Genomic DNA, 57,671 nt, shown 5'->3' with positions numbered 1-57,671 from the left:
GGCCGACGAGGGTCGGATGAGCGGTGGAACCCCACCGGTCGATGGTCATGCCCTGACGCTTCCAGTGGGCCTCGACCACGGGGAGGTCCTCGGTGACGTTCCCGACGAACGGACGTGTCCGGACGTCCACCCACTGCGCACCCGGCTGTCCGCCCGGCAGGGCGCACGCATCGGCGTAGTCCGGGCCCGTGCCCTGGTCCCAGTCCCCGCCGAGCCGTCCGGTGAGGTCGTCCACCGCACCGACCATCTGCTGCTTCGCTGCGTCGGCATCGATCACCGGCTGGGCCCGGCGTGGCTCGCCAGCACCCTGCTCGGGCAGGACACAGCCGGTGAGGACCAGCGCAGATGCCACCAGCGTCACGGCGCTGCGTGCCGCGCGCCCGGCGGCCGTCGTTCGCAACTCGGTCTGCACCATGCGCACTCCCCCGCTCGCAGTTCCCCCGGTTCGACCGTACCCGCCGGTCCGGGAGCGGGGGACCCAGCCCGGGGCCGCCGCACCTCACTCATCAGAGCACGTCACCCCTCAGAGCACGTCACCCCTCAGAGCACGTCACCCTTCAGAGCACGTCGTCCCGCCCGCTGATCTTCAGCGCGTCCACCACACCCTTGACCCGCTGCGCGTTCGCGCTCGTGGTGACGAGCAGCGCGTCCGGGGTGTCGACGACGACGATGTCCTCGACCCCGATCAGCGAGATCAGCCGGTTGCTCTGCGACACGACGATGCCGCTCGCCGAGTCGGCCAGGATGCGGGCGTTGTCGCCGAGCACGGCCAGGTTGTTCTTCCGCCCACCGGACTGCAGCTTCGCGAGCGAGGCGAAGTCGCCGACGTCGTCCCAGTCGAAGTCGCCGGGCACGACGGCCATGCGTCCGGCGGCGGCAGCCGGTTCGGCGACCGTGTAGTCGATGGCGATCTTCTTCAGCGACGGCCAGATGCGGTCGACCACGATCCCCCGCGCCGAGGTGTCCCACGCCGCGGCGAGCTCCTCGATCCCGGCGAGCAGCTCGGGCTCGTTGCGTCCGATCTCGGCGAGGAGCACGTCGGCGCGGCTGATGAACATGCCGGCGTTCCAGAGGTACGAGCCGTCGGCGACGTACTTCTTCGCGGTCCGCAGGTCGGGCTTCTCGACGAAGGACCGGACGGCGTGCGCGGTGGTCGCGCCGTCGACCCCGAGCGCCTCGTCGGCGGCGTGGATGTACCCGAAGCCGATGGCGGGCTCGTTCGGCGTGATGCCGATGGTCGTGATGTAGCCGGCGCGGGCGGCGACGACGGCTTCGCGGACGGACCGGCGGAAGCCGCGGGCGTCGCCGATGACGTGGTCGGCGGCGAACGAGCCGATGACGACGTCGGGCTCGCGGCGGTGCAGGATCGCCGCGGCGAGGCCGATCGCCGCCGTGGAGTCCTTGGGCTCGCTCTCGAGGACGACGTTGTGGTCCTCGACCCCGGGCAGCTGGGACTCGACGGCGATGCGGTGCGCCCGGCCGGTGACGACCATGATGCGGTCGGGGCCGGCGAGCGGTTCGAGTCGGTCCCAGGTCTGCCGGAGCAGCGACGAGCCGGACCCGGTCAGGTCGTGCAGGAACTTCGGGGCGTCGGCGCGCGAGAGCGGCCAGAGGCGCGATCCGATGCCGCCGGCCGGGATGATCGCGTAGAAGTCGTCGAGTGCGTCCGTCACGCGCCCACCGTACCGGCGCCCCCGTGCAGCGGCTGCACGACGTCTGGACGTGTCGTGGACGGCACCGGGATCCGCGCACGGTCTGTTCACCCCTCGCGCGCACCGCGTTCACGTCGTGCCCCCCGGTCGTCCACGCGTCGGCGTGAGCATGGGCCGTGCCATGAACGCACGCAGCAGCATGGAGCGAGGCACCGAGTCCCCCCGGACCGTCGCCGTCGTGACCGAGAGCTTCCTGCCCACCCTCAACGGCGTCACCACGAGCGTCCTCGCGGTGCTCGAGCACCTGCGACGCCGGGGCCACCGGGCCGTCGTCATCGCCCCGGACACGCCGGGTCTCGCCGCCTGGCGGTCGCGTTCCGAGCAGGAGCGGCACCACGGCTTCGACGTGCACCGGATCCCGGCGGTCGCGTACCGGCAGTTCCCGGTGGCGCTCCCACACCCGGTCCTCGACACGATCCTCGCCGCCTCCGGCGCCGACGTGCTGCACGCCGCCAGCCCCTTCCTGTTGGGTGGGCGCGCGATCACGGCGGCCGGGAGGCTCGGCATCCCCTCCGTCGCCGTCTTCCAGACCGACGTGGCCGGGTTCGCACGCCGCAACGGCCTGTCCGCGGCGGCTCCGCTCGTCCGCCGGGTCCTCGGGCGCATCCACGCGGGAGCGTCGCTGACGCTGGCGCCGTCGTCGGCGACGGCCGCGATGCTCGCCGAGGAGGGCGTCCCGCGGGTGGCCCGGTGGGGCCGCGGCGTCGACACGACCCTCTTCCACCCGGACCGTCGCTCCTCGTCCCACGTGCGGGCCCTACGACGGCGCATCGCTCCGCGCGGCGAGACCATCGTCGGCTACGTGGGGCGGCTGGCACCGGAGAAGGAGGTCGAGCGGCTCGCAGAACTCGGCGGCATGCCGGGCATCCGGGTCGTGGTCGCCGGAGGGGGACCCTCCCGGGCGTTGCTGGAACGGCGCCTGCGCCACCTGGACGTGACCTTCACCGGCCCGCTGCGCGGCGACGCGTTGGCCGATGCCTACGCGATGCTCGACGTGTTCGTGCACACCGGGGCCGCCGAGACGTTCGGGCAGACCCTGCAGGAGGCGCACGCGGCGGGCCTGCCGGTGGTGGCCCCGGCCTCCGGCGGACCGCTCGACCTGGTGTCCCCGGGACTCGACGGCGAGCTGTACGACCCGGAAGCACCGCTGGCCCTCCGCGCGGCGGTGGCGCGACTGCACGCCGACCGTGCGCTGGCCGAGCGGATGGGTTCGGCGGGTCGGCTCCGGGTCGAGGGCACGACGTGGGAGTCGGTCGGTGACGAGCTGCTCGCGCACCACGAGACGGCTCGGACGATCGGCGCTCCGCCGGCCGCGACCCGCACGGCTCGCACCGGGTGGCACGAGAAGGTCGGTGCTCGGACGTAGGATGGTGGCGTTCCACACGAACACGACGGCAACGGCGCGCCGATCGGTGCGCCAGACCTACGGGAAGGCGAGCTCATGGCCGAGCAGACCGCAGGCGGGACGGCGACAGCCACCCCGCAGGTGACCATCGACGGGACGTCGATCGACGCACCTCGGACGCGCGCGCCGCAGGGCACGCTGTACCGCGGCTCGGTCGGGATGTGGTCGTGGGTGCTGCACCGGATCACCGGTGTCGCGATCTACTTCTTCCTGCTCGTGCACATCCTCGACACGGCACTGGTCCGGCTCTCGCCCGAGGCTTACAACGCCGTGATCGGCACGTACAAGACGCCGCTGATGAACCTCGGCGAGATCGCCCTGGTCGCCGCCATCGTGTTCCACGCGTTCAACGGGCTGCGGATCATCCTCATCGACTTCTGGTCGAAGGGGCCGAAGTACCAGCGGGCCATGTTCTGGGTCGTCCTCGTGCTCTGGGCAGTGGCGATCGCGGGCTTCCTGCCGCGCCAGCTCATGAACCTCGTCGCCGACTTCAACTGAACCGAGGGCTGTCATGACCACCGAGACCATCGCCCCGCCCCGCAGCGCCGACGCTGCCCGCCGCACCACCAACTGGGAGAAGTGGGGCTGGATCTACATGCGGGCGTCGGGCGTCCTGCTCGTCGTCCTCATCTTCGGCCACCTGTTCGTCAACATGGTCGCCGGCGAAGGCGTCAAGCAGATCGACTTCGCCTTCGTCGCCGGCAAGTGGGCGAGCCCGTTCTGGCAGATCTGGGACACGCTGATGCTCTGGCTCGCGCTGATCCACGGCTCGAACGGCATGCGGACGATCATCAACGACTACGTCGCGAAGCCTGGCGTCCGGAAGACCCTGCTCGTTGCCGTGCTCGCCGCGTGCGTCCTGCTGATCGTCCTCGGCACGCTCGTGTGCTGGACGTTCGACCCGTGCCCCGCCGGCGCTGCCGCCGCGGACCTGCCCTCGTTCTGCCCGGCGCAGTAGCCGCCGTCCGCGTCATCCCGCGCTGGCGACACGCTCTCGCTCGCTCCGCCTCCTGATCGAAAGACCCCAGTGACCGACATCACCGTGCACCACCACCAGTTCGACATCGTCATCATCGGCGCAGGAGGCGCCGGTATGCGGGCCGCCATCGAAGCCGGCCCGAAGGCGAAGACCGCCGTCATCTCGAAGCTGTACCCGACCCGCTCCCACACCGGTGCAGCGCAGGGCGGCATGGCGGCCGCGCTCGCGAACGTCGAAGAGGACTCGTGGGAGTGGCACACCTTCGACACGATCAAGGGCGGCGACTACCTGGTCGACCAGGACGCCGCCGAGATCCTGGCGAAGGAGGCCATCGACGCGGTCATCGACCTCGAGAACATGGGCCTGCCGTTCAACCGCACGCCCGAGGGCAAGATCGACCAGCGACGCTTCGGCGGCCACACCCGTGACCACGGCAAGGCCCCGGTCCGCCGAGCGTGCTACGCGGCGGACCGCACCGGGCACATGATCCTGCAGACGCTGTTCCAGAACTGCGTGAAGCTCGGCGTGAACTTCTTCAACGAGTTCTACGCGCTCGACCTCATCATGGTCGACGTGGTGGGCGACGACGGCGTCACCCGCAAGCAGCCGGCCGGTGTCGTCGCGTTCGAACTCTCCACCGGCGAACTGCACGTGTTCCACGCCAAGGCGATGGTCTTCGCGACCGGTGGCTTCGGCAAGATGTACAAGACGACCTCGAACGCACACACCCTGACCGGCGACGGCGTCGGCATCGTCTGGCGCACCGGCCTGCCGCTCGAGGACATGGAGTTCTTCCAGTTCCACCCGACCGGGCTCGCGGGCCTCGGCATCCTGCTGACCGAGGGTGCCCGTGGTGAAGGTGCGATCCTCCGCAACGCCTCGGGTGAGCGCTTCATGGAGCGCTACGCCCCGACCATCAAGGACCTCGCGCCGCGCGACATCGTCGCCCGCTGCATGGTGCAGGAGGTCGCCGAGGGTCGTGGTGCCGGGCCGAACAAGGACTACGTGCTGCTCGACTGCACGCACCTCGGTGCCGAGGTGCTCGAGACCAAGCTGCCGGACATCACCGAGTTCGCCCGCACGTACCTCGGGGTCGACCCGGTCGTCGAACCGGTGCCGGTGATGCCGACCGCCCACTACGCCATGGGTGGCATCCCGACCAACGTCAAGGCCGAGGTCCTCTCCGACAACGACACCGTCGTCCCGGGCCTCTACGCCGCCGGCGAGTGCGCCTGCGTCTCGGTGCACGGCTCGAACCGCCTCGGTACGAACTCGCTGCTCGACATCAACGTGTTCGGCAAGCGCTCCGGCAACAACGCCGCCGAGTACGTGCAGACGGCGGAGTTCCTGCCGCTGCCCGAGGACCCCGCGGCGAACGTGCGCGGCATGCTCGAGCAGCTCCGGGCCTCCACCGGCACCGAACGGGTCGCCGTGCTCCGCAAGGAGCTGCAGGAGGAGATGGACAAGAACGCGCAGGTGTTCCGCACCGACGAGTCGCTCGCCCGCGTGACCGAGACCATCCACACGCTCCGCAACCGCTTCATGCAGGTGTCGGTGCAGGACAAGGGCAAGCGCTTCAACACCGACCTGCTCGAGGCGGTCGAGCTCGGCTTCCTGCTCGACCTGGCCGAGGTCGTCGTCTACTCCGCACGGAACCGCAAGGAGTCGCGCGGTGGGCACATGCGCGACGACTACCCGAAGCGCGACGACGAGAACTACATGCAGCACACCATGGCGTACCTGACGGGCGATCCGCACTCGTCCCTCGCCGACGACCACATCACGCTCGACTGGAAGCCGGTCGTGATCACCCGGTACCAGCCGATGGAGAGGAAGTACTGAGATGACCGACACCCTGGTCTCCGAGGCACCCCGCACCGACACCGTGCAGGACGCCCCTCCCGGATCGTTCTCCGTCACGCTGATCGTCCGCCGGTTCGACCCGGACGTGGACGACGAGCCGCGCTGGCAGGACTTCGACGTGATGATGCTGCCGACGGACCGCATCCTCGACGCGCTGCACAAGATCAAGTGGGAGCAGGACGGGTCCCTGACCTTCCGACGCTCCTGCGCACACGGTGTCTGCGGCTCCGATGCGATGCGCATCAACGGCCGCAACCGCCTGGCGTGCAAGACGCTGATCAAGGACCTCGACATCTCGAAGCCGATCTACGTCGAGGCGATCAAGGGCCTGCCGCTCGAGAAGGACCTGATCGTCGACATGGAGCCGTTCTTCAAGTCGTTCCGCGAGGTCCAGCCGTTCCTGCAGCCGAAGTCCGCGCCGGAGAAGGGCAAGGAGCGCATCCAGTCGGTGGCCGACCGTGCACGCTTCGACGACACCACCAAGTGCATCCTCTGCGCCGCGTGCACCTCGTCGTGCCCGGTGTTCTGGACGGACGGGCAGTACTTCGGCCCGGCGGCGATCGTCAACGCGCACCGGTTCATCTTCGACTCCCGCGACGACGCGGCCGACGTGCGCCTGGACATCCTCAACGACAAGGAGGGCGTCTGGCGCTGCCGCACGACCTTCAACTGCACCGACGCCTGCCCGCGCGGCATCCAGGTGACGAAGGCGATCTCCGAGGTCAAGCAGGCCGTCATGCGCGGCCGGGCGTAGCACGCCGATGCCGACAGGAACGTCATGGGCGGGCGCGCTAGGCTCCCGCTCATGACGTTCGCGGACACCCGCCCCATCCTGGATCAGCTCGGCTACACGGTCCGGTACGTGCAGCTCCCCGGTGAGACGCTCCACGAGCCGCCGGTGGAGGGTGCGCTGCGCATCATCCCGGCCGACGCCGGCTCCTTCGCGCTGGAGGTCGTCGACTACGGCACGGCCCGTCGCCTGGCCACGGCCGGCAACGAGTCCGACGCCGTCGAGATGCTCCGACGCTTCCTCAACCGGCCGTTCCCGGACGCACGCGACATCCGTCGCAGCGACCTCGACCAGATGCGCGACCGGTCGGCGTCGACCTACCCGCAGCTGGCCCAGCAGGTCGCCTCGACCGGGGACGCCGGTCTGACGATCCAGATCCCCGCCGGCGTGCCCGTGGACCGCATCGGCGGACCGGACGGCTACCTCCTGCACCCGCTCGAGACGCCGCTGCCCGCCCGGTCGCTGCCGCCGCACACCGCCGCATCGCCCGAGGTGCATCGGTACGTGGTCGAGCGCCCGTTCCTCGTCACCGTCCGCTTCGTCCGGCCGTGGTTCGACCAGCCGGGTGGGGCGCTCCGCTTCGAGATCGCGAACCCGACGGCGACCGTCCGCGACCTGGTCGTCGACGGGTCCCTGGCCCGCGTCCGCGTGGTCTGAGCCGAGCCGGTCCGTCCCACCACGACGAAGCCCTCCTCCCCCGACCGGGGCAGGAGGGCTTCGTCGTGGTGCGGTGCGTCAGCCGCGCTCGGGGCGGTCGAAGCGCTGGCCCTCGGGCTTCGAGGGCATGAGGAACAGCACGAGCACGATGATCGGGCCGACGACCGGGATGAGGACGAGCAGGTAGAACGGCCCGGCGAAGTTCCCGTCGTGCAGGCGTCGCCATGCCAGTGCCAAGGACGGCACCAGGATCGCGAGCGACAGCAGTCCGACCAACGAGTACGCGATGAGGTAGAGCGGCGACGGCGACGTCATCACGGACGTGTAGCTGGACCCGGTGCTGACGGTCTGCCGCTCGGACTGTGCGAAGCCGATGCCGACCAGGGTCCAGAGCACCGCGTAGACGACGGTGCTGACCAGGTACCACCACCAGAACTCGCTGCGGCTGGCACGGCCGTCGAACCGGGCGTACTTCTTGAAGAAGCGCTTGGCCGCGTTCGGGAGCGAGATGCCGTACCACGGGGCCCACAGCGGCGGTTCACCGTTCGGGCCGGTCTGGACGCCCTGACCGTAGCCCTGCGGCTGGCCGTACGGCTGCTGACCGTACTGCTGCTGACCGTACTGCTGCTGACCGTACTGCTGCTGGCCGTACTGGTCGGGCTGTCCGTACGGGTTCTGCTGCCCGTGCGGCTGCTGGCCGTCGGGCGTGCCGTACGGCTGCTGCGGGTTGTCGCTCACGGTGTCTCCCTGGTGTCGAGTGGTACTCGGCTCCGAGTCAACCAGGAACCCCGTCCCCCTGGACGACCGTGACCACCCCCGACCGAGGGGCCACTCCCGGAAGCGAACGACGGCCCCACCGCATGGTGGGGCCGTCGCAGGTGGTGCGGGTCGCGCGGGCCGGAGCGGTCCGTGCAGCGCCGCCGGGTCAGCCGCGCTCGGGCTGGTCGAAGCGGGCGCCCTCGCGGACGGACGGGATGCAACCGATGACGATGGCGAAGAGCGCCCCGATCGGCGGGATGATGAACAGCAGGGCCAGCAGGCCCGAGAAGTTCACGTCGTGCAGGCGTCGCACGGTGAGCGCGATGAAGCCGACGAACGTCGCGAGTGCCCAGAGGCCGCCGACCACGTTCGAGTCGCCGCTGGCACCGCCGCCGATGACGGTGTCGATGATGCTGGTGGCGAAGTTGCCGATGACCCACCAGAGCGCCCAGAACCAGAACTCGCTGCGGCTGGCGCGGCCATCGAAGCGCACGTACTTCTTCCAGAAGCGCGTGAAGGCCTTCGGGAACGGGATGCCGTACCAGGGTGCCCAGAGCGGCGGTTCGCCCTGCGTCGCGGCCTGCTGCCCGTAGGACCCCGGCTGGGCGAACTGCCCCGGCTGCTGTCCGTACTGACCCGGGTGCCCGGGTTGACCCGGCTGCCCGTACGGCGACTGCTGCCCGTACTGACCCGGCTGGCCGCCGTACTGTCCGGACTGGCCGGGCTGGCTGTACGGCGACTGCGCCGGCGGCTGCTGACCGTAGGGCGACTGCGGCTGACCGTACGGCGACTGCGCGGGCGGCTGCTGACCGTACGGCGACTGCGCCGGCGACTGCTGGGCTGGCGGCTGCTGACCGTACGGTGACTGCGGCTGCCCGTACGGCGACTGCGCCGGCGGCTGCTGGCCGGACGGCGCCCCCTGCGCCGGGTCGGGCTCGTCACCCGGCCGCTTGGCGTACGGGTCCTGGGGGTACTGGTCGCTCACGGCGGTTCCTTCCGGGGTGCAGGGTCGGTGTGCCCACGGTGACCTCGGCGGCGGCCCCGGCGGCCGGGACACGTGCCCCGACCATCCTGCTCCCCCGCACGCTGACCCCGCGCGCTGGGACCCAGTGTGCCAGCACCGACGCCGCCGCGACAGCAGCGCCGCGGCAGGACGACGCCGGAGCGGTCAGGGCAGGAGTGCGATCTTCCCGCCCGGGTGCCCCGACTCGAGCAACTCGAGGGCCGCACGTGCGTCGGTCAGCGGGAACGTACGGGCCACCGGCACGACGAGCTCACCGCGTCCGGCCAGGTCGATGAGTCGTGCGCGCACCGAGTCCCGGAACGCGGCACTGTCCGGCTGCGCCCCGCCGATCGCGGTGATGCCGGTGTCCTCCGCCCGCCCGAACGCCGCGATGGTGGCGATGCGGCTCCGGTCCGCCACCAGGGCCAACGAGACGTCGACGGCCTCGTCGGACCCGACGCAGTCCAGGGCCACGTCGATTCCGGAGGCGGCGAGGTCACGGACCCGCGCCTCCAGGCCGTCCCCGTAGGCGACCCACGTGCCGCCGAAGCCGCGGACGGTGTCGGCGTTGCCCTCGGAGGCGGTGCCGATCGCGTGCGCACCGAGTGCGCGGATCTGCTGGAGCAGACTGACGCCGACGGCGCCCGAGGCTCCGTGCACGAGGACGGTGTCGCCCGCCTGCACCGCGGTGACGCGGAGGAGGTCCGCTGCCGTGGTGCCCGCCAGGAGCAGGTTCGCGGCCTCTGCGAACCCGAGCGACGCCGGCTTCGCGAACACGTCCGCGGCGGGCAGCGTGATCTCCTCGGTCCAGCCGCCACGGACGCGGAACGCCAGGACCTCGTCCCCGACGGCGACCGACCCGGAGGCGATCGTCGTGTCGGGTCCGACGGCGCTGACGACACCGGCGACCTCGTACCCGATCGGCACCGGGAAGTCTGCGGGGTCGCCACGCTGCGTGTGCTTCGCGTCGGCGGGGTTCATGCCGGCGGCGCGGACGCGGACGGTCACCTCGCCGGGGCCGGGAACCGGCACCTCGACGTCGACCAGTTCGAACACGTCACTGCCGCCGGGACGCGGTGCCACCCACTGCTTCGTCATGCTCGCGACGGTACTCGCGGCCACGACCGCAGCTTCAAGCCGACCGCCAGACGGACGCCTGACGGACGGACGCCGGATGGACGGGAGGCCCGGTACCAGCTGGTACCGGGCCTCCCGTCGGTCAGGCGGTTGCGTCCGTCAGGCGGTTGTGTCCGTCAGGCGCGCGCCGCGCCGACCCGCCCCGTGAAGGAGGCGTGCAGCGGGTGCTCGCCGCCGAGACCGGTGATCTCGGACGCGATGTCGGCGTCCGAGCGGTCCGAACGCAGCAGCGCCTGCAGCTCGACACTCTGCTCGTCGTCCGCGACGTCGAACCGCAGTGCGGCGCCCATCGCGTCGAGGAGCGCGGTCGGCTCGGTGCCGTTCTCGGCCAGCGCGGCGGCCGGCGACACGAAGCGCTCGTCGCGGGACAGCTTCCGCAGCGGCTGGCGGCCGACGCGGGTGACCGTGTCGGGCAGGTGCGGGTTCTCGAAGCGACCGATGATCGCCTCGACGTAGGCGCGGTGCACCTCGGGGTCGAGCTCGTGACGACGGACGAGCAGGTCGCTCGTCTCGGCGAGCACGGCCTCGAGCGCGGAGCGGACGGCGGGCATCGCGACGGCGTCGGAGATCTTGTCGGCACCGGCGAGGAACCCGTGGTACGCGACGGTGGCGTGCCCGGTGTTCACCGTGAAGAGCTTCCGCTCGATGGACGCGGCGAGCCCGTCGACGTAGTGTGCCCCCGGCAGCTCCGGCTCGGCACCGTGGAACGGGGTGCGGTCGATGGCCCACTCGAAGTAGGTCTCGACGGTGACGTCGAGGCCGCCACCGGGCGCCTGAGCCGGCACGATGCGGTCGACGGCGGTGTTGGCGAACACGGCCTTCGCGAGGGCGTCCTCACGCTCGTCCTCCGGCAGCGCGTCCACGATGAACTCGCGGAGGCGATCGGTGGCGTTGATCGCGTTCTCGCAGGCCATCACGGCGAGCGGGGCGGCGTCGGCGGAGCGCTGCTGCAGCCCCTTCGCGATGACCGGGGCGATGAACTTCAGGACGGTCGGTCCGACGGCGCAGGTGACGATGTCGGCGGTCGCGATCTCGGCGACGACACCGGCCTCGTCCTGGGCGCTGTTCACGGCACGGAAGCCGGTGACGACGTGGTCCTGGGCTCCGGCACCGACCTCGTGCACGGTGTACGAGTCGGCGGCGGCCAGCGCGTCGATCAGCGGGGCGGCGACGTCGGCGAAGACGACCTCGTACCCGGCCTGGTGGAGCAGCAGACCGACGAACCCGCGGCCGATGTTGCCCGCACCGAAGTGGACGGCGGTGCTCACTCGTTGACCTCACCGAGGATCGCGAGGATCGCGGCCACGTCGGGTGCGTCGGTCAGCGCCTGGACCTGGTCCTCGTCCGAGAACACGATCGCGATCTTGCTGAGGATGTCGAGGTGCTCGTTGTTCACGCCCGCGATGCCGACGACGAAGCGGACGTCGTTGCCGTCCCAGTCGATCGGGGTGGCGTAGCGGACGAAGGACAGCGCGGAGGCCTTGATGGCGTCCTTCGCGTCGTTCGTGCCGTGCGGGATCGCCAGGTAGTTGCCCATGTACGTCGAGACGCTCTTCTCGCGCTCGAGCATGGCGGGGTAGTAGTCCGCGGTGACCGCGCCGACCTCCTGGAGGATCGCAGCCGCCTCCTTCATCGCCTCCGACTTGGTCGGCGCAGCGTCCTCGGTGTGGATGCGGATCTGGCTCTCCTGCAGGACGGGCATACGGTTCTCCTTGTTCGTGGTGGACGGCGGAAGAGGGGACGGTCGCCCGTCCCCTCCCCCATCGTGCTCTTGTCTTACTGGTTCTTGAGCTGGTCGACGACCTGGTCGTACTGCGGTGCGTTCATGAAGTTACCGACCGACACGTGCTGGGCGTTCGGGTTCTTCTGCTTCGCGCGGTCCGTCAGCTCTTCCTGGGTGATGATGAGGTCCTCGTCACCCGAGAGGTTGGCGATCGCCTTGTTGGTGACCGTGACGTTCTCGATGCCGGCCTTCTTGATCTTGTTGCGGAGGACGCTGGCGCCCATCGCACTCGAACCCATGCCGGCGTCGCACGCGAACACGACGTTCTCGACGCGCGTCGCCGTGGCGGTGCTGGCGGAACCGACACCCCCGAGGGAGGCCTCGGCCTCTTCCTCGTTGGCCGGGGAGTTGTTGCCGAGCAGGCCCGAGGTCGCCGAGTTCACGTCGCGGCCCTTGTTCTGCTGCAGCTTCGCCATCGCGGCGCTCATGTCGCCGCCGGTGCCGGAGGCCAGGTCACGCTTGCGGCTGGCGAGGAGGAAGAACGACGCCACCGCGAACGACACCGCTGCGGACAGGACGACCGAGAGGATGACGCCGACGTAGCTGTCCTTCGCCGTCGCGGTGAGGACCGCGATGATCGAACCGGGCGAGGCCGGCGCGACGAGGCCGGACTGGAAGGCGACGTTGGTGGCCACACCGGTCGCGCCACCGAGGATGACGGCGACGAACAGGATCGGCTTCTGCAGCACGTACGGGAAGTAGATCTCGTGGATGCCACCGAAGAACTGGATGAGGATCGCGCCGGGAGCGGTCGAGCGGGCGATGCCGACACCGAAGAAGGTGAAGGCGAGCAGGATGCCGAGACCGGGGCCGGGGTTCGCCTCGAGGAGGAACAGGATCGACTTGCCGGATTCCTGGACCTGCTGCGCGCCCAGCTGGTCGAGCACGCCGTGGTTGATCGCGTTGTTGAGGAAGAACACCTTCGCCGGCTCGATGATGACGCTGGCGAGCGGCAGCAGCGAGCTGTCGACGAGGAACTTCACCGCGGCACCGAGACCCTCGGCGATGAGCTTGAAGAGCGGGGCCAGCCAGAAGAAGCCGACCAACGCGAGCAGGAACCCGAGGATGCCGGCTGCGTAGTTGTTGACGAGCATCTCGAAGCCGGGCTTGATCTTGCCGTCCCAGATCTTGTCGATCTGCTTGATGAGGTAGGCACCGAGCGGACCACAGATCATCGCGCCGAGGATCATGATCGTGCCGTTGGCACCGATGATGACGCCCATGGCCATCACGGAACCGACGACGGCGCCGCGGGTCTCGTACACCATGCGGCCGCCCTGGAAGGCGATCGCGAGCGGGATGAGGTAGGTCAGGATCGGGCTGACGAGGCCGATGTTGGCGACGCCGTTGGTCTCCCCGAAGCCACCGAGGACGCCGACCGGCGTCCACCCGGTCTCGATGAAGAACGCGGTGATGAGGCCCCACGCGATGAAGATCGCGATGTTGGGCATCACCATGCCGGACAGGAACGTGCCGAACTTCTGGACGGCGACGCGGGCGCCACCCCGCGACTTGTCGCGGGTGTCTGGCGCTGCAACGGACGACGTTGTCATGTGCGTTGACTCTCTGTGTGGGGTGCTGCTGCAGGGATCGGGTGGGGTGCTGTGGGGCGTGGTGCGGGCTCAGACGGCGTGCGCTGCGGCCGCAGCGGACCTGGCGGTCGCTGCCGTGCTCGCGGCGAGTGCCGCCTGGGCCATCTCGCGGGCTTCGTCGAGGGTGTGCTTGCCGAGTTCGGCACGCACGTCGGCGAGGGCCGCGGGGGTCATCGAGAGGGTGGTGGCGCCGAGGCCGACGAGGACGACGGCGAGCAGCGGGTCGGCCGCGGCCTCACCGCAGATGCCGACCGCCTTGCCGGCGTCCGCTCCGGCCGCGCCGAGCTGGGCGACGAGGCGGAGGACGGCGGGGTGCCACGGGTCCTGGTAGTGCGCGACGGTGCCGAGCATGCGGTCGGCGGCCAACGTGTACTGGGTCAGGTCGTTCGTGCCGATGGACACGAAGTCGGCGGAGCGCAGGACCTGTTCGGCCATCAGCGCCAGGGACGGCACCTCGGCCATCACGCCGGCGGTGCGGATCCCGAGTTCACGGGCGAGGTCGACGAAGTACTCGGTCTCCTCGGCGTCGGCGACCATCGGGGCCATCACCCAGAGGTCGGCCTCGGTCGCGGCGTCGGCCTGGGCCAGCGCGGTCAGCTGGTCGCGGAGGACCTGCTCGTGGTTCCGGAGCGCCCGGAGTCCACGACGGCCGAGCGCCGGGTTCTCCTCGTCCTTGTCCGTGAGGAACGGCAGCGGCTTGTCGGCACCGGCGTCGAGCGCACGGACGACGACCTTCTTGCCGGGGAACGCGGCGAGGAGCTGCTCGTAGGACGCCTGCTGCGACGCGACGGTCGGGGCGGTGGGCGAGTCGAGGAACAGGAACTCGGTGCGGAACAGGCCGACACCCTCGGCGCCGAGGTCGACGGCGGCCTGCGCGTCGGCGGGGCTGCCGAGGTTCGCGAGGAGCGGCACGACGTGTCCGTCGGCGAGGGCACCGGCGGTGAGCGGTGCGGCCAGGGCGGCACGGCGGTCGGCGATGCGCTGCTCGACGTCGGCGACGAGTTCGTCGCTCGGTTCGGTGACGACGGTCCCCGCGCCCGCGTCGACGACCACGTGCTGGCCCTCGGCGAGGTCGTCCGCACCGGTGACGCCGACGATCGCGGTGATGCCCTTGGCGCGGGCGAGGATGGCGGTGTGCGAGGTCGGTCCGCCGTCACGGGTGACGAGGGCCAGGACCTTGTCGAGGTCGAGCAGGGCGGTGTCGGCCGGTGCGAGGTCGCGGGCGACGAGCACGAACGGGGTCGCCGACTCCGGCACGCCCGGGGCCGGGACACCGCGGAGCTTCGCGACGATGCGCTGGGCGACGTCGTCGAGGTCGGCGGCACGCTCCCCCATGTAGCCGCCCATGCCGACGAGCAGGTCGCGGAACTGGGCGAACGCCTCGTACACGGCGCGCTCGGCGTTCGTGCCGCCGTCGATGCGGGCGTGCACGTCGTCGAGGAGGGTCGGGTCCTGCGCCATCAGCGCCTGCGCCTCGAGCACGGCCTGGGCGTCTCCGCCGGCCAGCCGGCCCCGCTCGTTCAGTTCTTCGGCCACCGCGGCGAGCGCGGTGTGCACGGCCTGCTTGGCGTCGTCGGCCGAGCCCTCGAGCGGTGCGGTCGAGGGGGCTCCCAGCGGGTCCGCCATCCGGAGCACGGGGCCGTGGGCAACGCCGCGGCCGACGCCGGTTCCGAGCAGATCGGACATGGGGAGACTCCTTCATCTCACGCGCAGCAGCGGTGGGTGGTTCGGGGGCGGTGCGGTGTCCGGCGCGTGCTGCGTCCGGACGACTCTGCAGCACCATACATCGCGTCGCGTTGACAAACAAACACATCCGGGGATAAAAATGCAGAAACAGATGCCCGTTTGCGTTTGCCGTCCAGGACTGCAGCGGGCTGACCGGTCGGAATGTGCCCGAGCATGTCCGTTCCGCTCCACATCGCCCTCCCCGACCTGGTGCACAGCCCGGACGGACAGCCCCGACGCACAGCCCGACCCGAGCGATCCGCTCACCAGATGAGGCCCCATGTACGCACCAGAACGCCACCAGCGCATCGTCGAGCAGGCGCGCGCCCACGGCCGGGTCGACGTCAAGGACCTCGCCGAGCTGCTCGCCGTCACGCCCGAGACGATCCGCCGTGACCTGACGAGCCTCGAGCGTCGCGGGCTCGTCCGCCGCGCCCACGGCGGGGCGATCCCGGTCGAGCGGATCACCCTGCACCCGGGGGTCGGCGACCGTGGCGGCATCAACCAGACCGAGAAGATGGTGATCGCCGAGGCCGCCCTCGCCGAACTGCCGGAGAACGGCTCGGTGATGATCGACGCCGGTACCTCGACGATCTGCCTGGCCGAGATGCTGCCCACCGACCGGGGCCTGACCGTCGTCACGCACTCGCTGCCGGTGGCGATGGCGGTCGCGAACCGCCCGGGCATCGACCTGCACCTGCTCGGCGGCAACATCCGGAGCGACTCGCTCGCCGGCGTCGGGACGTGGACGCACCAGCTGATCGGCATGGTCAGCGTCGACGTCGCCTTCGTCAGCATCAACGGCATCACCCCGGAGCGCGGCCTGACGACGCACAACATGGCCGAGGCCGCCGTGAAGAGCGCCATGATCAAGTCCGCGCGCCGGAGCATCCTGCTCGCCGACCACACCAAGTTCGGACGCGAGGAGTTCGGCCGCGTCGCACCGCTCGCCGCGATCGACACGATCATCACGGACCCCGGCGTCAACCTGGACCTGGTCCGCGAGGTCGAGGCCGCCGGCACCGAGGTCTTCTGGCCCGGCCGCGACTGACGCCCCGACCGCCCGACACGAACCACCAGACCCACCCCACAGGCGCTCGCTACCATGAGCGCACCACCCGTCGACAGGAGCCCATCGATGTCCGAAGCCACCCGCACCGTCACCGTCGCCAGCGCCTCCGGCCTGCACGCACGGCCCGCGTCGCTGTTCGTCCAGACCGTCACCGCATCCGGCCACCAGGTCACCATCGCCAAGGGCGAGAAGTCGGCGAACGCCGGCAGCATCCTCGGCCTCCTCGGCCTCGGCGTCGAGAACGGCGACCAGGTCACGCTGACCGTGTCCGGCGACGACGCCGAGACCACCGCGGACAGCCTGGTCGACTTCCTGCAGACGGACCACGACGCGGCCTGACGCGCGCCGGTCGCTGGCGCGACCACCTGACGGACGGGAGGCCCGGTACCAGCTGGTACCGGGCCTCCCGTCCGTCGTCGGGACCGTCGGGCGCCGCCGATAGGCTGGTCCGCATGACACGCCTGCGCCTCGCGACCGTCAACGTCAACGGCATCCGTGCCGCGTTCCGGAAGGGGATGGGCGAATGGCTCGCCGACCGCGACGTCGACGTGCTCGCCCTGCAAGAGGTCCGTGCCTCGACCGAGGACCTGACCGGCCTGCTCGGCGACGAGTGGGACGTCGTGCACGACCCCGCGTCGGCGAAGGGCCGCGCCGGTGTCGCCATCGCCTCCCGCCACAGGGCGCACCTGCACCGCGTCGAGCTCGGGGCCGAGGACTTCGACTCCGCCGGCCGCTGGATCGAGGCCGACTACGAGATCGGCGGACGCACCGTCACGGTCGTCTCCACGTACGTGCACTCGGGCGAGGTCGACACCCCCAAGCAGGACGAGAAGTGGAAGTTCCTCGACGCGATGACCGAGCGGCTGCCCGCCCTCCGCGAGCACAACCCGCTCGCCGTCGTCGTCGGTGACCTCAACGTCGGCCACGACCAGCGGGACATCAAGAACTGGAAGGGCAACGTCAAGCGCGCCGGGTTCCTGCCGCGTGAGCGTGCGTACTTCAGCCGCTTCTTCGGTGCCGACGGCGAACCGGTCGAGGGTGCCGACGGCAGCACCGGCCCCGGTCTCGGCTGGGTCGACGTCGGACGTGCGCAGGCTGGCGACGTCGACGGGCCGTACACCTGGTGGTCCTGGCGCGGGCAGGCCTTCGACAACGACTCCGGCTGGCGCATCGACTACCAGGTCGCGACGCCCGAGCTCGCCGCCACGGTGACCTCGTACACCGTCGACCGGGCCGCCGCGTACGACCAGCGATGGTCCGACCACGCCCCCGTGGTCGTCGACTACGAACTCTGATCCCCCACTCGCTCACGAGCACCAGGACTCCCGCATGACCAGCACACGCATCTTCTCCGGCATCCAGCCCTCGGCCGGGTCCCTCCACCTCGGCAACTACATCGGCGCACTCATGCAGTGGCGCGACCTGCAGGACGACCACGACGCGATCTACTGCGTGGTCGACATGCATGCGATCACCTCCCCGCAGGACCCCGCCGAACTCCGGGCCAGCACGCGTGCCACGGCGGCGCAGTACATCGCGTCCGGCATCGACCCGTCGCGGTCGACGCTGTTCGTGCAGTCGCACGTCCCCGCGCACGCCGAGCTCGCCTGGGTGCTGAACACCCTGACCGGCTTCGGCGAGGCCAGCCGGATGACCCAGTTCAAGGACAAGTCCGCGCGTCAGGGCGCCGAGGCCGCCTCGGTCGGGCTCTTCACGTACCCGGTCCTGATGGCCGCCGACATCCTGCTCTACGACACGGCGGTCGTGCCCGTCGGCGACGACCAGCGCCAGCACGTCGAACTGACGCGCGACCTCGCGGGCCGCTTCAACTCGCGGTTCGGCGACACGTTCGTCGTGCCGGAGGCCCGGATCGGCGCCGAGACCGCGCGCATCTACGACCTGCAGGACCCCACGAGCAAGATGAGCAAGTCGGCGGCGTCCGACAGCGGCCTCATCCGGCTGCTCGACGACCCGAAGCGCACGGCGAAGAAGATCCGGTCGGCCGTGACGGACACCGAGCGGGAGATCCGCGCCGACCGGCAGGCGAAGCCGGGCGTGACGAACCTGCTCGCGATCCTGTCCGCGTTCACGCACACCCCGGTCGCCGACCTCGAGGCGTCGTTCGTCGGCAAGGGCTACGGCGACCTGAAGGGCGAGGTGGCGGACGCCGTCGTCGCCGAGCTCGAGCCGGTCCGCGCCCGCACGCTGGAACTCCTCGACGACCCGGCCGAGCTGGACCGGCTGCTCGCCGTCGGCGCCGACCGTGCCGAGACGATCGCGAACGCCACCCTCGCCCGCGTGTACGACGCCATCGGCTTCGTGCCGCGCGCCCGCTGACCGACCGTGCTCCCCGTCACGCTCGAGTCGGCACGGGTCCGGCTCGACCTGCCGACGCGCGCGGACACGGTCGCGATCACCGAGGCCTGCCAGGACCCGGAGATCGCCCGCTGGACGACGATCCCGCAGCCCTACCGGGCGAAGGACGCGCAGGCGTTCGTCGACGCGCTCGTCGGCCCCGGGTGGGCGTCCGACCGTGAGTACACCTGGGCGATCCGGCGGCAGGGGTCGACCTGGCTCGACGGCGTGATCAGCTACCGGACCGCCCGCCGGGACCTCGGGTTCTGGTTGGCCCCGAGCGCTCGTGGTGCGGGCCTGGTGTCCGACGCCGTGGAGCTCGTGGCGGGCTGGGCCTTCGCACAGGGTGCCCCGGACGTGTACTGGGAGTGCTACGTCGGCAACACGGCCTCGGCCGCCGTCGCCCGTCGTGCCGGCTTCGCGTACACCGGCAGCGGGGACGCCCTCGTGCCGAACCGCGACGGCTCGCCCGCGCCCGCGTGGAAGGGCCTGCGGCGCGCGGACGGGACGCCCGCGTCGGACCTGCCCTGGCCTCCAGGATCGACGTCGGGGCCCGCCGGTAGTCTCGCTCCGTGAGCCACACCGCACCCGACACGACCCCGGAACCGTCCGGTCCGCCCGCCAGCGAGGCAGAGGTCCGGGCGATGCGCCGTGCCCTCGAACTCGCGGCCCGCGGCCCCGTCGTCGGTGACCACGCCCGGGTCGGTGCCGTCGTGCTCTCCCCCGACGGCCGGGTGCTCGGCGAGGGCTGGCACCGTGGTGCCGGCACCCCGCACGCCGAGGTCGACGCGATGGCGAAGGTCGACCCGGCGCACCTCCGTGGCGCGACCGCCGTGGTGACCCTCGAACCCTGCGACCACGTCGGCCGCACCGGTCCGTGCTCCGTCGCGCTCATCGACGCCGGCGTCGCCCGGGTCGTGTACGCCGTCGACGACCCCGGTCCGGCCGCCCACGGCGGTGCCGACCGGCTGCGTGCCGCCGGCGTCGACGTCGTGCCGGACGTGCTCGCCGACCAGGCCGAGGCGTTCCTCGAGCGCTGGCTGCTCTCGGTCCGACTCGGCCGCCCCTGGGTGACCGTGAAGTGGGCCGCCAGCCTGGACGGCCGCGCAGCCGCGGCCGACGGCACCAGCCAGTGGATCACCGGCGCCGCGGCCCGGCAGCACGTGCACGAGCAGCGTGCCGCGCACGACGCCGTCCTCGTCGGCACCGGCACCGCCCTGGCCGACGACCCGAGCCTGACCGCCCGCGGCGACGCCGGGGAGTTCCTCGCCGACCAGCCGCTGCCCGTCGTCCTCGGCGACCGGCCGCTGCCGGCCGACGCGGCCCTGCACCGCCATCCCCGCGGGGTCGTCACCATCCCCGGCCACGACCTCGACGCCGCCCTCCGCTCACTCCGTCAGCGAGGCGTGCACAGTGTCCTCGTCGAGGGCGGACCGACCGTCGCGTCGGCGTTCATCGCGGCCGGACTGGCCGACGAACTGCTCGTCTACCTGGCCCCGGTGCTCCTCGGCGGACCCCGCGTCGCACTCGGCGACATCGGGGTGGGAAGTATCCACGCAGCGCGGATGTTGCGTGTAATGTCAACGTCCAGCCTCGGCCCCGACCTGCTGGTCCGCGCCCGCACGGTCCCGCAGCGGCCCGACGGCGCGGTCGACGGGGCCCCCACCGACCGGAGCACCACATGACCGACGCACTCACCTCCGCCACCCCCGGGAGCCCGGTCTCGTTCGAAGTCTCCACGAACGTCCCCACCACGCACGGTCTCTTCGAGATGCGCGCCTACCGGGACCTCGTGACGAGCGCCGAGCACGTCGCCGTGATCGCGAAGACCCCCGACGGGCAGGCCCCCTCGGACGGCGCACTCGTCCGCGTGCACTCGGAGTGCCTGACCGGCGAGGCCTTCGGGTCGCTGAAGTGCGAGTGCGGCCCGCAGCTCGACGCCGCGCTCGACACCATCGCGGCCGAGGGCGGGGTCGTCGTCTACCTGCGGGGACACGAGGGTCGCGGCATCGGCCTCATCAACAAGCTCAAGGCGTACCGCCTGCAAGAGGACGGTCTGGACACGCTCGACGCCAACCTGGCGCTCGGCCTGCCCGCCGACTCCCGCGAGTACGGCGGCGCCGCCGGCATCCTCGCCGACCTCGGCATCACCCGCGTGCGGCTGCTCACGAACAACCCCGAGAAGCGTCGGCAGCTCGTCGAGCACGGCATCACGGTGGACTCCCTCGTGCCGCTGGTCGTCGGCATCTCCGCGCAGAACTCGGGGTACCTCGACACCAAGCGCGACCGGATGGGCCACACGCTGCCGTCGCACCTGGGCACCGGCGCGGCCTGACCCGCCGCGGCCTGACCCGGCTCGGCCTGACCCGGCACGGCGAACTGACGGCTCGCTCGGGGTCGATTCGCAGGTGCGCGACATCCGTCGTAGACTGACGACCCCGTCACGAGCGGGACCACCACCTCCGAACGCACCCGACCCGGTGTCCGCGCCACCCCGCGCGAACCGCGTCGTCAGTCCGCCGTCCGGTCACCGCAGCGCTGTCCGAACGCGCGCGCACCTCGAAGGTCCTCACACGCATGTCCGCCGCACCGGCCACCACGACGTCCGCCCCGAAGACGAACCCGCGCTCGCGCGTCGTCGTCGCGAGCCTCGTCGGTACCACGATCGAGTTCTACGACTTCTACGTCTACGCGACGGCCGCCGTCCTCGTCTTCCCCACCCTGTTCTTCCCGAACGAGGACCCGACGGCATCGCAGCTGTCCTCGTTCGTCACCTTCGCGCTGGCGTTCTTCGCCCGGCCGGTCGGTTCGATCCTGTTCGGCCACTTCGGTGACCGGATCGGCCGGAAGACCACCCTCGTCGCGTCCCTGCTCGTGATGGGGATCGCGACGTTCCTCATCGGCTGCCTGCCGACCTTCGGGTCGGTCGGGGTCCTGGCGCCGGTGCTGCTCGGCATCCTCCGCTTCGCCCAGGGCGTCGGCCTCGGCGGCGAGTGGTCCGGCGCGGCGCTGCTCGCGACCGAGAACGCCCCCGAGGGCAAGCGCGGCGTGTTCGGTTCGATGCCGCAGCTCGGCGCCCCGATCGGCTTCCTGCTCGCCAACGGCCTGTTCATCATCATCAACGCCGCGCTGCCCGCCGGCGCCGACGGCACCCCCAACGCCGACTTCCAGGCGTGGGGCTGGCGGATCCCGTTCCTGGTCTCGTCGGTGTTCGTCCTGATCGGGCTCTACGTGCGATTCCGTCTGGTCGAGTCCACGGTGTTCCGCGGCGTGCAGGACTCCGGTTCGGTCGCGAAGGTGCCGCTCGGCCGGGTGTTCCGGACCTCGTGGCGCGCGGTCGTCGTCGGTACCTTCGGCATGGTCGCCACCTACGTGCTCTTCTACTTCATGACGACCTTCACGCTGAACTACGGCACCACCGGCACCGTCGCCTCGAAGCTCGTCCCGCAGATCGGCCTCGGGTACTCCCGCGGCGAGTTCCTGTCGCTGCTCATGATCGGCGTCGTGTTCTTCGGCATCTGCACCCCCATCGCCGGCATGCTCGCCGACCGGTTCGGACGTCGGCGCACCCTCATCCCGACCACCATCGGCATCGCGCTGTTCGGCCTGACGTTCCAGTTCTGGTTCGCGGCGGCGCACGGGCCGATCACCGTCGTCACGTTCCTCATCGTCGGCCTGTCGCTGATGGGGCTCACCTTCGGGCCGATGGGCGCCCTGCTGCCGGAGCTGTTCCCGACCAACGTCCGGTACACCGGCTCCGCACTGGCGTACAACGTCGCGTCGATCCTCGGCGCTTCGCTGGCACCGTCGATCGCCCTGAAGCTGTGGCAGCCGGACGGCAACATCTTCCTCGTCGGCCTCTACCTGACCATCGCGGCGGTCGTGACACTGGTCGCGCTGTTCCTCGTCCGCGAGACCCGTGGCAGCGACCTCGAGGACGCCGCCGACGACCAGCCGCTCCCGGAGCGCGTGGCTCGGTAGCGACGACCGCGCCGGCGCGCGCACCCGACGGACGGGAGGCTCCCCCACGGACCGGTGGGGAGCCTCCCGTCCGTCTGTCGGTCCTGCAGTGAGAGAATCCATGCACGATGAGCAACTTGTTCGCACGCCCGAAGAAGACCGACGGCCCCCGCGCCACCTTCGGCCGACTGCTGTCCTACCTGTTCGAGAACAAGCCGGCGATGGTCGTCATCATCGTGCTGAGCATCCTCGGGGCCGGGGCGTCCCTGGCGCAGCCGCTGCTCGTCAACCAGGTCGTCACCGCCGTCCAGCAGGGCACCGGCATGTCGACGCTCGTGTGGATCCTCGTCGTCCTGGTGCTCGTCGCCGGGGTCCTCAACGGCGTGCAGCACTTCCTGCTGCAGCGGGCCGGCGAGGGCGTCGTGCTCTCCACCCGACGCAAGCTCATCGCGCGGATCCTCAACCTGCCCATCTCGGAGTTCGACGTCCGCCGCACCGGTGACCTGGTGTCCCGCGTCGGCAGTGACACGACGCTCCTCCGGGCCGTCCTGACCCAGGGACTCATCGAGTCGATCGGCGGCGCGCTCACCTTCACCGGTGCCGTGATCGCGATGGCGGTCATCGACCCGCTGCTCCTCGTCGTGGTGATCGTCATCGTGATCGTCGCCGTGGTCGTCGTCGGCGGGCTCAGCCGGCGCATCCGGGTCGCCTCGAAGGCCGCGCAGGAGAAGGTCGGCGACCTCACCGCCGCCGTCGAACGCGGCATCGGCGCCGTCCGCACCATCCGTGCCGCGGGTGCCACCGCGCGTGAGGTCAGCGAGGTCGACCAGCACGCGACCGAGGCGTACCAGCGCGGCCTCGTCATCGCCCGGATGTCGGCGTTCGTCGTGCCGGTCGCGAGCATCGTCATGCAGGTCGCGTTCATCGCCGTGCTCGGCATCGGCGGTGCACAGGTCGCGGCGGGCACGATCACCATCGCGACCCTCATCACGTTCATCCTGCTGCTCTTCATGATGATCATGCCGCTCGGTCAGGCGCTCGGCGCGGTCGTCGCCGTGGCGCAGGCGCTCGGCGCGCTCGGACGCATCGAAGAGGTCCTGCACCTGCCGACCGAGGACCAGGACGACGCCGCCGTCCGACCGGCAGCGGCGATCGCGACCGGCGACGCCATCACGTTCGAGCACGTCACCTTCCGGTACGCGGCAGCCCCGGACGCCGTGGGCGCGGACGGCGCGCGGGCGTCCGGTGCGGATGCGGGTGCCGGTGCGGATGCGGGTGCCGGTGCCGGTGCGGGAGCTCTGGCCCTCGGGGCCGGTGACGACCCGGCCGTGCTGCACGACGTGTCGTTCAGCGTCCCCCGCGGCGCTCGGGTCGCCCTGGTCGGACCGTCCGGCGCCGGCAAGTCGACCACGCTGGCGCTCATCGAACGGTTCTACGACCCGACCGAGGGCGTCATCCGACTCGGTGGTCTGGACGTCCGGGGCCTCGACCGCGGCGAGCTGCGGGCGCAGATCGGGTACGTCGAGCAGGACGCCCCGGTGCTCGCCGGCACGATCCGGGCGAACCTGCTGCTCGGGTCACCGGACGCGTCGGAGTCCGAGTGCATCCGGGTGCTCGATGCCGTGAACCTCGGCGACGTGCTGCACCGCGATCCCCGCGGCCTCGACGCGCAGGTCGGTGAGGACGGCGTGATGCTCTCGGGCGGTGAACGGCAGCGCCTGGCCATCGCGCGGGCCCTGCTCGCCGCTCCCCCGATCCTCCTGCTCGACGAGTCGACGTCCTCGCTCGACGGCGTGAACGAACAGAAGATGCGCCTGGCGATCGACGCGGTCGCCGAGGACCGCACGCTGCTCGTCATCGCCCACCGGCTGTCCACCGTGGTGGACTCGGACGTCATCGTCGTGCTCGAGCACGGACGGGTCGTCGGTGTCGGCACCCACTCCGAGCTCGTGCAGAGCACCCCGCTCTACCGGGACCTGGCGAAGCACCAGCTCCTCGTCTGAGGCCCTCCCGCAACACGCAACGTGGGCGGCGCCACGCGACGGAGTACCGCTGCGAGGAACCGCCCACGTTGCGTTTCGCGGCGGTGTCAGGCGGCGAAGGGGTCGGGCGTCAGGACGTAGACGGTCTCGAGGTACTCCTCGAGGCCCTCGTGCGAACCCTCTCGGCCGAGCCCGGAGGCCTTCACGCCGCCGAACGGGAACGCCGCGTTCGACACGACGCCCGTGTTCCACCCGAGCATCCCCGTCTCCAGGCGCTCGGCCAGGCGCTGCCCACGACGCATGTCCTCGGTGAACGCGTAGGCGACCAGGCCGTACTCGGTGTCGTTCGCGAGGCGGATGCCCTCCTCCTCGGTCGCGAAGCGCGTGATCGACACCACCGGGCCGAAGATCTCGGTCGTCAGGATGTCGGAGCCGGGCTGCACGTCGTCCAGCAGCGTCGGCGCGTAGTAGGTGCCCTCGCGTTCGACCCGCTGCCCGCCGGAGACCAGTCGGGCGCCCCGCTCGACGGCGTCGTCGACGAGCCCCGCGGCCTTGTCGACCGCGCGGGAGTCGATGAGCGGCCCGATGTCCGTGCCCTCCTCGGTTCCCCGGCCGATCCGCAGCGCGTCGATCCGCTCGGCGAGTGCCGCCGTGAACGCGTCAGCGATGCCGTCCTGCACGAAGAAGCGGTTCGCCGCCGTGCAGGCCTCGCCGACGTTCCGGAACTTCGCCTGCATGGCCGCGTCCACCGCCCGGTCGAGGTCGGCGTCGTCGAACACCAGCAGCGGGGCGTTGCCGCCGAGCTCCATGCTCGTCTTCAGCACGTTGTCCGCCGCCTGCTTGAGCAGCGCCGAACCGACCGGGGTCGAGCCGGTGAACGTGAGCTTCCGGAGCCGTCGGTCCGCGATCACCGGTGCGGACAGGGCCTTCGCGTCGGAGGCCGGCACCACGTTGAGCACGCCGTCCGGCAGCCCGGCACGGCGGAACAGCTCGACCAGGTACAGCGTCGTCAGCGGGGTGAGGTCGGCGGGCTTCAGGACGACCGTGCACCCGGCGGCCAGGGCCGGTGCGATCTTCCGGGTCGCCATCGCGAGCGGGAAGTTCCACGGCGTGATCGCGTACACCGGACCGACCGGACGCTTGAGGACGATGCCGCGACCGGTGCCCTCGGGGTTCGTGCGGTAGTCGCCGCCGATGCGCACGGCCTCCTCCGAGAACCAGCGGAGGAACTCGGCGCCGTAGACGACCTCGCCGCGGGACTCCGCCAGCGGCTTGCCCATCTCGAGCGTCATGATCGCGGCGATGTCGTCCGCGTGCTCGTGCACGAGGTCGGAGGTCCGCCGGAGCAGGTCGGAGCGACGCCGCGGTGCGGTCGCGGCCCAGTCCTGCTGCGCGGCGACGGCGGCGTCCAGGGCGGCGAGGCCGTCCTCCGGGGTGGCATCCGCGACGCTCGCGAGCACCGCGCCGGTGGACGGGTCACGCACGTCGAAGGTCGCGCCGCCGCTGGCCGGTCGCCAGGAGCCGCCGATGAACAGGCCGGTGGGGACGTCGGCGACGCTGACGTGCGCGTCCCCGACCGTGGTGCTGGTGGCTGCGGTGTCCGTCGTGCTGGTGGCTGCCGTGTTGCTGGTGGTGGTCTGGTCGGTCACAGGACCGCTCCTCCCGGGCGCTGACGCCCCTCGTCCATGTCGCTGCGCCCGGTGTGTCCGCCCTCGTCGCGGACCTCCTCGAGAGCAGCCTCGCTGCTGGCCGGGTCGATGCCCACCACGAGGTCCTCGTACACGAAGACGTCGAGGCCCGCGTGCACCCCGTCGAGCGCGGACGCCCGGACGCAGTGGTCGGTGGCGATGCCCACGATGTCGACGGCGTGCACGTCGCGGTCGAAGAAGACGTCGACGAGGTCCGCCCCTGCGTCCGTCGTGCCCTCGAACGCCGAGTACGCCGGCTCGCCCTGGCCCTTGCGGACGTGGACGTCGACGAACGACAGGTCGAGTGCCGGGTGGTACTCGGCCCCCGGCGTGTCGGCGACACAGTGCGCCGGCCACGTCGTCCGGAAGTCCGGGCCGTCGGCGCCGTCCGGGCTGTCGGTCACGGCGAAGTGTCCACCGTTGTCGCCGGTGGCGTCGTGCCAGTCGCGGGAGGCGACCACGAGGTCGTACTCGTCGGCGTGCCGGCGGAGGAACGCGGTGATGCGCTCGGCGAGTACCGCTCCCCCGTCGACCGCGAGCGCGCCGCCCTCGGTGAAGTCGTTCTGGACGTCGGTGATGAGCAGTGCCCTGGCCATGCGTCCATCCAACACCCGTCGGGTCAGGAGCCGGTGAGCGAGCCTCCGCACCGGTAGACCGCGGCCGTGACGGTGTCCAGTGCCGGCAGCGCGGCGGCCCGCGGCGACCCGATGGCGTAGAAGGCGAAGGTCAGCTTCGTGCCGTCGGCGGCGTCGATGTAGCCGCCGAGGGTGTTCGCGCTGTCGATCCACCCGGTCTTCGCGTGCACCTTGCCACGGGCGACCGCGTTCGCCCCGGTGAAGCGGCTCGACAGCGTGCCGGACACCCCGGCGACCGGCAGGACCTGCGCCAGGGTGCCGAGGCCCTTGTCGCCCCGGGTCACGGGCACCATCAGGTGCGCGACGAACGACGGCGACACGGCGTTCGACGCGCTCTCACCGGAGCCGTCGACGATCCGGATGCCGGACGGGTCGACGCCGTACCCGCGGAGGGCGTTGCTGTAGACACTGGTCAGCGAGGCCGCGGTCCCACCGGCGCCGGCCTGCTTCGACGAGACGCGGGCGAGCATCTCGGCGAGGGTGTTGTCCGAGTTCGGGATCATCTGCCCGATCAGTGTCGACACCGGCTGCGACTGCACCTGGGCGATGGTGTTCTGCGAGGTCGTCGCGCGCTGCGTCACCTGGGCGGTGGACGCACCGACCACACCGGCGTCGGCGAGCGCCGCGCGGAAGGCAACGCCAGCCCGGCCGATCGGGTCCTGGGACCGCGGCGAGGTCGCGGCTGCCGGGTTCGCGCGGTCACCATCGACCATGAGCGCAGTCACGTTCGGCTGGTACCCGATGGTCCGCTCGCTGATCGGCCAGGTCGGGTCCCAGGCGTCGGCGGCACTCCACCAGGTGCCGTCGGCGACGATGGTCCTCACCGGCGTGTTGCCGAGTCGCGCCTTCACCTGCTGCGCGAGCTGCCCGAGGCTCGGGGCCCCCGGGTAGACGGAGCCGCGGCCCGCCGTCAGGGTCGCGTCGCCGTGCCCGACGAGGGCGATGCTGCCGTTCCCCTCGTCGGTCACGGTCGTCGGGATGGTGTGTGCGCCGCCGAGGACCGCCAGGGCGGTCGCGCTCGTCAGGGTCTTCATCACGCTGCCGGTCTGCGCGGGCGTCCCGCCGTCACGGGAGAACAGCTCTTCCCCGGTGGCGGCGTTCATCACGTAGCCCTCGAAGCGCCCGAGACCGCTGGCCGAGGCCGCAGCGGCGACCGAGCAGGTCCGAGCGGCCGCCTGCGCCGACGCGGTCGGTGTCGGCGTCGCGGTCGGCTTCGCGGTCGGTGTGGCCGCCGGGGTCCGCGTCGGTGTCGCGGACGACGTCGGCGTCCGGGTGGCGAGCGGCGTCCGGGAGGCGCTGGCCGACCCCGCAGCGCTCGGCTGGTCCGCGGTCGCCGCGTTCACCGCGACCACCCCGCCGGAGGCGACCGCGAGGACCACGACGAGTCCACCGACCGCCCACGGCACGGGCTTCCGGCGGACGGAGGCGCGCAGGGCAGCCACGGAACGGTGGACGGGGCCGCCGACGGGCGGCTGAGGTGACTGCGGAGACATCCAGGCGATCCTACGAGACGCGGGCCCGAGCCTCCAGGCCCAGGGTCGACAGCGGGCCGTCGTCAGACGGAGTCAACCGTGGCACTCAGTCGACGTCGTCGGCCGGGTAGCGGACGCCGACCTGCCGCCGGGCTTCGTCCATCACCGCCATGATCGCGATGGTGTGGTCGAGGTGCGTGCTGCTGTCCGCCGGCACCCCGGCGGTGATCGCCGCTTCGAAGCCGCGGGCCTCGTGGTGGTAGCCGGCCAGTTCCTCGCGCCCGTCGAACTCCTCCACCACCGCGCCGTCGGCGTCGCGGATGCGCCAGGTGGTGGGCGTGCACCAGGTCGGGTCGAGGTCGATGCGCCCCTCGGTACCGATGATCGACGCACTGTTCGGGCTGCGCAGGTCGAGGGCGAAGTGCACCGTCGACTGGGCACCGCCCGGATGCGTCAGGACGATGCCCATCTGCGTGTCGACGCCCTGGTCGCTCAGCGTGCCGGAGGCTGCGACACCGGTCGGCGCGCCCAGCACGTCGACCGCGAACGACACCGGGTACACCCCGAGGTCGAGCAGGGCGCCGCCACCCAGCGCGGGATCGTTGAGTCGGTGCCGTGGGTCCGTCGGCAGCGACTGGTGGTGCGTCGCCTGCACCAGCCGGGGTGTGCCGATCCGGCCCTCGGCGAGGACCCGGCGCATCATCGCGGTCTGCGGCAGGAAGCGGGTCCACATCGCCTCCATCACGAGGACACCGCGCTCGTGCGCGGCGTCACGCACCCGTCGGGCCTCTCCCGCCGTGATCGTGAACGCCTTCTCGACCAGGACGTGCTTGCCGGCGGCGATCGCGAGCAGGGCGTCCTCGGCGTGCCGGGAGTGCGGCGTCGCCACGTAGACCGCGTCGACCTGGTCGTCCGCCACCAGGGCGGCGTAGTCACCGTGGGCACGCGGGATGCCGTGTTCGTCAGCGAAGGCCCGAGCGGACTCGTCGGTCCGGGAACCGACCGCGGTGAACACCACCCCCGCGGCACGGCAGTCGCGGACGAAGGACCGGGCGATGCCGCCGGTCCCGAGTACTCCCCATCGGATGGCCATGCGTCGTGTCTACCAGCAGCGCCCGCTCCGGTCGTGGCGAGATCGGCGACCTGTGGACAGATCCGTGCTGCACAGGTCGCACTCTCCACAGGTCGTTCCGTGCGCGGGTCGTTCCGTGCGCAGGTCCTCCGTGCACCGGCCGTCAGGACGCGGAGCGTACCGTGCGGGTCACCAGCCGGCACGACTGGAGGCCCGACACCGGAACGCGGGACGGGCCTCCAGTCCGACGCACTGGTGGGCACGCGCGCCGGGGGCGCGCACCGACGCGAGGAGGCGCCGTGACCGGACCGGAACCGTGGTGGACAGGAGCCGTCGTCTACCAGGTGTACCCGCGGAGCTTCGCCGACGGGAACGGCGACGGGGTCGGCGACCTCGCCGGCCTGCGACGCCGCCTGGACCACATCGCAGAGCTCGGCGTGGACGTCGTCTGGCTGTCACCGGTGTACCGGTCGCCCCAGGCCGACAACGGCTACGACATCGCCGACTACGAGGACATCGACCCGCTGTTCGGCACCATCGACGAGTTCGACGCGCTGCTGGTCGAGGTGCACCAGCGCGGCATGAAGCTCGTCATGGACCTCGTCGTCAACCACTCCAGCGACCAGCACCCCTGGTTCCGTGCCGCCCGGCAGTCCCGCACCTGCCCGAAGCACGACTGGTACATCTGGCGCGACCCGGTCGACGGCCACGAGCCGAACAACTGGCGTGCCGCGTTCGGTGGCCCGGCCTGGTCGTGGGACCCCGGCACCGGTCAGTACTACCTGCACATGTTCACGCCGCAGCAGCCGGACCTGAACTGGGAGAACCCGGACCTCCGCGCCGCCGTGTACGACATGATGAACCGCTGGCTGGACCGCGGTGTCGACGGGTTCCGGATGGACGTCATCAACCACATCGCCAAGGACGACGACGCCCTCTCCGGCGACAGCGACGCGTACGTCATGCAACCCCGCATCCACGACCACCTGCAGGAGATGCACGAACGCGTCTTCGCCGGTCGGGAGGCCCTGCTCACCGTCGGCGAGATGCCCGGCGTCACCGTCGAGGACGCCGCGCTCTTCACCGACCCGGAACGCCACGAGCTCGACATGGTGTTCCAGTTCGAGCACGTCGGACTCGACCACGCACCCTCATCGAAGTTCACCCGGCAGGACACCGACCTGCCGGCGCTCAAGCGCTCGCTCGCACGGTGGCAGACCGGGCTCGAGGACCGCGGGTGGAACTCGCTCTACCTGTCGAACCACGACCAGCCGCGGCCGGTGTCGCGGTTCGGCGCCGGGCTGTCCGACCCCTTCGCCTTCCGCTACGAGTCGGCCACGCTGCTCGCGACCGTGCTGCACCTGCACCGCGGCACCCCGTACGTCTACCAGGGCGACGAGATCGGCATGGTGAACGCCGGCTTCACCAGCCTCGACGAGTACCGCGACATCGAGTCGCTGAACTGGTTCCGCGGAGCCGTCGGCGGCGGCATGCCCGAGTCCGAAGCGATCGAGGCCCTCGCCTTCCGCAGCCGCGACAACGCCCGCACGCCCATCCCCTGGGACGACAGCGAGCCCGCCGGCGGGTTCTCCACCGCCGAACCGTGGATCGGGATGGGGCAGGGCTGGCCGCGGGTCACCGTCGCGGGTGACCGAGCCGCCGGGGACCGCTCGGTGTACGAGCACCACCGACGACTCATCGACCTGCGGCACCGCTCCCGCACCGTGCGGCTCGGGAGCTTCGCGCTGCTCGAGCCCGAGCACCCGGCGCTGTGGGCGTTCACACGGGCGCTCCCCGACGCGGACGAGGCACCGCTCGTCGTGGTCGCGAACCTGTCGGCGTCGGACCTGGAGCTGCCGGAGTCGGTCGGGAGGCGCGTGGGGGCGTTGGTGCTGGGGAACCTCGGTGAGCCGGCGGTCGCCGGGCGGCTGCGTCCGTGGGAGGCGCGCGTGCACGAGTGCCGGTGACGGGCCTCCCAGGGTGGGGCCGGGTGATCGTCGACGTGCGTGCGGGTTGCGCGCTGCACTGGTGCGGGCTGCACTGCTCCGGGCTGCACTGCTCCGGGCTGCACTGCTGTGCACTGAGCCGCTCCGGGAACGGAGAACCCCCTCGCTCCGGGAGGAACGAGGGGGTTTCGGAGCCGCCTGTCGGAATCGAACCGACGACCTATTCATTACGAGTGAATCGCTCTACCGACTGAGCTAAGGCGGCGGACGCTCCGGAGATCCGGAGCGGCACGAGAAATCACTGTACAGGATCAGACGAGGGAGCGCGAAACGAGCGCGCCGAGATCGGCGAAGGACCGCGCGAGTTCGTCGACGAGGTGCGCGTCGGCATCCCCCTCGGACCACTCCCACCAGGCGTGCCGCAGTGCGGCCATGCCCACGAGCGACGCCAGCCGTGCGCGGCGACGGACCTCGTCGTCTGCCGGCGTCGCGGGCGCGCTGCTCTCGTCCGGCAGGCCGTCCTCGCGCCGCAGCCGTCGCTCGACGACCGACTGGACAGCGGCCTGGAACTCCTTCATCGACGCCATCCGCTGACTGAAGAGCTCCGGGTTCGCGCGGAGGACCTGCTGCCGCTCGCCGATCAGCCCGCGCTCGTCGATGAGTTCGTGTGCGGAGTGCACGAGCAGGGCGCCGAGGTCGGCGAGCAACTCCCCCGACGGGCCGCCGGCGACGAAGGTCTCGACGTCCTCGCCCTGGGGCAGGGTCGGGTCGTCGCCGAGGATCGCCTGCTCCTTGCTCGGGAAGTAGTTGAAGAACGTGCGCGGCGAGACGTCCGCGCGACGGGAGACCTCGTCGACCGTGACCGCCGAGAGCCCGTGCTCGATCGCGATGCTGAGCGCGGCCTGCTGGATCGCCAGGCGGGTGGCGCGGCGCTTCCGTTCGCGGAGGCCCGGTGCAGCGTCGGTCATGGGGCGATCCTCCCACGTCGACCATCGCGCCCAGCATGAGAACCCTGTCGGGATCCCCAGGCTGCGTCGAGGTCCCGTCCGCTCATGTGCCGGTCCTCAGCGGACGGCGCGGGCGACCGTGACGAGCAGCGCCTCGAGGGCCAGGAGCGCTGCCACGTTCGCGCCGATCCGCTGCCGGGCCGTCGCGATGGCATCGAGTACCTCGAGCGCCGCCGCGGGCGGGACCGACGGCAGGGCCCGCTCGAGCTCGTGTCGGATCGCCAGGTTCACCGGCTCGGTCGGCGCGCCGAGTCCGAGCAACAGCAGGTCGCGGTACAGCGAGGACACATCGACCAGGATGCGGTCCAGACCATCGCGGAGGCTGCGGGTCGCCCGGCGCTTCTGGTCCTCCTCGAGCACGCGGAGCTGCGAGCGGAGGGCCGGGGGGACGGTGCCGCCCGGCTGCACGCCGAGGGACCGGAGGGCGGCATCGCGCTCCTCGGCGTCACGTTCGAGGGTGATCGCCTTCGCGTCCTCGTCCGCCACGGCCAGCAACGCGGCCGCGGCGTTCACGGCGTCGCCCACGCTGCGGATCGCGAGGACCGTGGTCAGTGTCCGTCGACGACGGTCGCGGGCGTCCTCGCTCGTGGCCAGGCGCTGCGCCATGCCGATGTGGCTCTGGGCCTGACGGGCGGCATCGGTCGCGAGGACGCGGTCCACACCGGTCCGCGCCACGATCAGGTCGGCGACCGACTCGATGCCCGGCACCCGCAGTCGGACCGAACGCACGCGCGACCGGATCGTCGGCAGCAGGTCGGCCTCACTCGGGGCGCACAGGATCCACACGGTGCGCTCCGGCGGTTCCTCGAGCGCCTTGAGCAGCAGGTTCGAGGTCCGTTCGGTCATCCGGTCGGCGTCCTCGACGATGAGCACGCGGTACCGGCCCACCGAGGGCGAGAAGTGCGACGAGGTCACCAGCTGCCGGATCTCGTCGATCGTGATGATGACGCGCTGGGTCGTCAGTCGGGCGACGTCGGGGTGCGTACCGGCGCTGATCAGCCGGAGCGTGTGGTCGTCGTCCGGGCCGTTGCCGACCAGGGCGGCGGCGAAGGCCGCGGCGACGTTGGAGCGTCCGGAGCCGGGCGGGCCGGTGATCAACCACGAGTGGGTCATGCCCCCCGAGCCGTCGGTCGACTCGGCGGCACTCCGCAGCGCCGCGACGGACTCTTCCTGCCCGGTCAGGCCCTCCCACACACTCACAGGACGATCCTCGCAGGACCCACCGACGGGGCAGACGTTCGGCCCGCTGACGGGCGCGTCACTGCGTCGCGGGGCATCACGCAGCGCCGATCAGGGCGGCGACGGCCGCTCGGATGCGCTCCTGCACCAGGTCGGCCGGCTCCGCGGCGTCGACGACCAGGAACCGGTGCGGCTCGGCACGGGCCATGTCGAGGAACGCCTGCCGGACGGTCTCGTGGAAGGTGGCCGCCTCGGACTCCAGGCGATCGAACACGTCACCGCGAGCGGCAGCGACACGTTCGCGCCCGATGCTGACGTCGAGGTCGAGCAGCACCGTGAGGTCCGGCGTCATGCCGTCGGCAGCCCAGTCCGACACCGAACGGATCTGATCGGCGCCGAGGTCACGCGCCACGCCCTGGTACGCCACCGACGAGTCGATGTACCGGTCCTGCAGGACGACGTCACCACGGGCCACGGCCGGACGGACGACCGTCTCGACATGGTGTGCGCGGTCGGCGGCGTAGAGCAGCGCCTCAGCACGGGGTGTCACGTGGCCGCGGTCGTGCAGGACGATCTCGCGGATGCGCTGCCCGAGGTCCGTGCCACCGGGCTCCCGGGTCCGGACCACCCGCCGACCGTGCGCCCCGAGCCACTGCTCGAGACGCTCGGCCTGCGTGGTCTTGCCTGCGCCGTCACCGCCCTCGAGGGTGATGAACCAGCCGCGGTCGGCGCCGTCCGTCGTCACTTCTTCTTCGCGGGGGCGCGACGGGCCGGGGCCTTCTTCTTGACCGGGCCCTTGGCGCGCTTGTCGGCGAGCAGCTGGACGGCTCGCTCGAAGTCGACCGTCTCGACCTCTTCACCGCGCGGGATCGTGGCGTTCGTCTCACCGTCGGTGACGTACGGGCCGAAGCGGCCGTCCTTCACCTTGATCGGCTTGCCGGACACCGGGTCCGCGTCGAACTCCTTGAGCGCAGCGCTGGCGGCACGCTTGGCGCCGTACTTCGGCTGCGCGAACAGTTCGAGGGCCCCGGGCAGGTCCACGTCGAAGATGGCGTCCTCGCTCGGGAGGGTCCGGGTGTCCGTGCCCTTCTTGAGGTACGGCCCGTACCGCCCGTTCTGCGCGGTGATCTCGTCGCCGGACTCCGGGTCCTTCCCGACGGTGCGCGGGAGGTCCAGGAGCTTCAGCGCGGTCTCGAGGTCGACCGAACCCGGGTCCATCGACTTGAAGAGGGACGCGGTGCGCTCCTTCGGCGCGGCGGCCTTCTTGGCCGTCGTCTTCTTGGCGGGCGCCTTCTTCGCGGCCGCGGTCTTGCTCGCGGCCGTCTTGGTGGTGGTCTTCGTGTCGGCTGCCGCTGCTGCCGGCTCGGGTTCGGCCGCCAGGACCTCTCCCGTGGCCGGGTCGACGGTCGGCTCGGGCTCGGGGGTGCGCTCGGTCACGTACGGACCGAAGCGGCCGTCCTTCGCGAGGACCTCTTTGCCCGTCTCCGGGTTGATGCCGACCACGCGGTCGCTGACGACCGGGGCCTCGACCAGTTCGCGGGCCTTGTCGAGGGTGAGCTCGTCCGGCGCGATGTCCTCGGGCACGTTGACGCGGCGCGGCTTCTCCGGGTCGTCGCTCGGGGTCTCGATGTAGGGGCCGTACCGACCGATGCGGAGGGTCAGGCCCGGCGCGAGTTCGACCGAGTTGATCTCGCGGGCGTCGATCTCGCCGAGGTTGTCGATGACCGTGCGGAGACCGCGCTGGTCACCGCCACCGAAGTAGAACTCCTTGAGCCAGTCGACGCGGTCTTCCTCGCCGTTGGCGATGCGGTCGAGGTCGTTCTCCATCTCGGCGGTGAAGTCGTACTGCACCAGGTCGCCGAAGTAGTCCTCGAGCAGACGGACGACGCTGAACGCGATCCAGTTCGGCACCAGGGCGGTACCACGCTGCGTCACGTACCCACGGTCCATGATCGTGGAGAGGATCGCGGCGTAGGTCGACGGGCGTCCGATGCCGAGCTCTTCGAGCGTCTTCACCAGGCTGGCCTCGGTGTAGCGCGGCGGAGCGGAGGTGTCGTGTCCCTTGGCGGCGACGTCCGAGACGCCCAGGTGGTCGCCCTCGGCCATCTGCGGCAGCTTCGCGTCGTCGGCGGAGTCGCTCGAGGCGCGTTCTTCGTCCCGGCCCTCTTCGTACGCGTTGAGGAAGCCGCGGAACGTGATGACGGTACCGGAGGCGGTGAACTCGACGTCGGTGCCGTTCGCGGTGCTCGCGAGACCCTCGACCGGTTCGGTCGACGCGATGCCGAGCACGACCGACGCGGTCGAGCCCTTCGCGTCGGCCATCTGCGACGCGACGGTGCGCTTCCAGATGAGGTCGTAGAGACGGAGGTCGTTGCCCCGGAGGACACCCTCCATCTGCGACGGCGTCTTGAACGTGTCACCGGCGGGACGGATGGCCTCGTGGGCCTCCTGCGCGTTCTTGCTCTTGCCGGCGTAGGAACGGGGCTTGGCCGGGATCGAGTCCGCTCCGTACAGCGTGGTCGCCTGCTTCCGAGCCGCGGAGATCGCCTGCTGCGACAGCGACGCGGAGTCGGTACGCATGTAGGTGATGTGGCCGTTCTCGTACAGCGACTGCGCGACGCTCATCGTCTGGCGAGCCGAGAAGCGGAGCTTGCGAGCCGCTTCCTGCTGCAGCGTCGACGTGGTGAACGGAGCGGCCGGTCGCCGCGTGTACGGCTTCGACTCGACGCTGCGGACGACGGCGTCGCCGGCCCGGTCGAGGACCGCGGACAGCGAGCTGGCGGACCCCTCGTCGAGACGGACGACGTCGGACGTGGTCTGGCCCTGGTCGTCGAAGTCACGACCGGAGGCGACGCGCTTGCCGTGGATCCGGGCGAGGCGAGCCGTGAAGCCGCCCTGCTCGGGCTTCTCGAAGCGGGCCGTCAGGTCCCAGTAGTTGGCGGAGACGAACGCGAGACGCTCGCGCTCCCGGTCGACGACCAGGCGGGTGGCGGCGGACTGCACACGACCGGCGGAGAGCCCGGGCCCGACCTTGCGCCACAGGACCGGCGAGACCTCGTACCCGTAGAGACGGTCGAGGATGCGGCGGGTCTCCTGGGCGTCGACCAGCGCGGTGTCGAGTTCCCGCGTGGCTTCCTGGGCGCGCTGGATCGCTTCCTTGGTGATCTCGTGGAACACCATGCGCTTCACGGGCACCTTGGGCTTCAGCACCTGGAGCAGGTGCCACGCGATGGCCTCGCCTTCGCGGTCTTCATCTGTTGCGAGGTAGAGCTCGTCGGCGTCCTTCAGGGCACGCTTGAGGTCGGCGACGGTCTTCTTCTTCGCATCGGAGACGACGTAGTACGGCTCGAAGCCGTTGTCGACGTCGACCGAGAACTTGCCGAGGGAGCCCTTCTTGAGCTCGGCCGGGAGGTTCTTGGGCTCGACGAGGTCACGGATGTGTCCGACGGACGCCTGGACCTCGTATCCGTCGCCGAGGTATTGCGCGATCGTCTTCGCCTTCGCGGGGCTCTCGACGATCACGAGCTTCTTCGTGCCTGGCACGTGTCTCCTTGATCGATGGTGCTGATCGGCCGACGGACGTCGTGGAAGCGTCCGGGTCGACCGGGAATTCGGTGACCGGCGGGCCGACAGGCACACCATACACACTCCGGTGGGGATGGCCGGTGGAGCCGGAGCCGGTCCGCCACACATGACCGGACCGCTCGGACTGCCGTCGGCGCGTCGCCGATCACGGCCGCGGACCGGCGACGGCGACCGCGTGGGCAGACAGCGGACCGGTGCCGACGGACACCTCGACCCGGGCGCGCGCGCCGTCGACACCGCAGCCGACGAGGACGGCTGCGTTGACCCGAGCGAGTCGTGCAGCGGCGGCGCAGGGTGGGTCCGTCACGAGGCCGACGGTCGCTGCCGCCGCGGCGAGCGCCGCCGCGTCGGCTGCGCCTCGGGCACGCGCGGCCGCGACCCGGTGTCCGGCGGCACCGAGCAACGAGGCCGTCACGATGCTGGTCGTGGCCAGGACCGCGATGAGCACGACCGTCGCGGAACCACGCTCACCGACCGGCCGCATCGGCTTCGTCCGCCGCGCAGCTGTCCCCCAGCAGGACGATGCCCGAGAAGGGCCCCGTCCCGGCGGGACGCCCGGCGTGGACGCAGACGAGGCCGGCAGCGTGCTCGACCCGGACGGACTCGGCGTCCGCCTGGTCGAGCGCCTGCCGAGCAGCCGGGTCGTCCCCGCGCGCGGTGGCCCGGGCAGCGACGGCAGCGGCGGTCTGCAGCCGCCCCTGCCCGTCGACGGCGAGCACGCCGGCGATCCCGACTGTCAGGACGACCGCGACGACGGGCAGTGCGAGGGCGAACTCGACCGTGACCGAGCCGCGGTCGCGCCCTGGGCCCTGCCTGGCGCGCTGTACCGCTCTCATGGAGTCAGTGCCGTTCGGACCAGGTCGGTCAGGATCGCCTGCACCTCTCCGGAGCGCATCACCGCGACGAGCACCCCGGCGAAGGCGACCGCGGCGAGGATGACGACGGCGTACTCCGCCGTGGCGGATCCCCGGTCCTCGGCGATCCTGCTCCGCAGCGCCGTCCAGTGCACCCGATGGTGTTCCCGCATCTCTTCGTTCCTCTCTACTGTGGCGCCGGCCGCTCCGGCGCTCTGGGCGGACCCGGCAACGAGGTGGTCCGTCGTTCCGCGCCCTGGATCCACCTTCGGCGAGGACGACCTCGGGCAGGAGAGCCACGATCCGGTCCGTGCAGAGGTCAGCGGAGTCCGGGAGATGTGGAGGAGAGGATCCCGAGCACGACGGGCACAACCCCGACGCACACGAACGCCGGCAGTACACAGACCCCGAGCGGCAGCACCAACCGCACCCCGAGTCGTTCGGCCCGCACCAGACCCTCGGCAGCGGCATCAGCGCGTCGGTCGACGGCAGCGGCGCGGAGGAGCCCGGCTGCCGGGACGCCGGCGTGGTCTGCCAGGGCGAGGGTCTCGGCGAGCCGCCGCCGGTCCACCTCGGGCCAGTCGCGGTCGCCGTAGACCGCCGCGACCGTCCGGTCAGCGTCGGACCAGGCGCCGCCGCCGGACAGCGCGACGGCCCAGACCTCGAGGAGCAGGCCGGGCGCTCCCCCGGTGTCGGCGGCCGCGGCGAGCAGGTGCCGGCTCCAGCGCACGGCCACGGCCACGAGCAGTGCTGCGACGACGACGCAGGACCATCCGAGTGGCGTCCTGGTGAGCACACCGACCGTGTCGACGCCCCATGCCGAGCCCAGCAGCACACCGAAGGCCGGCAGTGTCAGTACCACCCGGGCACTGGCCCGCGGACCGGCGAGGGCCGTGCGCACCGCTCGTTCCGCCGCCGCCCGGTCACGCAGGGCTCCGGCGAGCGCGCGGAGTGCGGGGACGACGGGCGATCCGGTCCGGGCAGCCACGGCGAGCACGCCGTCGACCTCGGACCCACCGGTGCTGGGTGGCCTCCCGACGGACGACGACCGGCGTGGTCCGGTGCCGGCGCCGGCTCCGGCGCCGGCTCCGAGTTCGGCCACCAGCGTCAGCGCCCGGGGCGGCGGCACCCCGGCCGCCACCAACACCGCGACGCGATCCACCGCGCGCGCCACGGCGAGCGCATCATCCGGCGGCGTCACGCTCCGCGGGTCCGTCGATGGGCGCCGCTGGCGGCGCGAGGTCGCTGGCGCGCCGCACCGCCGTCACCGGTGTCGGCGTCGGCGTCGGCGTGCACTCCAGCGGGACCGACACCACCGCCGGCGCCACCGCCGGGACCGCCGGGAGCGCCGGGACGGCCGGTGACGCCACGATCGACCCCGCTGGCGTTCCCGCTGGCGGGCAGAGGGCCGACACCGTCGTCGCTGTCACCGTCGACACGCGCGGGCGCCACCCTGGCGCGGCGTGCCCGCTCCCCGCCGGACGCCCCCGCGGGCGAACCGGACCGCCCGCGCCCCTCGAACCCCGTGCTCGCTCCGACCGACACCGCCGCAGGCCCACGCCCGGGCCCGGGCCCGTGCCCGGGTCCAGCCCCGGACTCCGCCACCGCCACCGCCACCACCTCGAGCTGCCCCTGCCGGTCCACGCCGAACCGCCCGACCTCGGCGAGCCGCCGGACCCCGTTCCGCCGCTCCACGTGCAGGACGAGGTCGAACGCGCTCGCCGCCTGCCGTGCCAGGGACGCAGGACCCAGCCCGGCGAGCGCTCCGAGCGCCTCGAGCCGCGCCGCGACGTCGCCGACCCCGTTCGCGTGGACCGTCCCCGCTCCCCCGTCGTGCCCGGTGTTGAGCGCGGAGGTGAGCTCGCGGATCTCTGCGCCCCGGCACTCCCCCACGACGATGCGGTCGGGCCGCATCCGCAGCGCTTCGCGGAGGAGCCGTTCCGTCCCGAGCGCCCCCGCGCCCTCCGCGTTGGCCTGCCGCGCTTCGAGGGCGACGACGTGCGGGTGGTCGATCCGGAGTTCGGCGACGTCCTCGACCGTGACGATCCGCTCGTCCGTCGGGACCGACCCGAGCATCGCCGCGAGGAGGGTCGTCTTGCCGCTGCCGGTCGCCCCGGTGATGAGGACGTTCCGTCGCTCCTGCACGGCCCGGTCGACGACGGCGCGCGGCACGTGCTGGAAGAAGCCGCCGTCGGCGAGCCGGTCGATCGTCGGGACCGCGTTCTGTGGCAGTCGGATCGAGATGGTGGTGCCGAGGACGCTCACCGGCGCGAGGACCACGTGGACCCGGATGCCGTCGCCGTGACGGACGTCCGCGCACGGTGTGGTCTCGTCGACGTGGCGACCACCGCGGGCCACGAGGGCTCGAGCGAGGTCACGGGTCCGCCGTTCCGAGAGGACGAGGCCGCTGACCGCGGTGAGCGCACCGCCTCGGTCGGTCCAGACCCCGCGTCCCCCGAGCACCAGCACGTCGGTGACGCGGTCGTCGGCGACGAGGGGTGCGAGTTCCTCGAAGTCGACGAGCGCGGCGGCCTGACGACGGTGCTCCGGACGTGGGGTGCCGGGGAGGAACGGTGCGCGATGCCGGTGCATGTCGACGACGGTACGGACGGGGCGGGCCCGCCCAGTGACTCCAGGACGGACCGGTGGAGAACGCAACCACCGGTGGCCAGGGTGCGGGACTTGTACCCCGAACTTGTCGGCCGTACCCCGCCGTCGAGCCCCGGATCCCGAGGATTCCGGGGCTCTCGCCGGTCCGCAATGAGGGGGACACTCGAAGAACGGTCGGTCCAGTCCGTGTGGTTGCAGGAGCACGATGCGTCATCCTGCCGGTGGACCGCTCTGTCCACCGTTCCGCGTACCTGCGCGGATCGAGCAGGTCTGAGCGGGCCTCACGGAGGGCCCGGGAGACGCGGGCGCCGCGGGAAAAAGAAGAGGCGGCACCTGTTGGGGGGAACGGGTGCCGCCAGGACACCGGCGGATTGGGGGGAATCTTGGCCGGCGCCACCGGGAACGAGCCCGGCAGGAACAACTGTACCCCAGGAACCGGATCCGACGACACCTCTGACCGGAGAACGCGATCGAGTGCGTGGATCGACCATCCGGCCGTGCGGGACCGGACCCGAGCATCCGCGGTGAGCGAGTTGTCCACAGGCGCCTCGGCGGCGTCGGCGCTCGGAGTAGTCTCCGGAGGCGCCCGGTCATCGACTGCCTCGGTGGTCCGACCGCGCCCCCGGCGGACGAGACGAGAGGACATCGATGACGATTCCGCAGCAGGACCAGACCCGTACCGACCAGACCGGTGCTGGCCAGAACCCGGCCGACCAGAACCAGACCGACCAGACCCCCGGTGACGCCACGACGTTCCCGCCGTCGCCGGAGTTCGTGGCCGACGCGGTGGCCGACCGTGCCCTGCACGACGCCGCCAGCGCGGACCGGGTGGCCTTCTGGGCCGAGCAGTCCCGCGCCCTGCTGGAGTGGCGGACGCCGTTCACGAGCACGCTCGACTGGTCCGCGGCCCCGTTCGCACGCTGGTTCGCGGACGGCGAGCTGAACGTCGCCGAGAACTGCCTGGACCGGCACGTCCGCGCGGGCAACGGCGACCGCGTCGCGATCCACTTCGAGGGCGCGAACGGCGACACCCGCACCATCACCTACGCGCAGCTGACCGCCGACGTGCAGCGTGCGGCGAACATGCTCGCGGGCCTCGGCGTCACGCAGGGCGACCGCGTCGTCGTCTACCTGCCGCTGATCCCGGAGGCCGTGGTCACGATGCTGGCGATCGCCCGCCTCGGTGCGATCCACTCCGTCGTCTTCGGCGGCTTCAGCGCAGAGAGCCTGCGCGCCCGTATCGAGGACGCCGGCGCCAAGGTCGTCGTGACGGCCGACGGCGGTTGGCGCCGGGGTGCCGTCTCGCCGCTCAAGCCCGCGGTCGACGAGGCCCTGCAGGGCGAGGGCACCGACAGCGTCGAGCACGTGCTGGTGGTGCAGCGCGGCGGCAACGACGTCGAGTGGACCGACCGGGACCGCTGGTGGCACGACGAGTTCGCCGCAGCCGCCCCGGAGCACGAGGCGCAGGCGTTCCCCGCCGAGAATCCCCTCTTCATCCTGTACACGTCCGGTACGACCGGCAAGCCCAAGGGCATCGTGCACACCTCCGGTGGCTACCTGACCCAGGCGGCGTACACGCACAAGAACGTGTTCGACATGCACCCGGAGAAGGACGTCTACTGGTGCACCGCCGACATCGGCTGGATCACCGGGCACACCTACGTCGTCTACGGCCCGCTCGCGAACGGCGTGACACAGGTCCTGTACGAGGGCACCCCCGACGAGCCGAAGCCCGGCCGGTGGTGGGACCTCGTCGACGCGTACGGCGTCACGGTCCTGTACACCGCACCCACCGCCGTGCGCGCGGCGATGAAGGCCGGACGGCAGATCCCGGAGGCACGCAGCCTCGAGACCCTGCGCCTGCTGGGCAGCGTCGGGGAACCGATCAACCCCGAGGCCTGGCAGTGGTACCGGCAGGTCATCGGGCACGACCGCACCCCGATCGTCGACACGTGGTGGCAGACCGAGACCGGCGGCATCATGATCTCGGCCCTGCCCGGCGTCACGAAGCTCAAGCCCGGCGCCGCCCAGACTCCGCTGCCCGGCATCGTCGCTGAGATCGTCGACGACGACGGCAACCGCGTCGGACCGGGTGGCAGCGGCTACCTCACGATCACCGAGCCGTGGCCTGCGATGGCCCGCGGCATCTGGGGTGACCAGGACCGCTTCGTCGAGACGTACTGGTCACGCTTCCCCGGCCGCTACTTCGCCGGCGACGGTGCCCGTCTGGACGGCGAGGGCGACATCTGGGTGCAGGGACGCGTCGACGACGTCATGAACGTCTCCGGACACCGGTTGTCCACGGCCGAGATCGAGTCGGCACTGGTCGGTCACGAGGGCGTCGCCGAGGCAGCGGTCGTCGGTGCCGCCGACGAGACGACCGGACAGGCGGTGGTCGCGTTCGTGATCCTCACCGCCGACGCCGCGGCGGACGTCGACCGCGTGTCCGCGGCGACCGAACTGCGCAACTGGGTCGGCAAGCGGATCGGCCCGATCGCGAAGCCCCGCCAGGTCGTCATCGTCCCCGAGCTGCCGAAGACGCGCTCGGGCAAGATCATGCGCCGCCTGCTCCGCGACGCTGCCGAGGGCCGACGCATCGGCGACACGACGACGTTGGCCGACCCGACGGTGATGGCGACCATCGCGGAACTGATGTAGACCCGCCGCCGGAAGGAGGGCCTCCCGTCCGATGCGGACTGGAGGCCCTCCTTCTCGTTCGCAGACCGGTCACGTCCGCCGGTGGTTCAGTCCGTCAACTCGACGATCAGCTCCACCTCGACGGGGGCGTCGAGCGGGAGCACCGCGACGCCGACGGCGCTGCGGGCGTGGATGCCCGCTTCACCGAAGACGTCGCCGACGAGCTGCGAGGCGCCGTTCGCGACGCCGGGCTGACCGGTGAAGGAGGGGTCCGAGGCGACGAAGACGGTCACCTTGACGACCTTCGCCACCCGGTCGAGCGACCCGGCGACGCTCTGCACGGCGGCGAGGCCGTTCAGTGCGGCCTGCCGAGCCTGCGCGGTCGCGATCTCGGCGTCGACCGCGGACCCGACCTTGCCGGTGACCGGGAGGGCGCCGTCGACGAAGGGCAGCTGCCCCGCGGTGAAGACGTGCGAGCCCGAGACCACGGCCGGGACGTACGCCGCGACGGGCGCGGCGACGGCCGGGATCGTGAGGCCGAGCTCGCGCAGGCGGTCCTCGATGCTCATGCGTCGACCTTCGGACGCTTCAGGTAGGCGACCAGGCCGCCCTCGGGGCCGGTGACGACCTGGACCAGTTCCCAGCCCTGGTCACCGAAGTTGTTCAGGATGGCAGTGGTGTTGTGGATGATCAACGGAGTCGTGAGGTATTCCCAGCGGCGCATGCGGTTCCTTGCCAGCCTTTCAGTCCGAGGTGTCGTTTAGGCTGCATCCTATGTCTGCCCAGAAGACGTCTGCCCGTCGGACCAAGCCCGTCTCCGCAGTCGGCGCCTTCATCGGTTTCGTCGGCTTCAGCGCACTCGCCGGTCTGCTCGTCACGATCGGTGTCACCCCGGCCATCGCGGTCGCCGGTGTCACGACGACCTCGACCATCGGGGTGTTCGAGTCCCTGCCCGAGTACATCGAGCTCGGCGACCTGCCCCAGCGCAACGAAGTGCTGGCCTACCAGGGCGGCAAGCCCGTGCACCTGGCGACGGTCTACGACCAGAACCGCCAGGAACTGAAGTACGACCAGATCAGCGACAACCTGAAGAACGCGGCCATCGACGGCGAGGACAAGCGCTTCTGGGACCACGGCGGGGTCGACATGACCTCGCTGGTGCGAGCTGGCGTGGGTACGGTCGCGGGCGGTGGCCTCGGTGACTCCGGCGGTGGCTCGACCCTGACCATGCAGCTGGTCCGCAACATCAAGATGCAGCAGGCACTCGAGCTCCCGACACAGGAAGAGCGCCTCAAGGCCTACAACGAGGCCACGAAGGTCTCGGTCTCCCGCAAGCTCGAGGAGATGAAGCTCGCGATCGGGCTCGCGAAGAAGTACTCGAAGAAGGACATCCTCACCGGGTACCTCAACATCGCCTTCTTCGGCGACCAGACCTACGGCGTGCAGGCTGCGGCCCAGCACTACTACGGCAAGAACGCCACGGACCTGACCCCCGCCGAGGGCGCGTCCATCCTGGCCATCGTGCAGTCGCCGAACACCCGCAACCTGTCGGACCCCAAGTTCTACGAGGCCAACGTCGCCCGTCGTGACGTCATCCTCAAGTCGATGTACGCGCAGAAGCACATCGACAAGAAGCAGTTCGACGAGGCCATCGCGTCGAAGCCGGCCGACTACGTGCACCTGACCGACCCGACCCAGGGCTGCAAGGCTTCCGCCGGCAACGGTTCGCAGTTCTTCTGCGACTACGCGGTGCAGATCGTCAAGGAGATGTCGCAGCTCGGTGCGACGCAGAAGCAGCGCGACGCCGCCTGGCGCAACGGTGGCTACACGATCCAGACCACGCTGAACCTCGACCTGAACAACGCGCAGAAGGACCTGATCAACCAGTACGCGCCGAACACCGAGTCCCGGTTCGCACTGGGTGGCGTGCTGAACTCGGTCGAGGCCGACACCGGCCGTGTGCTGACGATGGTGCAGAACAAGAACTACAACCAGCTGGCGAAGTGCGGCTCGCAGGGCGCAGACCCGAACGCCTGTGCGCCGGCCACCGACACGGGTCTGAACCTCAGTGTCGACCAGCAGTACGGCGGCGGTGAGGGCTTCCAGACCGGTTCGACGTTCAAGCCGTTCACGCTGCTGAACTGGCTGCAGAACGGCCACGGGCTGCAGGAGATCGTGAACGGGACGCCGCGCACGTTCTCGAGCTTCACGCAGTGCGACCAGACGTACTCGACCAGCTACCCGGTCAGCAACGACGCTCCGGGTGAGGGCGGGAACATGACCGTCGAGAACGCGACCTACCGCTCGATCAACAACTCGTACGTCCAGATGGAGCAGAAGCTCGACGGGTGCGAGATCCGCGACACCGCGGAGTCGCTCGGCGTGCACCTCGCCAAGCCGCGGAAGACGTCCACCGAGTTCGCGGACGACATGTCGAAAGCGTCGACCACCCGCGTCAAGACGAACCCGTCGTTCGTCCTCGGCACGAACTACATCGCGCCGCTGACCATGGCCGCGGCGTACGCGGGCATCGCGAACAAGGGCACGTTCTGCCGGCCGATCGCGATCGACAACGTCACGAACGCCGACGGCAAGTCGCTCGGCGGCCAGCCGAAGGACTGCACCCAGGCGATCGACCCGCAGGTCGCCGCCACCGCGATCTACGCCCTCAAGAAGGTCCTGACGATCGGTACCGCAGTCGGTGGCCGGACCGCGGACGGCTACGACGAGTTCGCGAAGACCGGTACGACCGACCTCGCAGACCAGATCTGGCTCGTCGGCGCGACCAGCAAGGCCGCGACCGCCGCGTGGATGGGCAACATCGAGGGCAAGCAGAACCTTCGCTTCATCTACGGTCCGAACGGCCAGTACGCCGGATCCCGCACCGCGCTCTGGCGCCAGGCGCAGGCCGTCGTGAACACCCAATACCCCGGCGGCGAGTTCGAGACCCCGTCCGCGGCGGCCATCCGCGGCAACAGCATCAGCGTCCCGAACGTGGCCGGGCAGACCCCCGACGCGGCTCGGGCAGCGCTCGCGAACGTCGGCCTGACGTACGTCGACGGCGGGGTGCAGTCCGGCGGCGGAACCGCGGGGACGGTCTCGTCGACCAGTCCGGCAGCCGGACTCCAGCTCTCCAAGGGGTCGAGCGTGACGGTCTACACCACGGACGGTTCGCAGGCCTCGGTCCCCGATGTCGGCGGCAAGAAGGTCGACGACGCGAAGTCGACCCTGGCGGGGGCCGGGTTCACGAACGTGGCCGTCGCCGGTGACTACGAGCGTGGCAACGGCAAGAACGAGTGCACGGTCGCCGCGGTGGCTCCGGGCGCCGGGACGGCCACGGCGAAGACCACCGGGGTGACCCTCAAGCTGTTCGGCAACAAGGACGGCAAGGCGCCGAAGGACTGCCGATGAGCCGCGGCCGCGGTGCCCTCGGCGTCCTGGCCGCGGGTGCCGCGGTCGGTGTCGCCTCGGCAGCCTGGGGCGCACTGGTCGAACGCCGGCGGTTCGGCATCCGGTGGGAGACGGTCCCCGTCCTGCCCGCCGGTTCCCGTGACGTGACGGTGCTGCACCTCTCCGACATCCACATGGCGCCGTGGCAGGCCGACAAGCAGCAGTGGATCCGCGACCTCAGCCTGGTCGAGCCGGACTTCATCGTGAACACCGGCGACAACCTCGGGCACGAGACCGCCAACGCCGCCGTCGAGTACGCCCTCGAGCCGTTCCGCGGCATCCCCGGAGCGTTCGTGTACGGCTCGAACGACTTCTTCGCCCCGTCCCCGCGGAACCCGGCGCGCTACCTCTCCGGTCCGAGCACGATGCGGCCCGAGGCGCCTCCGGCGAAGCTCGACGTCGATCGGCAGACGGCCTTCTTCGAGTCACTCGGCTGGCTCGACCTCAACAACCGCGCCCGTGCGATCGAGGTCCGCGGCTCACGCTTCGAGCTCTTTGGCACCTCCGACGCGCACCGCGGCTGGGACCGTCTCGATCTGCTGCCGGCCAACGTCGACGAGATGCGCTCCGAGGTCCCCTGGTCCGAGGACGAGACCGGTCCCTCCCCCGTGTCCATCGGCGTCACGCACGCGCCCTATCGTCGGGTGCTGGACGCCTTCGTCACGCAGGGCGCGGACGTGGTGTTCGCCGGGCACACCCACGGCGGCCAGGTCGCCGTCCCCGGAGTCGGGGCACTGGTGACGAACTCGGACCTCCCCCGTCGGTACGCCAGCGGACTACACCAGTGGCAGAACCGGACGCACTGGTCGTGGCTCAACGTCTCGGCCGGGCTCGGCACCTCGATCTACGCGCCGATCCGGTTCGCCGTACGCCCCGAGGCCGTGGTCGTCACTCTCACCGCCCGAGCCTGAGCCACATCGGGGTCCGCATCGGAGGTCGGCCGCCCGGCTCTCACCTGTCCACCTGGTGGTCACGTGCCTCCCGATCGGGGTCCGCCGAGGATCACTCCGCCGAAGCGACAGCCGGGCGCCGGAGGGGATCGTAGGCCGGTCACCCGCAGGTCCTGGTTCCCACGACAGCTGCGGTCGCGGGCCGGTTGCGCGCATCTCCTCGTTCCCGCGCCGCGTCGGTAGGCGCCAGGCCGGTCCTCGGGCACCCCGCCGCTCTGCGTGCGCCCGCGCGGGTCGGTGGGTGCCGGTCCGGGGGGACGCCGGTCCGGGGGGGCGCGCCGGTCTGCGGCCGCAGCCGTGTGCGGAGGCCCGGCCGTGTGGTCCGACTCAACGCGGCGAATCGCGACGCGCCCGGCCGACATCGCGTGGTCGTGAGCACCCCCGAACATCGGATAGACTTCTGGGGTTGCTCCGGGAACGGAGTGATCACACCGCGGGGTGTGGCGCAGCTTGGTAGCGCGCGTCGTTCGGGACGACGAGGTCGCAGGTTCAAATCCTGTCACCCCGACAGCCACGGCCCTGGTTCCACTCGGAACCAGGGCCGTTCTGCTTATCCGCGGGCTGTACCGCCGAGGGCTGTCCTGGTGTTCAGATCAGCCGTTTTCGCGCCCAACAGCCGTCTGGGTCTCGGCACAACGAGAACCGGCCCGCGCCAGGGCTTCCCGCGGCGCAAACCGGTTTCGGTAGTGCCTGTCCAGGCCGAACCGGCGCAGCGCGAGCCAGGCTGGCGTGCCGAGCATCCGGTAGCAAGCCGTGCCGCCGCACAACGAGAACCGGCCCGCACCAGGGCTTCCCGCGGTGTGAACCGGTTCCGGTAGTGCGTGTCCACGCCCAACCGGCAGCGCGAGCCAGGCTGCGTGCCGGGCCGCGCCCGCCAGCAGCAGCGCCGGCCGCTCCCCTACGCGACCGCGACGCCCGGGCGGACCAGACGCCCGTCGGCGTGCAGCCCGGCGACGACCTCGAGCGCCTGGTGCCGGTAGCGCGCCTGTGCGGCGCCCGGAGCGACGATGACACCGTCCGCCCCGGTCGACTCGACCAGGTCGTTGATCTTCGCTGCGACCTGCTCACGCGTGCCGTACGCCTGACGCTCGGTGCGGGCGGCGATGAACCGACGCTCGAGGTCCGAGAACTGGTAGGCGCGCGCCTCGTCCATGGACACCGGCTCGGGCTTCGTGCCCTGACGCATCCGGATGAAGGAGATCATGCCCGGGGCGCTCTGCTCCTCGACCACGGCGGGGTCCTCGTCGGTGACGACCTGCACGCCGATGAGGGCGAGGGGCTCCGACCGGAAGCGTGACGGCCGGAACGACTGGTGGTAGAGCGCCAGTGCCGCTTCGGTGTTGTCCGAGGCGAAGTGGTGCGCGAACGCGAAGGCGATGCCGAGTGCACCGGCGACCTGCGCGCTGTACCCGGAGGAACCGAGCAGCCAGAACTCGGGCACGTCGCCGTAGCCGGGGACGGCGCGGATCCGGGAGAGCGGGTTCGACTCCTCCATGCCGGTGAAGAACCCGATCAGGTCGGCGAGCTGCTGCGGGAAGTCGTCGACGTCCAGGCGGTCGGTGCGACGCAGCGCCATCGCGGTCGCGCCGTCCGTACCGGGTGCGCGACCGATGCCGAGGTCGACGCGGTCGCCGTACAGGGCACGGAGGGTGCCGAACTGCTCGGCGATGACGAGGGGTGCGTGGTTGGGCAGCATCACGCCACCGGACCCGATCCGGATGGTGGAGGTCGCGGCTCCGACGGCACTCAGCAGCACGGCGGGTGCGGACGACGTGATGCCCGGCATGCCGTGGTGCTCGGCGACCCAGATCCGTTCGTAGCCGAGTTGCTCGGCCCGCACGGCCATGTCGATCGAGCCCTGCAGTGCTTCGGTGTTCGACTGGCCGTACTCGCGCGTGGCGAGGTCGAGGACGGAAAGGTGCAGGGGTGCGTCACTCATGTCGGAGCCAACGTGAGCCGCCCCGCGACCATTCCGCGCCTCCTGTCCGGGACGGAGTGTCAACAGTCCGGGACGGAGCGTCAGCAGTCCGGGACGATGCGTCAGCGCTCGGCGGCGCCGTCCAGCCGCCCACCGGACTCGGTGAGGTAGCAGTTGGCGCAGAGCGACTCGTACTCGACGTCGGCGCCGTCGATGGCGACCTGTGACCCGTCGAAGACGAACTGCCCGTGGATCTTCCGCGCGTTGAACACCGCCTTGCGTCCGCAGCGGCAGATCGTCTTGAGCTCTTCCAGGGAGTGCGCGACCTCGAGCAACCGCCGGCTGCCGGGGAACGCCTCGGTGCGGAAGTCGGTGCGGATGCCGTACGCCAGGACCGGGATCTGGTCGAGGACGGCGATCCGCAGCAGGTCGTCGACCTGCCGTGGGGTGAGGAACTGGGCCTCGTCGACGAGCACGCAGCTGACCGGTCGGACCATGCCGTCCAGGCGCGCGGACTCCGGGTCGGTGGCACCGGCCTCGGCGACGGCGGCACGGACGTCCACGTCGGCGGGCAGCACCACGTCGACGGTCCGGGTCACACCGAGCCGCGAGACGATCTCACGGTCGCCCTTCGTGTCGACGGCGGGCTTCGCGAGCAGGACCCGCTGACCGCGCTCCTCGTAGTTGTAGGCGGCCTGCAGGAGTCCGGTGCTCTTGCCGCTGTTCATCGCGCCGAAGCGGAAGTAGAGCTTCGCCACTACGCGAGGAACCCATCCTCCGCCGCACGACGGATCAGGTCGGACTTCTTCGACGCCGGGCGGCCGACCTTCGCGTACTTCTCGCGGACGCGCCGCAGGTAGGTCTTCGCCGTTTCGTACTGCACGTTCATCTGCGCGGCGACCTCGTTGGTGGAGTAGCCGGAGACGTACAGGCGGAGCGCTTCCTCTTCACCGTGGCTGAGCTTGGGCCGCTGGTGGGCGCTCGCGCCGGTGGGCAACGGCCGCCACTCGCGCTGCGCGGGGGTCTCGCGGGCGACGCCCATGACCTCGCGCGCGATGTCCATGACCTCGCGCATCGGCAGGGACTTCGACAGGAACGCAGCCGCGCCGGCGGCGAGCGACCGGTCGCGGGACTCACGCGCGTCGACGCTGGAGAGCACGATGACCTTCGCACCAGCGGCACGGCAGGTGCGCACCCGGGCCTCGATGGAGACGGGCTCCTTGAGCTGGAAGTCGAGGAACACCAGGTCGGTCGGGAAGCTGTCGCTGTGCACCATCTCGAGCCAGGTGTGGGCGGTGAGGGCCAGGTCGAAGTCGAAGGCGTTCACCGCGATCCAGCTCGACAGGCTGTCGAGCAGGACCTCGTGGTCGTCGAGGATGGCCAGGCGCACCCGTCGCGAACCCGGGGTCGGCATCGACGGACCGCCCTCCGTGAGACGGTTCGGGTCAGTGCTGGTCATACGAGAACCTTAATGTCAGTGACGATGGTCGGACGGCGACGTCGGTGTCGGGGAACGTCACGCGGAGCACGGCGAAGTAGGGGTCGAAGGTCCGGTGGATCCCGACGTCGGAGTCCGCGACCACGACGTCGAAGGTCATCCCGACCCGCGGCTTCGTCGGGCCCGCCGCACCGGCCGTCGGTCTGGCCGCTGGCCCGTCCGCACCCAGGCCGGGCGCGAGCGCGCCGACGGGGGCGACCGTGACCCGGACGCCGGCCGGGTCGACCGTCGCGGCGCCGAGCAGCGCCCGGACGAACGTCCGGACGACGGTCCGCTGGTCCGCGTCCATGGCGGACGCCAGTCCCTCCGGGTCGTGCACGGTCGCCGCGGCGTCGCCCGACACCCGGACGGCGTACTCGAGCCAGGTGCGGTCCGCCTCGGCGACCATCCCCTGGCGGATGCCGTCGGCGATCGCGCGGGCCCGGTCCCGGTCGGCGTCGGTGATCGACGCACGGGTCCGGAGTTCGGCGAAGAACGGTGCGACGTCGCGCGCCAGGATCGTGGACCGGTCCTGCTGGACGCTCGCGGTGATGCCGTCGCGTTCAGCCCGTTCGACGGAGTAGGACCCGGCACGGATCTGAACCCGTTCCGCCAGACCGGCGAAGGTCCGCGCGAACACGGCGGCCGCGGCGGTCAGGACCAGGGTCGGCGCAGCCGCCAGGAACGCGGCCACGGACACCGGAACGCCGGCCGGGTACACCGCGGCGACCGTCCCGGCGGTCACGCCGTTGACCACCGCCAGGACGAGCCCGCCGACGACCAGGTCCACCCACGGCCGGTACGGTGCGACCCCGACGATGCCGACCGCGCACAGCAGGACCATGAAGTCGTTGACGAGGGAACGGTCCGGCCCCCACTGCGCCGCCGAACTGGTCACGGTCGCGGCCGCGAGCAACGCGACGTGGGCGACGAACGCCCAGCGCGGGAACGGCGCACGGAACGGACTGGAGGCGCTGATCACCACCACCGCGGAGGCCGCCAGCAGCAGGACGGTCAGGGCACTGACCGTCGGGGTGCCGACGACGTCGCGGTCGAACAGGGACACCAGGCTCGCCCAGAGCACCCCGCCGGCGCCGATCACGACCGCGAGGGGTCGGGACCCCATCGCGCCGAGCGGGTCGTACTGCTGAGCGGTCCGGCGGCCGCTGCCGCTGCCGCGACCGCGGTCCGCGCGGCCGGCGGTCACGACGCACGCTCCACGTCGTCGTCACCGGCGAGGTGCACGACCGGCGCGGAGCCGATCGTCGCCGCGTACGGGACGCTCATCATGACGCTCGTGCCGGATCCAGGCGACGACCACACCTGGACGTCGCCGCCGACGCGGCCGATGCGTTCGCGGACGGAGTTCCGGAGGCCCATCCGATCGGCGCCGGTCGCCTGCTCGTCGAAGCCGCGCCCGTCGTCGACCACCATCACGGTGCACGCCGCTCCGTCGTCGAAGACGCTGACCTCGGCGGTGTCGGTGCCGGCGTGCTTGAGGACGTTCGCCAGGCACTGCCCGACGGCGCGGACGACGGCGGTCATGGCCCGCGGGTCCAGGCGCCCGACGGACGACGGGTCACCCGTCACGGCGACCTGGAGGCCCGTGGCACGCTGCTCGTCGATCATCCGCTCGAACGCGGCGACCGCCTCGGACGTGGGATCCGTCGGATCGACGCCGTTCGCCGTGGTGGCGTCCCCGGCGAGCCAGGCCCGGCCCGTGAGCATCGCGACGTCGGACTCCATGGTCCGGGCGAGGTGCTCGTCCATCGGTCCGGCCGGCGCGAGGGCGATGGCGTTGAGGTGGTTCAGGATCGTGTCGTGCAGGATCGCGGCGGCTTCGGCCTCGATGCCGGCGCGGTACGCGGTGACGTGTTCCTCACGGGCGGACCGCAGCAGTTCGGGTTGGACGCGCTCGGACCGCGCGGTCGAGCGGCTGACGGCGACGACGAGCGCGATGACGAAGCCGAGCGTCACCCAGGCGAGCACGAGGGGGTGGTCGGGGCCGCCGGAGCGTGCGGCGGCGACGGAGGTCACGACCCTCCCGACGGTGAAGCCGGACACCGACCAGAGGACGACACGGAGGGTGCCACTCCCCGATCCGCCGATGAGGACGAGCGGCACGACGACCAGGGACAGCAGGTAGGAGCTGACCCAGGGGACGTCGGCGAGTTCACGTTGCACGACGGTGGCGAACCACCACGCGCAGATGCCCCCGACGACGAGGAAGGCAGCGCCTGACCGCCACGTGCCGACGTGGGTGTGCACAGCGATCATGACGAGCATCGGCACGACGGCCAGGACGGCGCCGAGGACGTGGTCGTTCGGGGCGTCGAGCCGGTAGAGGACCAACAGCAGCGCTGCGGCCACGAGGGAGCCGATCGCCGCCGCGTGGAAGGCGCGCACCGTCGACCACGCGTTCACCCGGGGGGCGAGATGCGTGGGGATGCCGAGCACCGGGGCTGTCCTTCCGTGCGGTCGAGGGGTCACGGAGCACCCGGCCAGCGAGTGCTCTCCACCGCTGACGACCGTTCGGGAGGCCGTTCAGCTGCAGGGGCGCCACCATCGATCCAACCACGATGCACGGGGTTGTGTACCCCGATCAGGTCCTCAGACGGCAGACCGGACCATGGTACCGGCGACCACCGACCCTCTGCTGTCCCCCGGACACGGGCTCGCGGACCTCCGGCGCCTCAGAACAGGCGCGGCCCGCCGGTGCTGGACGACGTCGGTCGGACCGGGGTCGACGTCGGCGACAGCGACGGGGACAGCGACGGGGACGGCGACGACGGTGCAACAGCCTGCGCCGGCTGCCGCCCGTTCGTCGGTCGGTACTCGGCCCGGTGGGCGTACCCGGGGTCGGCGCGCTTCAACGGCGACTGGTCGGACGTGCGCGGGACGGCGTCGTCCGAGAAGCCCATCGACCCGGTCGCGGGGTCGACCTGCCCGAGGGACAGCCCGTGCTCGCGGAGGATCGGGCGGACCCGCTCCGCCAACCACCGCCGGTAGTCCTTCGGCGCGTACGTGTTGTCGAGGTACATCGCCCGGTACCGGCCGACCAGGTCCGGGTGGGTGCGGCCGAGCCACTCGTACCACCACGGCTTGATGCCCGGCTTGAGGTGCAGCGCCGAGTACATCAGGCTCGTGGCGCCCGACGCCGCCGCGCGTCCGACCGCGTCCTGCAGGTGGGCGCGGGTGTCCGTGATGTACGGCAGGACCGGCATGAGGAAGACCGAGCAGTCGAGTCCGGCGTCACGGACGGCACGAACGGTCGCCAGGCGGGCCGAGGTCGTCGGCGTCCCCGGCTCGACGGACTGCTGCAGGTCGTCGTCGTACACCGCGATCGACATGGCGATGTCGACCGGCACGGACTTCGCCGCTTCGACCAGCAGCGGGATGTCCCGGCGGAGCAGGCTGCCCTTGGTGAGGATGCTGAACGGCGTCCCCGACTCCGCCAGCGCTCGGATGATGCCGGGCATCAGGCGGTAGCGCCCCTCGGCCCGCTGGTACGGATCGGTGTTCGTGCCGAGGGCCACCGGGTGCCGGTCCCAGCTCGGCTTCGCGAGTTCGCGCGTCAAGACGTCCGCCACGTTCGTCTTCACGACGATCTGCTGGTCGAAGTCCGCGCCACCGTCGAACTCCAGGTAGGTGTGGGTCGGGCGGGCGAAGCAGTACACGCACGCGTGGCTGCAGCCGCGGTAGGGGTTGATGGTCATCCCCCAGGTGCCGCCGTCCGCTCCCCCGACCTTGTTCAGCGCCGACTTCGCCAGGACTTCGTGGAACGTCACGCCGGCGAACTCCGGTGTCGTCACACTCCGGACGAACCCGCTGTTCGACTCGAGCCCGGGGAGCATGTCGCTCCGCTCGGCCGTGATCGCCTGTCCGTCCCACCGCATGCACCCATTCGAACACACGTTCGAACGCGGCGCAAGGCGACCGAAGTCAGCGGTGCAGTCCGAGCACCGCCGCGGTGCGGTCGAGTGTGGCGTCCGCCAGCGCGGCGTCGTCGCCGAGGTCCTGCCCGTACGTCGGGACCATCTCGCGCACCGTGGGCTGCCAGCCGTCCCACCGGTCCGGGAAGCACTTGCGGAGCATGCTCAGCATGATCGGCACCGCCGTCGACGCACCCGGTGAGGCTCCGAGCAGTCCGGCGATCGAGCCGTCCGCCGACGTGATGACCTCGGTCCCGAACTGCAGGACGCCGCCCTTGTCCTTGTCCGGCTTGATGACCTGGACGCGCTGGCCGGCCGTGATCCGGTGCCAGTTCTCGGGCTCGGCTGCGGGCATGAAGTCGCGGAGGGCGTCGAACTTGGTCTGCTTCGATGCCAGGAGCTGCCCGACCAGGTACCGGACCAGGTCGAAGTTCGAGAACGCGACGCTGAGCATCGGCCGCAGGTTGTGCGGGCGGATCGAGGCGAACAGGTCGAGGACCGAGCCCTGCTTGAGGAACTTCGGGCTGAACCCGGCGTACGGGCCGAACATCAGCGAGGCGCTGCCGTCGACGATGCGGGTGTCCAGGTGCGGCACCGACATCGGCGGAGCACCGACGCTCGCCTTGCCGTAGACCTTCGCCGAGTGCTTCTGCACGACCTCGGGGTCATCGGTGCGGAGGAACTCGCCGGACACCGGGAACCCGCCGTAGCCGCGGATCTCCGGGATGCCGGACTTCTGCAGCAGCTGCAGGGCACCACCACCCGCACCGACGAAGACGAAGTCCGCCGCGATGCGCTGCTTGGTGCGACCGACCTCGTTGCGGACGTCGAGCACCCAGCCGTCGGACACCTTCGAGCGGACGATCTTCGTGACGCGGTGCGACGGCTCGAACTCGAGCCCGTCGATCTCGAGCTGGTCGAACAGCTGTCGGGTCAGCGAGCCGAAGTCGACGTCCGAGCCGGCCGCCGAGTAGGTCGCCGCGATCGGCTGGTCCTTCTTACGGCCCGGGATGAGCGCCGGCGCCCACTTGCGGATCTGCTCGGCGTCCTCGCTGTACTCGAGCCCGGCGAACAGCGGGTGGTCCTTCATGGCGTCGTAGCGGGCACGCATGTAGGCGACGTTGTCCGCACCCCAGACGAACGAGATGTGCGGTGTCGGGTTGATGAAGCTCTTCGGGTCGGGCAGGGTGCCGTCCTCGACCAGGTGCGACCAGAACTGGCGCGACACCTGGAACTGCTCGTTGACCGTCACGGCCTTCGCGATCTCGACACGACCGTCCGGCAGCTCCGGCGTGTAGTTCAGCTCGCAGAGTGCAGAGTGACCCGTCCCGGCGTTGTTCCACGGGTTCGAGGACTCCTGCGCGGCCGAGCCGAGCCGCTCGTAGACGCGGATCTTCCAGTCCGGCTCGAGCCGGTGGATGATCGCGGCGAGCGTGGCGCTCATGATCCCTCCCCCGACGAGGACGACATCGATGGGGTCCACCTGCTTCACTGCCACCCGTCGAGCCTACCTCCGTTCCCTGCGCGGCCGCGGATCACCTCGCACCTGATGGTCGATTGCGATCCCACATATCTCATACAGTGTTGGGGTTCCTGGCCCTCCACCGAAAGCACACCATGCGCCGCACCACGACCATGGCCGGGCTCGTCGCCGTCCCCCTCCTCGCGACCGCCCCGCTCCTCGCCGTCTCCACGTCGGCTTCCGCCCAGACCGTCGTCGACGCGACCACGTCCGACTCGACGGTCACCAGCACGCTCCGCCTCGCCGGCTCGAACGGGTTCGTCGCCGTGGGCACCGTCGACGGCGTCGAGGAGGCTCACACGAACGCCGCCACCGCCGACGCCGTGCTCCACCCGGAGCCGGGCGCCACCGGTCCGCTGGTCATCGGCGATCGGTGCTTCAGCCCGCTCAACGGACCGGGTCTGCCCTACGCGATCGTCATCGACGCCACGGACCCGTCACGGTGCCTCACCATGCGCACCGTCGCGGGTGCCGACGGTTCCCTCCGGTTCGTCGCGGACGACGCGCTCTCCCCCGGCAACGGACTGACGCTCGAGCAGACCCCCGGGTCCTCCGCACTCCGTCTCGGCGACGCCGGCTCCGACTTCGACGTCGTCACCCGCGGGGAGTTCACGGCTCCGGAGCTCACCGAGACGACGATCACGGTCGGTTCCGACCTGGCCGGCACCGCGCAGCCCGGTGCCCACGTCGTGGTCGTCCGAGGTACCGACGTGCTCTGCGAAGCGGACGCCGCCGGCGAGGACGCCTCCCAGCCCGGCACGTGGTCGTGCGCCGCCGACCTGCAGGTCGGCGAGCACGACCTCGAGCTCTACGGCGTCTCGGCGGCGAACCAGCCGGCAGGCCCCCGCGCGGTGCACGTCGTCGTCGCCGACGCCAGCACCGATCCCGGGACGGATCCGGGCACCGACCCCGGCACCGACCCGGGCACCGACCCCAGCCCCGAGCCCGGACCCGACCCCGACC

49 protein-coding genes, 2 tRNA genes and 2 pseudogenes (1 of these 53 running past the window's edge) are annotated in these 57,671 nt (G+C 71.2%); 21 read left to right on the top strand and 32 right to left on the bottom strand.

What is annotated here, in order from left to right:
- Together QL987_RS06405 and QL987_RS06400 are read right to left on the bottom strand one after the other, a co-directional pair.
- Nucleotides 1-415, bottom strand: partial view of a hypothetical protein gene (locus tag QL987_RS06405; RefSeq protein ID WP_290156813.1) — the 5' portion only. Its footprint begins 104 nt before the window's first position; 415 of the gene's 519 nt are visible here — the first part of the coding sequence; it begins with the start codon at nt 413-415; the stop codon falls past the left edge of the window.
- Nucleotides 416-557: 142 nt separating this feature from the next.
- On the bottom strand, nt 558-1,673 hold the full coding sequence (locus QL987_RS06400) for a mannose-1-phosphate guanylyltransferase (protein WP_111074277.1): 1,116 nt from the start codon (nt 1,671-1,673) through the stop codon (nt 558-560).
- 160 nt (nt 1,674-1,833) lie between these two features.
- Between QL987_RS06400 and QL987_RS06395 the strand changes: the two genes are divergently transcribed.
- The 6 genes from QL987_RS06395 to QL987_RS06370 all read left to right on the top strand — a co-directional run bounded on the left by QL987_RS06395 (nt 1,834) and on the right by QL987_RS06370 (nt 7,406).
- Nucleotides 1,834-3,078, top strand: a complete 1,245-nt coding sequence (locus QL987_RS06395; protein ID WP_290156812.1) for a glycosyltransferase family 1 protein — start codon at nt 1,834-1,836, stop codon at nt 3,076-3,078.
- A gap of 75 nt (nt 3,079-3,153) precedes the next feature.
- On the top strand, nt 3,154-3,615 hold the full coding sequence (gene sdhC, locus QL987_RS06390; protein ID WP_111074279.1) for a succinate dehydrogenase, cytochrome b556 subunit: 462 nt from the start codon (nt 3,154-3,156) through the stop codon (nt 3,613-3,615).
- 13 nt (nt 3,616-3,628) lie between these two features.
- A complete protein-coding gene (gene sdhD, locus QL987_RS06385; RefSeq protein WP_111074280.1) occupies nt 3,629-4,075 on the top strand; it encodes a succinate dehydrogenase, hydrophobic membrane anchor protein in 447 nt (148 codons plus the stop codon).
- Nucleotides 4,076-4,144: 69 nt separating this feature from the next.
- Nucleotides 4,145-5,938, top strand: a complete 1,794-nt coding sequence (gene sdhA, locus QL987_RS06380; RefSeq protein WP_111074281.1) for a succinate dehydrogenase flavoprotein subunit — start codon at nt 4,145-4,147, stop codon at nt 5,936-5,938.
- A gap of 1 nt (nt 5,939) precedes the next feature.
- The gene (locus QL987_RS06375; RefSeq protein ID WP_111074282.1) at nt 5,940-6,713 is read left to right on the top strand and encodes a succinate dehydrogenase iron-sulfur subunit; all 774 of its coding nucleotides are present in this window, start codon (nt 5,940-5,942) and stop codon (nt 6,711-6,713) included.
- A gap of 51 nt (nt 6,714-6,764) precedes the next feature.
- Nucleotides 6,765-7,406, top strand: coding sequence for a TNT domain-containing protein (locus QL987_RS06370; protein ID WP_290156811.1), 642 nt, complete (start codon nt 6,765-6,767; stop codon nt 7,404-7,406).
- 78 nt (nt 7,407-7,484) lie between these two features.
- Here QL987_RS06370 and QL987_RS06365 read toward each other — a convergent pair whose 3' ends face one another.
- From QL987_RS06365 to ptsP, 7 genes are all read right to left on the bottom strand, one after another.
- Nucleotides 7,485-8,144, bottom strand: coding sequence for a DUF805 domain-containing protein (locus QL987_RS06365; RefSeq protein ID WP_356840014.1), 660 nt, complete (start codon nt 8,142-8,144; stop codon nt 7,485-7,487).
- 187 nt (nt 8,145-8,331) lie between these two features.
- On the bottom strand, nt 8,332-9,150 hold the full coding sequence (locus QL987_RS06360; protein ID WP_290156810.1) for a DUF805 domain-containing protein: 819 nt from the start codon (nt 9,148-9,150) through the stop codon (nt 8,332-8,334).
- A 183-nt stretch (nt 9,151-9,333) separates the two neighbouring features.
- Nucleotides 9,334-10,266: an NADP-dependent oxidoreductase gene (locus QL987_RS06355; RefSeq protein ID WP_290156809.1), complete on the bottom strand. Its 933-nt coding sequence runs from the start codon at nt 10,264-10,266 to the stop codon at nt 9,334-9,336.
- Between the two features lie 155 nt (nt 10,267-10,421).
- Nucleotides 10,422-11,573, bottom strand: coding sequence for a mannitol-1-phosphate 5-dehydrogenase (locus tag QL987_RS06350; RefSeq protein ID WP_221849689.1), 1,152 nt, complete (start codon nt 11,571-11,573; stop codon nt 10,422-10,424).
- Nucleotides 11,570-12,007 carry a PTS sugar transporter subunit IIA gene (locus tag QL987_RS06345; RefSeq protein WP_166781155.1) on the bottom strand — a complete coding sequence of 146 codons (438 nt, stop codon included), beginning with the start codon at nt 12,005-12,007 and terminating at the stop codon, nt 11,570-11,572. The genes QL987_RS06350 and QL987_RS06345 overlap by 4 nt, the downstream gene beginning before the upstream one ends.
- Before the next feature lie 74 nt (nt 12,008-12,081).
- A complete protein-coding gene (locus tag QL987_RS06340; protein WP_111074287.1) occupies nt 12,082-13,641 on the bottom strand; it encodes a PTS mannitol transporter subunit IICB in 1,560 nt (519 codons plus the stop codon).
- Nucleotides 13,642-13,710: 69 nt separating this feature from the next.
- On the bottom strand, nt 13,711-15,366 hold the full coding sequence (ptsP, locus tag QL987_RS06335) for a phosphoenolpyruvate--protein phosphotransferase (RefSeq protein WP_111074288.1): 1,656 nt from the start codon (nt 15,364-15,366) through the stop codon (nt 13,711-13,713).
- 319 nt (nt 15,367-15,685) lie between these two features.
- Between ptsP and QL987_RS06330 the strand changes: the two genes are divergently transcribed.
- The 9 genes and pseudogenes from QL987_RS06330 to QL987_RS06290 all read left to right on the top strand — a co-directional run bounded on the left by QL987_RS06330 (nt 15,686) and on the right by QL987_RS06290 (nt 24,795).
- Nucleotides 15,686-16,456, top strand: a complete 771-nt coding sequence (locus tag QL987_RS06330; RefSeq protein WP_110902695.1) for a DeoR/GlpR family DNA-binding transcription regulator — start codon at nt 15,686-15,688, stop codon at nt 16,454-16,456.
- Between the two features lie 87 nt (nt 16,457-16,543).
- Nucleotides 16,544-16,816, top strand: a complete 273-nt coding sequence (locus QL987_RS06325; protein WP_111074289.1) for an HPr family phosphocarrier protein — start codon at nt 16,544-16,546, stop codon at nt 16,814-16,816.
- Between the two features lie 113 nt (nt 16,817-16,929).
- On the top strand, nt 16,930-17,772 hold the full coding sequence (locus QL987_RS06320; protein ID WP_290156807.1) for an exodeoxyribonuclease III: 843 nt from the start codon (nt 16,930-16,932) through the stop codon (nt 17,770-17,772).
- 34 nt (nt 17,773-17,806) lie between these two features.
- Complete coding sequence (trpS, locus tag QL987_RS06315; protein ID WP_111074291.1) at nt 17,807-18,814, top strand: tryptophan--tRNA ligase; 1,008 nt, start codon at nt 17,807-17,809, stop codon at nt 18,812-18,814.
- 6 nt (nt 18,815-18,820) lie between these two features.
- Complete coding sequence (locus tag QL987_RS06310; RefSeq protein WP_290156806.1) at nt 18,821-19,408, top strand: GNAT family N-acetyltransferase; 588 nt, start codon at nt 18,821-18,823, stop codon at nt 19,406-19,408.
- A gap of 68 nt (nt 19,409-19,476) precedes the next feature.
- Nucleotides 19,477-20,517, top strand: coding sequence for a bifunctional diaminohydroxyphosphoribosylaminopyrimidine deaminase/5-amino-6-(5-phosphoribosylamino)uracil reductase RibD (gene ribD / locus QL987_RS06305; RefSeq protein ID WP_290156835.1), 1,041 nt, complete (start codon nt 19,477-19,479; stop codon nt 20,515-20,517).
- Between the two features lie 29 nt (nt 20,518-20,546).
- Nucleotides 20,547-21,167, top strand: a pseudogene (gene ribA / locus QL987_RS06300) (GTP cyclohydrolase II); the annotation flags it as partial.
- A 242-nt stretch (nt 21,168-21,409) separates the two neighbouring features.
- Complete coding sequence (locus tag QL987_RS06295) at nt 21,410-22,813, top strand: MFS transporter (RefSeq protein WP_290156805.1); 1,404 nt, start codon at nt 21,410-21,412, stop codon at nt 22,811-22,813.
- 107 nt (nt 22,814-22,920) lie between these two features.
- Entirely contained in the window at nt 22,921-24,795 is a 1,875-nt protein-coding gene (locus QL987_RS06290; RefSeq protein WP_290156804.1) for an ABC transporter ATP-binding protein, read from the top strand.
- An 86-nt stretch (nt 24,796-24,881) separates the two neighbouring features.
- Here the strand turns inward: QL987_RS06290 and QL987_RS06285 are convergent, their stop codons facing one another.
- The 4 genes from QL987_RS06285 to QL987_RS06270 form a co-directional block, all read right to left on the bottom strand.
- The gene (locus tag QL987_RS06285) at nt 24,882-26,309 is read right to left on the bottom strand and encodes an NAD-dependent succinate-semialdehyde dehydrogenase (protein WP_290156834.1); all 1,428 of its coding nucleotides are present in this window, start codon (nt 26,307-26,309) and stop codon (nt 24,882-24,884) included.
- A 110-nt stretch (nt 26,310-26,419) separates the two neighbouring features.
- Nucleotides 26,420-27,058, bottom strand: coding sequence for an isochorismatase family protein (locus QL987_RS06280; RefSeq protein WP_290156803.1), 639 nt, complete (start codon nt 27,056-27,058; stop codon nt 26,420-26,422).
- 23 nt (nt 27,059-27,081) lie between these two features.
- Nucleotides 27,082-28,590, bottom strand: a complete 1,509-nt coding sequence (gene dacB, locus QL987_RS06275; protein ID WP_290156802.1) for a D-alanyl-D-alanine carboxypeptidase/D-alanyl-D-alanine-endopeptidase — start codon at nt 28,588-28,590, stop codon at nt 27,082-27,084.
- A gap of 85 nt (nt 28,591-28,675) precedes the next feature.
- Nucleotides 28,676-29,662: a Gfo/Idh/MocA family oxidoreductase gene (locus QL987_RS06270; RefSeq protein WP_290156801.1), complete on the bottom strand. Its 987-nt coding sequence runs from the start codon at nt 29,660-29,662 to the stop codon at nt 28,676-28,678.
- Nucleotides 29,663-29,940: 278 nt separating this feature from the next.
- On the opposite strand from QL987_RS06270, the gene QL987_RS06265 reads away from it, so the two are divergent.
- A complete protein-coding gene (locus tag QL987_RS06265; RefSeq protein ID WP_290156800.1) occupies nt 29,941-31,608 on the top strand; it encodes an alpha-glucosidase in 1,668 nt (555 codons plus the stop codon).
- Between the two features lie 171 nt (nt 31,609-31,779).
- On the opposite strand, the gene QL987_RS06260 is transcribed toward QL987_RS06265, so the two are convergent.
- From QL987_RS06260 to QL987_RS06215, 10 genes are all read right to left on the bottom strand, one after another.
- Nucleotides 31,780-31,852 (bottom strand) — tRNA-Thr (locus QL987_RS06260).
- 46 nt (nt 31,853-31,898) lie between these two features.
- Nucleotides 31,899-32,555 carry a TetR/AcrR family transcriptional regulator gene (locus tag QL987_RS06255; protein WP_111074300.1) on the bottom strand — a complete coding sequence of 219 codons (657 nt, stop codon included), beginning with the start codon at nt 32,553-32,555 and terminating at the stop codon, nt 31,899-31,901.
- A 96-nt stretch (nt 32,556-32,651) separates the two neighbouring features.
- Nucleotides 32,652-33,794, bottom strand: a complete 1,143-nt coding sequence (locus tag QL987_RS06250; RefSeq protein WP_253463675.1) for a DNA polymerase III subunit delta' — start codon at nt 33,792-33,794, stop codon at nt 32,652-32,654.
- A 76-nt stretch (nt 33,795-33,870) separates the two neighbouring features.
- Nucleotides 33,871-34,518, bottom strand: a complete 648-nt coding sequence (gene tmk / locus QL987_RS06245; protein WP_290156799.1) for a dTMP kinase — start codon at nt 34,516-34,518, stop codon at nt 33,871-33,873.
- Nucleotides 34,515-37,316 (bottom strand): type I DNA topoisomerase, encoded by a 2,802-nt coding sequence (gene topA / locus QL987_RS06240; protein ID WP_111074303.1) that lies wholly within the window; start codon nt 37,314-37,316, stop codon nt 34,515-34,517. The genes tmk and topA overlap by 4 nt, the downstream gene beginning before the upstream one ends.
- A gap of 187 nt (nt 37,317-37,503) precedes the next feature.
- Nucleotides 37,504-37,842, bottom strand: a complete 339-nt coding sequence (locus QL987_RS06235; RefSeq protein ID WP_290156798.1) for an Rv3654c family TadE-like protein — start codon at nt 37,840-37,842, stop codon at nt 37,504-37,506.
- Nucleotides 37,826-38,194 (bottom strand): TadE/TadG family type IV pilus assembly protein, encoded by a 369-nt coding sequence (locus QL987_RS06230; protein WP_290156797.1) that lies wholly within the window; start codon nt 38,192-38,194, stop codon nt 37,826-37,828. The genes QL987_RS06235 and QL987_RS06230 overlap by 17 nt, the downstream gene beginning before the upstream one ends.
- Nucleotides 38,191-38,385: a DUF4244 domain-containing protein gene (locus tag QL987_RS06225; protein ID WP_290156796.1), complete on the bottom strand. Its 195-nt coding sequence runs from the start codon at nt 38,383-38,385 to the stop codon at nt 38,191-38,193. The genes QL987_RS06230 and QL987_RS06225 overlap by 4 nt, the downstream gene beginning before the upstream one ends.
- Before the next feature lie 146 nt (nt 38,386-38,531).
- Nucleotides 38,532-39,413 (bottom strand): type II secretion system F family protein, encoded by an 882-nt coding sequence (locus QL987_RS06220; protein ID WP_290156795.1) that lies wholly within the window; start codon nt 39,411-39,413, stop codon nt 38,532-38,534.
- Nucleotides 39,410-40,804, bottom strand: a complete 1,395-nt coding sequence (locus QL987_RS06215; protein ID WP_290156793.1) for an ATPase, T2SS/T4P/T4SS family — start codon at nt 40,802-40,804, stop codon at nt 39,410-39,412. The genes QL987_RS06220 and QL987_RS06215 overlap by 4 nt, the downstream gene beginning before the upstream one ends.
- A gap of 666 nt (nt 40,805-41,470) precedes the next feature.
- On the opposite strand from QL987_RS06215, the gene acs reads away from it, so the two are divergent.
- Nucleotides 41,471-43,480 (top strand): acetate--CoA ligase, encoded by a 2,010-nt coding sequence (acs, locus tag QL987_RS06210; RefSeq protein ID WP_290156791.1) that lies wholly within the window; start codon nt 41,471-41,473, stop codon nt 43,478-43,480.
- Nucleotides 43,481-43,566: 86 nt separating this feature from the next.
- On the opposite strand, the gene QL987_RS06205 is transcribed toward acs, so the two are convergent.
- Entirely contained in the window at nt 43,567-44,028 is a 462-nt protein-coding gene (locus tag QL987_RS06205) for a RidA family protein (RefSeq protein WP_290156790.1), read from the bottom strand.
- Nucleotides 44,025-44,183, bottom strand: coding sequence for a hypothetical protein (locus QL987_RS06200; RefSeq protein WP_290156789.1), 159 nt, complete (start codon nt 44,181-44,183; stop codon nt 44,025-44,027). The genes QL987_RS06205 and QL987_RS06200 overlap by 4 nt, the downstream gene beginning before the upstream one ends.
- A 50-nt stretch (nt 44,184-44,233) precedes the next feature.
- On the opposite strand from QL987_RS06200, the gene QL987_RS06195 reads away from it, so the two are divergent.
- From QL987_RS06195 to QL987_RS06185, 3 genes are all read left to right on the top strand, one after another.
- A complete protein-coding gene (locus tag QL987_RS06195) occupies nt 44,234-46,870 on the top strand; it encodes a transglycosylase domain-containing protein (RefSeq protein ID WP_290156788.1) in 2,637 nt (878 codons plus the stop codon).
- Complete coding sequence (locus QL987_RS06190) at nt 46,867-47,820, top strand: metallophosphoesterase (protein ID WP_290156787.1); 954 nt, start codon at nt 46,867-46,869, stop codon at nt 47,818-47,820. The genes QL987_RS06195 and QL987_RS06190 overlap by 4 nt, the downstream gene beginning before the upstream one ends.
- Before the next feature lie 473 nt (nt 47,821-48,293).
- Nucleotides 48,294-48,367: transfer RNA gene (locus tag QL987_RS06185), tRNA-Pro, on the top strand.
- Nucleotides 48,368-48,757: 390 nt separating this feature from the next.
- Here the strand turns inward: QL987_RS06185 and QL987_RS06180 are convergent.
- The 7 genes from QL987_RS06180 to QL987_RS06150 all read right to left on the bottom strand — a co-directional run bounded on the left by QL987_RS06180 (nt 48,758) and on the right by QL987_RS06150 (nt 56,684).
- Nucleotides 48,758-49,798, bottom strand: a complete 1,041-nt coding sequence (locus QL987_RS06180) for an LLM class flavin-dependent oxidoreductase (RefSeq protein WP_290156786.1) — start codon at nt 49,796-49,798, stop codon at nt 48,758-48,760.
- A 101-nt stretch (nt 49,799-49,899) separates the two neighbouring features.
- The gene (locus tag QL987_RS06175) at nt 49,900-50,535 is read right to left on the bottom strand and encodes a thymidine kinase (protein ID WP_290156785.1); all 636 of its coding nucleotides are present in this window, start codon (nt 50,533-50,535) and stop codon (nt 49,900-49,902) included.
- Nucleotides 50,535-51,236, bottom strand: coding sequence for a response regulator (locus tag QL987_RS06170; protein ID WP_290156784.1), 702 nt, complete (start codon nt 51,234-51,236; stop codon nt 50,535-50,537). The genes QL987_RS06175 and QL987_RS06170 overlap by 1 nt, the downstream gene beginning before the upstream one ends.
- Complete coding sequence (locus QL987_RS06165) at nt 51,223-52,461, bottom strand: hypothetical protein (protein WP_290156783.1); 1,239 nt, start codon at nt 52,459-52,461, stop codon at nt 51,223-51,225. Before QL987_RS06165 ends, QL987_RS06170 begins: the two co-directional genes overlap by 14 nt.
- On the bottom strand, nt 52,458-53,711 hold the full coding sequence (locus tag QL987_RS06160; protein ID WP_290156781.1) for an ATP-binding protein: 1,254 nt from the start codon (nt 53,709-53,711) through the stop codon (nt 52,458-52,460). Before QL987_RS06160 ends, QL987_RS06165 begins: the two co-directional genes overlap by 4 nt.
- 236 nt (nt 53,712-53,947) lie before the next feature.
- Nucleotides 53,948-55,150: an Rv2578c family radical SAM protein gene (locus QL987_RS06155; RefSeq protein WP_290156779.1), complete on the bottom strand. Its 1,203-nt coding sequence runs from the start codon at nt 55,148-55,150 to the stop codon at nt 53,948-53,950.
- Nucleotides 55,151-55,196: 46 nt separating this feature from the next.
- Nucleotides 55,197-56,684 carry a malate:quinone oxidoreductase gene (locus QL987_RS06150; protein WP_290156778.1) on the bottom strand — a complete coding sequence of 496 codons (1,488 nt, stop codon included), beginning with the start codon at nt 56,682-56,684 and terminating at the stop codon, nt 55,197-55,199.
- A gap of 119 nt (nt 56,685-56,803) precedes the next feature.
- On the opposite strand from QL987_RS06150, the pseudogene QL987_RS06145 reads away from it, so the two are divergent.
- A pseudogene (locus tag QL987_RS06145) lies at nt 56,804-57,671 on the top strand (hypothetical protein); the annotation flags it as partial.

Source organism: Curtobacterium sp. APC 4022, assembly GCF_030407555.1.
In the GTDB taxonomy this organism is placed as follows: domain Bacteria; phylum Actinomycetota; class Actinomycetes; order Actinomycetales; family Microbacteriaceae; genus Curtobacterium.
This window is presented reverse-complemented; position numbering and strand designations above follow the sequence as displayed.

Bases quoted from the DNA above. Each gene is read 5' to 3' on its own strand.
- QL987_RS06355 (WP_290156809.1), bottom strand. From the start codon at position 10,266: ATGACGAAGCAGTGGGTGGCACCGCGTCCCGGCGGCAGTGACGTGTTC.
- QL987_RS06190 (WP_290156787.1), top strand. From the start codon at position 46,867: ATGAGCCGCGGCCGCGGTGCCCTCGGCGTCCTGGCCGCGGGTGCCGCG.
- sdhD (WP_111074280.1), top strand. From the start codon at position 3,629: ATGACCACCGAGACCATCGCCCCGCCCCGCAGCGCCGACGCTGCCCGC.
- QL987_RS06280 (WP_290156803.1), bottom strand. From the start codon at position 27,058: ATGGCCAGGGCACTGCTCATCACCGACGTCCAGAACGACTTCACCGAG.
- QL987_RS06230 (WP_290156797.1), bottom strand. From the start codon at position 38,194: ATGAGAGCGGTACAGCGCGCCAGGCAGGGCCCAGGGCGCGACCGCGGC.
- trpS (WP_111074291.1), top strand. From the start codon at position 17,807: ATGACCAGCACACGCATCTTCTCCGGCATCCAGCCCTCGGCCGGGTCC.
- QL987_RS06170 (WP_290156784.1), bottom strand. From the start codon at position 51,236: ATGACCAGCACTGACCCGAACCGTCTCACGGAGGGCGGTCCGTCGATG.
- ptsP (WP_111074288.1), bottom strand. From the start codon at position 15,366: ATGTCCGATCTGCTCGGAACCGGCGTCGGCCGCGGCGTTGCCCACGGC.
- QL987_RS06255 (WP_111074300.1), bottom strand. From the start codon at position 32,555: ATGACCGACGCTGCACCGGGCCTCCGCGAACGGAAGCGCCGCGCCACC.
- QL987_RS06235 (WP_290156798.1), bottom strand. From the start codon at position 37,842: ATGCGGCCGGTCGGTGAGCGTGGTTCCGCGACGGTCGTGCTCATCGCG.
- QL987_RS06330 (WP_110902695.1), top strand. From the start codon at position 15,686: ATGTACGCACCAGAACGCCACCAGCGCATCGTCGAGCAGGCGCGCGCC.
- dacB (WP_290156802.1), bottom strand. From the start codon at position 28,590: ATGTCTCCGCAGTCACCTCAGCCGCCCGTCGGCGGCCCCGTCCACCGT.
- QL987_RS06395 (WP_290156812.1), top strand. From the start codon at position 1,834: ATGAACGCACGCAGCAGCATGGAGCGAGGCACCGAGTCCCCCCGGACC.
- QL987_RS06215 (WP_290156793.1), bottom strand. From the start codon at position 40,804: ATGCACCGGCATCGCGCACCGTTCCTCCCCGGCACCCCACGTCCGGAG.
- QL987_RS06270 (WP_290156801.1), bottom strand. From the start codon at position 29,662: ATGGCCATCCGATGGGGAGTACTCGGGACCGGCGGCATCGCCCGGTCC.
- acs (WP_290156791.1), top strand. From the start codon at position 41,471: ATGACGATTCCGCAGCAGGACCAGACCCGTACCGACCAGACCGGTGCT.
- QL987_RS06320 (WP_290156807.1), top strand. From the start codon at position 16,930: ATGACACGCCTGCGCCTCGCGACCGTCAACGTCAACGGCATCCGTGCC.
- QL987_RS06345 (WP_166781155.1), bottom strand. From the start codon at position 12,007: ATGCCCGTCCTGCAGGAGAGCCAGATCCGCATCCACACCGAGGACGCT.
- QL987_RS06200 (WP_290156789.1), bottom strand. From the start codon at position 44,183: ATGCGCCGCTGGGAATACCTCACGACTCCGTTGATCATCCACAACACC.
- QL987_RS06180 (WP_290156786.1), bottom strand. From the start codon at position 49,798: ATGAGTGACGCACCCCTGCACCTTTCCGTCCTCGACCTCGCCACGCGC.
- QL987_RS06370 (WP_290156811.1), top strand. From the start codon at position 6,765: ATGACGTTCGCGGACACCCGCCCCATCCTGGATCAGCTCGGCTACACG.
- QL987_RS06290 (WP_290156804.1), top strand. From the start codon at position 22,921: ATGAGCAACTTGTTCGCACGCCCGAAGAAGACCGACGGCCCCCGCGCC.
- QL987_RS06195 (WP_290156788.1), top strand. From the start codon at position 44,234: ATGTCTGCCCAGAAGACGTCTGCCCGTCGGACCAAGCCCGTCTCCGCA.
- QL987_RS06375 (WP_111074282.1), top strand. From the start codon at position 5,940: ATGACCGACACCCTGGTCTCCGAGGCACCCCGCACCGACACCGTGCAG.
- ribD (WP_290156835.1), top strand. From the start codon at position 19,477: ATGCGCCGTGCCCTCGAACTCGCGGCCCGCGGCCCCGTCGTCGGTGAC.
- QL987_RS06340 (WP_111074287.1), bottom strand. From the start codon at position 13,641: ATGACAACGTCGTCCGTTGCAGCGCCAGACACCCGCGACAAGTCGCGG.
- QL987_RS06155 (WP_290156779.1), bottom strand. From the start codon at position 55,150: ATGCGGTGGGACGGACAGGCGATCACGGCCGAGCGGAGCGACATGCTC.
- sdhC (WP_111074279.1), top strand. From the start codon at position 3,154: ATGGCCGAGCAGACCGCAGGCGGGACGGCGACAGCCACCCCGCAGGTG.
- QL987_RS06295 (WP_290156805.1), top strand. From the start codon at position 21,410: ATGTCCGCCGCACCGGCCACCACGACGTCCGCCCCGAAGACGAACCCG.
- QL987_RS06225 (WP_290156796.1), bottom strand. From the start codon at position 38,385: ATGCGGGAACACCATCGGGTGCACTGGACGGCGCTGCGGAGCAGGATC.
- QL987_RS06205 (WP_290156790.1), bottom strand. From the start codon at position 44,028: ATGAGCATCGAGGACCGCCTGCGCGAGCTCGGCCTCACGATCCCGGCC.
- QL987_RS06325 (WP_111074289.1), top strand. From the start codon at position 16,544: ATGTCCGAAGCCACCCGCACCGTCACCGTCGCCAGCGCCTCCGGCCTG.